The sequence below is a fragment of the Pandoraea anhela genome, assembly GCF_902459655.1.
Lineage (GTDB): Bacteria > Pseudomonadota > Gammaproteobacteria > Burkholderiales > Burkholderiaceae > Pandoraea > Pandoraea anhela.
In genome coordinates, this window is sequence record NZ_CABPSB010000009.1 from 57,672 (window position 1) to 115,092 (window position 57,421).

The 57,421-nt window shown below is 63.7% G+C and carries 53 protein-coding genes (2 of these 53 only partly in view); 32 read left to right on the plus strand and 21 right to left on the minus strand.

Going from position 1 to position 57,421, the window contains the following annotated elements:
* From PAN31108_RS14005 to PAN31108_RS14020, 4 genes are all read right to left on the minus strand, one after another.
* Positions 1-880: the 5' portion of an efflux RND transporter periplasmic adaptor subunit gene (locus PAN31108_RS14005; protein ID WP_150669440.1), read on the minus strand. The gene continues 515 nt to the left of window position 1, outside the view; 880 of the gene's 1,395 nt are visible here — the first part of the coding sequence; it begins with the start codon at positions 878-880; its stop codon lies off the left edge, out of view.
* An 11-nt stretch (positions 881-891) separates the two neighbouring features.
* Positions 892-2,187, minus strand: a complete 1,296-nt coding sequence (locus tag PAN31108_RS14010; protein WP_150669547.1) for a TolC family protein — start codon at positions 2,185-2,187, stop codon at positions 892-894.
* A 95-nt stretch (positions 2,188-2,282) separates the two neighbouring features.
* The gene (locus PAN31108_RS14015; RefSeq protein ID WP_150669441.1) at positions 2,283-2,717 is read right to left on the minus strand and encodes a hypothetical protein; all 435 of its coding nucleotides are present in this window, start codon (positions 2,715-2,717) and stop codon (positions 2,283-2,285) included.
* A 169-nt stretch (positions 2,718-2,886) separates the two neighbouring features.
* A complete protein-coding gene (locus PAN31108_RS14020) occupies positions 2,887-4,422 on the minus strand; it encodes an FAD-dependent monooxygenase (RefSeq protein ID WP_150669442.1) in 1,536 nt (511 codons plus the stop codon).
* Between the two features lie 54 nt (positions 4,423-4,476).
* On the opposite strand from PAN31108_RS14020, the gene PAN31108_RS14025 reads away from it, so the two are divergent.
* From PAN31108_RS14025 to PAN31108_RS14055, 7 genes are all read left to right on the plus strand, one after another.
* Positions 4,477-5,124, plus strand: coding sequence for a TetR/AcrR family transcriptional regulator (locus tag PAN31108_RS14025; protein ID WP_150669443.1), 648 nt, complete (start codon positions 4,477-4,479; stop codon positions 5,122-5,124).
* A 160-nt stretch (positions 5,125-5,284) separates the two neighbouring features.
* A complete protein-coding gene (locus PAN31108_RS14030) occupies positions 5,285-6,316 on the plus strand; it encodes a sulfate ABC transporter substrate-binding protein (RefSeq protein ID WP_150669444.1) in 1,032 nt (343 codons plus the stop codon).
* A 15-nt stretch (positions 6,317-6,331) separates the two neighbouring features.
* On the plus strand, positions 6,332-7,195 hold the full coding sequence (gene cysT, locus PAN31108_RS14035; RefSeq protein ID WP_150669445.1) for a sulfate ABC transporter permease subunit CysT: 864 nt from the start codon (positions 6,332-6,334) through the stop codon (positions 7,193-7,195).
* Complete coding sequence (gene cysW, locus PAN31108_RS14040; RefSeq protein ID WP_150669446.1) at positions 7,147-8,166, plus strand: sulfate ABC transporter permease subunit CysW; 1,020 nt, start codon at positions 7,147-7,149, stop codon at positions 8,164-8,166. Before cysT ends, cysW begins: the two co-directional genes overlap by 49 nt.
* A 46-nt stretch (positions 8,167-8,212) precedes the next feature.
* A complete protein-coding gene (locus PAN31108_RS14045) occupies positions 8,213-9,289 on the plus strand; it encodes a sulfate/molybdate ABC transporter ATP-binding protein (RefSeq protein WP_150669447.1) in 1,077 nt (358 codons plus the stop codon).
* A 152-nt stretch (positions 9,290-9,441) separates the two neighbouring features.
* Positions 9,442-10,380 carry a CysB family HTH-type transcriptional regulator gene (locus PAN31108_RS14050; RefSeq protein ID WP_150669448.1) on the plus strand — a complete coding sequence of 313 codons (939 nt, stop codon included), beginning with the start codon at positions 9,442-9,444 and terminating at the stop codon, positions 10,378-10,380.
* A 97-nt stretch (positions 10,381-10,477) separates the two neighbouring features.
* Positions 10,478-11,518: an asparaginase gene (locus tag PAN31108_RS14055; protein WP_150669449.1), complete on the plus strand. Its 1,041-nt coding sequence runs from the start codon at positions 10,478-10,480 to the stop codon at positions 11,516-11,518.
* A 409-nt stretch (positions 11,519-11,927) separates the two neighbouring features.
* Here the strand turns inward: PAN31108_RS14055 and glxR are convergent, their stop codons facing one another.
* From glxR to gcl, 3 genes are all read right to left on the minus strand, one after another.
* The gene (glxR, locus tag PAN31108_RS14060) at positions 11,928-12,830 is read right to left on the minus strand and encodes a 2-hydroxy-3-oxopropionate reductase (RefSeq protein ID WP_281350079.1); all 903 of its coding nucleotides are present in this window, start codon (positions 12,828-12,830) and stop codon (positions 11,928-11,930) included.
* A 228-nt stretch (positions 12,831-13,058) separates the two neighbouring features.
* A complete protein-coding gene (hyi, locus tag PAN31108_RS14065; protein ID WP_150669451.1) occupies positions 13,059-13,850 on the minus strand; it encodes a hydroxypyruvate isomerase in 792 nt (263 codons plus the stop codon).
* 182 nt (positions 13,851-14,032) lie between these two features.
* Positions 14,033-15,799, minus strand: a complete 1,767-nt coding sequence (gene gcl / locus PAN31108_RS14070) for a glyoxylate carboligase (RefSeq protein WP_150669452.1) — start codon at positions 15,797-15,799, stop codon at positions 14,033-14,035.
* Positions 15,800-15,921: 122 nt separating this feature from the next.
* On the opposite strand from gcl, the gene PAN31108_RS14075 reads away from it, so the two are divergent.
* The 9 genes from PAN31108_RS14075 (at position 15,922) to PAN31108_RS14115 (ending at position 22,203) form a co-directional block, all read left to right on the plus strand.
* Positions 15,922-16,833: a LysR family transcriptional regulator gene (locus tag PAN31108_RS14075; protein WP_044455530.1), complete on the plus strand. Its 912-nt coding sequence runs from the start codon at positions 15,922-15,924 to the stop codon at positions 16,831-16,833.
* A gap of 173 nt (positions 16,834-17,006) precedes the next feature.
* Positions 17,007-17,384, plus strand: coding sequence for a 30S ribosomal protein S6 (rpsF, locus tag PAN31108_RS14080; protein ID WP_044455531.1), 378 nt, complete (start codon positions 17,007-17,009; stop codon positions 17,382-17,384).
* A gap of 46 nt (positions 17,385-17,430) precedes the next feature.
* The gene (gene priB, locus PAN31108_RS14085; protein ID WP_044455532.1) at positions 17,431-17,733 is read left to right on the plus strand and encodes a primosomal replication protein N; all 303 of its coding nucleotides are present in this window, start codon (positions 17,431-17,433) and stop codon (positions 17,731-17,733) included.
* Between the two features lie 2 nt (positions 17,734-17,735).
* The gene (gene rpsR, locus PAN31108_RS14090; RefSeq protein WP_010803800.1) at positions 17,736-18,017 is read left to right on the plus strand and encodes a 30S ribosomal protein S18; all 282 of its coding nucleotides are present in this window, start codon (positions 17,736-17,738) and stop codon (positions 18,015-18,017) included.
* 27 nt (positions 18,018-18,044) lie between these two features.
* A complete protein-coding gene (rplI, locus tag PAN31108_RS14095; RefSeq protein WP_150669453.1) occupies positions 18,045-18,497 on the plus strand; it encodes a 50S ribosomal protein L9 in 453 nt (150 codons plus the stop codon).
* Positions 18,498-18,811: 314 nt separating this feature from the next.
* On the plus strand, positions 18,812-20,179 hold the full coding sequence (locus PAN31108_RS14100) for a replicative DNA helicase (RefSeq protein ID WP_150669548.1): 1,368 nt from the start codon (positions 18,812-18,814) through the stop codon (positions 20,177-20,179).
* Positions 20,180-20,292: 113 nt separating this feature from the next.
* Complete coding sequence (locus tag PAN31108_RS14105) at positions 20,293-20,919, plus strand: DUF47 domain-containing protein (RefSeq protein WP_150669454.1); 627 nt, start codon at positions 20,293-20,295, stop codon at positions 20,917-20,919.
* 13 nt (positions 20,920-20,932) lie between these two features.
* On the plus strand, positions 20,933-21,943 hold the full coding sequence (locus tag PAN31108_RS14110) for an inorganic phosphate transporter (RefSeq protein ID WP_150669455.1): 1,011 nt from the start codon (positions 20,933-20,935) through the stop codon (positions 21,941-21,943).
* 26 nt (positions 21,944-21,969) lie between these two features.
* Entirely contained in the window at positions 21,970-22,203 is a 234-nt protein-coding gene (locus tag PAN31108_RS14115; RefSeq protein ID WP_150669456.1) for a hypothetical protein, read from the plus strand.
* A 240-nt stretch (positions 22,204-22,443) separates the two neighbouring features.
* Here PAN31108_RS14115 and PAN31108_RS14120 read toward each other — a convergent pair whose 3' ends face one another.
* From PAN31108_RS14120 to PAN31108_RS14170, 10 genes are all read right to left on the minus strand, one after another.
* A complete protein-coding gene (locus PAN31108_RS14120; protein WP_150669457.1) occupies positions 22,444-23,226 on the minus strand; it encodes a C40 family peptidase in 783 nt (260 codons plus the stop codon).
* A gap of 302 nt (positions 23,227-23,528) precedes the next feature.
* Positions 23,529-25,274 carry a PhoH family protein gene (locus PAN31108_RS14125; protein WP_150669458.1) on the minus strand — a complete coding sequence of 582 codons (1,746 nt, stop codon included), beginning with the start codon at positions 25,272-25,274 and terminating at the stop codon, positions 23,529-23,531.
* A 309-nt stretch (positions 25,275-25,583) separates the two neighbouring features.
* Positions 25,584-26,045 carry a peroxiredoxin gene (locus PAN31108_RS14130; RefSeq protein WP_150669459.1) on the minus strand — a complete coding sequence of 154 codons (462 nt, stop codon included), beginning with the start codon at positions 26,043-26,045 and terminating at the stop codon, positions 25,584-25,586.
* Between the two features lie 101 nt (positions 26,046-26,146).
* Positions 26,147-27,052 (minus strand): polysaccharide deacetylase family protein, encoded by a 906-nt coding sequence (locus PAN31108_RS14135; protein WP_150669460.1) that lies wholly within the window; start codon positions 27,050-27,052, stop codon positions 26,147-26,149.
* A gap of 239 nt (positions 27,053-27,291) precedes the next feature.
* Positions 27,292-28,341 carry a bifunctional UDP-4-keto-pentose/UDP-xylose synthase gene (locus tag PAN31108_RS14140; protein WP_150669461.1) on the minus strand — a complete coding sequence of 350 codons (1,050 nt, stop codon included), beginning with the start codon at positions 28,339-28,341 and terminating at the stop codon, positions 27,292-27,294.
* A gap of 202 nt (positions 28,342-28,543) precedes the next feature.
* On the minus strand, positions 28,544-29,590 hold the full coding sequence (locus PAN31108_RS14150) for a glycosyltransferase (RefSeq protein WP_246183956.1): 1,047 nt from the start codon (positions 29,588-29,590) through the stop codon (positions 28,544-28,546).
* A complete protein-coding gene (locus PAN31108_RS14155; RefSeq protein ID WP_150669462.1) occupies positions 29,587-30,753 on the minus strand; it encodes a DegT/DnrJ/EryC1/StrS family aminotransferase in 1,167 nt (388 codons plus the stop codon). Before PAN31108_RS14155 ends, PAN31108_RS14150 begins: the two co-directional genes overlap by 4 nt.
* Positions 30,754-30,885: 132 nt before the next feature.
* Positions 30,886-31,257 carry an SMR family transporter gene (locus PAN31108_RS14160; RefSeq protein ID WP_150669463.1) on the minus strand — a complete coding sequence of 124 codons (372 nt, stop codon included), beginning with the start codon at positions 31,255-31,257 and terminating at the stop codon, positions 30,886-30,888.
* A 57-nt stretch (positions 31,258-31,314) separates the two neighbouring features.
* Positions 31,315-33,093, minus strand: a complete 1,779-nt coding sequence (locus PAN31108_RS14165) for an ArnT family glycosyltransferase (RefSeq protein ID WP_150669464.1) — start codon at positions 33,091-33,093, stop codon at positions 31,315-31,317.
* Positions 33,090-33,479 (minus strand): Mth938-like domain-containing protein, encoded by a 390-nt coding sequence (locus tag PAN31108_RS14170; protein ID WP_150669465.1) that lies wholly within the window; start codon positions 33,477-33,479, stop codon positions 33,090-33,092. The genes PAN31108_RS14165 and PAN31108_RS14170 overlap by 4 nt, the downstream gene beginning before the upstream one ends.
* Before the next feature lie 292 nt (positions 33,480-33,771).
* On the opposite strand from PAN31108_RS14170, the gene PAN31108_RS14175 reads away from it, so the two are divergent.
* From PAN31108_RS14175 to moaE, 6 genes are all read left to right on the plus strand, one after another.
* The gene (locus tag PAN31108_RS14175; RefSeq protein WP_150669466.1) at positions 33,772-34,998 is read left to right on the plus strand and encodes a pyridoxal phosphate-dependent aminotransferase; all 1,227 of its coding nucleotides are present in this window, start codon (positions 33,772-33,774) and stop codon (positions 34,996-34,998) included.
* A 37-nt stretch (positions 34,999-35,035) separates the two neighbouring features.
* A complete protein-coding gene (locus PAN31108_RS14180; protein WP_150669467.1) occupies positions 35,036-36,346 on the plus strand; it encodes a homoserine dehydrogenase in 1,311 nt (436 codons plus the stop codon).
* A gap of 56 nt (positions 36,347-36,402) precedes the next feature.
* Positions 36,403-37,869 carry a threonine synthase gene (gene thrC / locus PAN31108_RS14185; RefSeq protein ID WP_150669468.1) on the plus strand — a complete coding sequence of 489 codons (1,467 nt, stop codon included), beginning with the start codon at positions 36,403-36,405 and terminating at the stop codon, positions 37,867-37,869.
* Between the two features lie 65 nt (positions 37,870-37,934).
* Positions 37,935-39,146 carry a molybdopterin molybdotransferase MoeA gene (locus tag PAN31108_RS14190; protein ID WP_150669469.1) on the plus strand — a complete coding sequence of 404 codons (1,212 nt, stop codon included), beginning with the start codon at positions 37,935-37,937 and terminating at the stop codon, positions 39,144-39,146.
* 47 nt (positions 39,147-39,193) lie between these two features.
* Positions 39,194-39,454, plus strand: coding sequence for a molybdopterin converting factor subunit 1 (moaD, locus tag PAN31108_RS14195; RefSeq protein ID WP_150669470.1), 261 nt, complete (start codon positions 39,194-39,196; stop codon positions 39,452-39,454).
* Positions 39,455-39,505: 51 nt separating this feature from the next.
* Positions 39,506-39,970: a molybdopterin synthase catalytic subunit MoaE gene (gene moaE / locus PAN31108_RS14200; protein WP_150669471.1), complete on the plus strand. Its 465-nt coding sequence runs from the start codon at positions 39,506-39,508 to the stop codon at positions 39,968-39,970.
* 21 nt (positions 39,971-39,991) lie between these two features.
* Here the strand turns inward: moaE and PAN31108_RS14205 are convergent, their stop codons facing one another.
* Positions 39,992-40,510: a group III truncated hemoglobin gene (locus tag PAN31108_RS14205; protein ID WP_246183957.1), complete on the minus strand. Its 519-nt coding sequence runs from the start codon at positions 40,508-40,510 to the stop codon at positions 39,992-39,994.
* A 295-nt stretch (positions 40,511-40,805) separates the two neighbouring features.
* Here PAN31108_RS14205 and clpB point away from each other — a divergent pair, with 295 nt between their 5' ends.
* The 4 genes from clpB (at position 40,806) to PAN31108_RS14225 (ending at position 46,575) form a co-directional block, all read left to right on the plus strand.
* Entirely contained in the window at positions 40,806-43,433 is a 2,628-nt protein-coding gene (gene clpB, locus PAN31108_RS14210) for an ATP-dependent chaperone ClpB (RefSeq protein ID WP_150669472.1), read from the plus strand.
* 408 nt (positions 43,434-43,841) lie between these two features.
* Entirely contained in the window at positions 43,842-44,330 is a 489-nt protein-coding gene (locus PAN31108_RS14215; protein ID WP_150669473.1) for a DUF2306 domain-containing protein, read from the plus strand.
* A gap of 125 nt (positions 44,331-44,455) precedes the next feature.
* Entirely contained in the window at positions 44,456-45,637 is a 1,182-nt protein-coding gene (locus PAN31108_RS14220; RefSeq protein ID WP_150669474.1) for a sensor histidine kinase, read from the plus strand.
* Between the two features lie 26 nt (positions 45,638-45,663).
* Positions 45,664-46,575, plus strand: a complete 912-nt coding sequence (locus PAN31108_RS14225) for a LytR/AlgR family response regulator transcription factor (RefSeq protein WP_150669475.1) — start codon at positions 45,664-45,666, stop codon at positions 46,573-46,575.
* Here PAN31108_RS14225 and PAN31108_RS14230 read toward each other — a convergent pair.
* Entirely contained in the window at positions 46,538-47,422 is an 885-nt protein-coding gene (locus PAN31108_RS14230; protein WP_150669476.1) for an AraC family transcriptional regulator, read from the minus strand. The two genes, PAN31108_RS14225 and PAN31108_RS14230, sit on opposite strands and share 38 nt — an antisense overlap.
* A gap of 73 nt (positions 47,423-47,495) precedes the next feature.
* On the opposite strand from PAN31108_RS14230, the gene PAN31108_RS14235 reads away from it, so the two are divergent.
* From PAN31108_RS14235 to aceA, 3 genes are all read left to right on the plus strand, one after another.
* Complete coding sequence (locus PAN31108_RS14235; protein WP_150669477.1) at positions 47,496-48,002, plus strand: gamma-glutamylcyclotransferase family protein; 507 nt, start codon at positions 47,496-47,498, stop codon at positions 48,000-48,002.
* A gap of 209 nt (positions 48,003-48,211) precedes the next feature.
* Positions 48,212-49,123 carry a DMT family transporter gene (locus tag PAN31108_RS14240; RefSeq protein WP_150669478.1) on the plus strand — a complete coding sequence of 304 codons (912 nt, stop codon included), beginning with the start codon at positions 48,212-48,214 and terminating at the stop codon, positions 49,121-49,123.
* A gap of 409 nt (positions 49,124-49,532) precedes the next feature.
* Positions 49,533-50,855: an isocitrate lyase gene (gene aceA / locus PAN31108_RS14245; protein WP_150669479.1), complete on the plus strand. Its 1,323-nt coding sequence runs from the start codon at positions 49,533-49,535 to the stop codon at positions 50,853-50,855.
* Positions 50,856-51,105: 250 nt separating this feature from the next.
* On the opposite strand, the gene PAN31108_RS14250 is transcribed toward aceA, so the two are convergent.
* Positions 51,106-51,540: a universal stress protein gene (locus tag PAN31108_RS14250; protein WP_174994991.1), complete on the minus strand. Its 435-nt coding sequence runs from the start codon at positions 51,538-51,540 to the stop codon at positions 51,106-51,108.
* A 280-nt stretch (positions 51,541-51,820) separates the two neighbouring features.
* Positions 51,821-52,777 (minus strand): LysR family transcriptional regulator, encoded by a 957-nt coding sequence (locus PAN31108_RS14255; RefSeq protein ID WP_150669481.1) that lies wholly within the window; start codon positions 52,775-52,777, stop codon positions 51,821-51,823.
* A gap of 229 nt (positions 52,778-53,006) precedes the next feature.
* Here PAN31108_RS14255 and aceB point away from each other — a divergent pair, with 229 nt between their 5' ends.
* The 3 genes from aceB to PAN31108_RS14270 all read left to right on the plus strand — a co-directional run.
* Complete coding sequence (gene aceB, locus PAN31108_RS14260) at positions 53,007-54,602, plus strand: malate synthase A (RefSeq protein WP_150669482.1); 1,596 nt, start codon at positions 53,007-53,009, stop codon at positions 54,600-54,602.
* 504 nt (positions 54,603-55,106) lie between these two features.
* Complete coding sequence (gene pip / locus PAN31108_RS14265) at positions 55,107-56,042, plus strand: prolyl aminopeptidase (protein ID WP_150669550.1); 936 nt, start codon at positions 55,107-55,109, stop codon at positions 56,040-56,042.
* Positions 56,043-56,230: 188 nt separating this feature from the next.
* Positions 56,231-57,421 carry the 5' portion of a hypothetical protein gene (locus PAN31108_RS14270; protein ID WP_150669483.1) on the plus strand. It continues 273 nt past the right edge of the window, so 1,191 of the gene's 1,464 nt are visible here — the first part of the coding sequence; its start codon is at positions 56,231-56,233; the stop codon falls past the right edge of the window.

The window sequence follows — 57,421 nt, forward strand, 5'->3', positions numbered from 1 at the left end:
GCGGCGCGTTATCGGCGGCGAGCGTGGCGTCGACCTGCATGCCGGGGCGCACACGCAGCGCCATCGCTTCCGGGATCTCCACCACCAGCCAGAGCTTCGACAGACCGGCGACCTTCGCGAGCGTCTGGCCCGGCGAGACCATCGCGCCGTTGCGCACATTCAATTCCGTCAGCACGCCCGCGCGTGGCGCGCTCAGCACCACATGCGTTTGCGGTTGCCCGGTGCGCTCCATGCCGGCGATCAGCGATTCCGGGATCGACAGGGCGCGCATGCGGGCGCGGGAGGCGTCGAGCAACGCGCCATTCATGCCGCTGCGGCGCATTGCGAGAAATTCCTCCTGCGGTGCGAGCCAGTCCGGTACGAACAGCGACGCCACCGGCGCACCCTGGGCCACATGCTGCATCGGGGCGTTCGTGTAGAGACGATCGATGTAGCCGGTCACACGCGACTGCACGACATCCGCCTGCGACTCGTCGAATTGCGTGGTGCCGACGACATCGAAGCCCGCGGCAACGTCCGCACGACGCACCTTCGCATAACGAATGCCGAGGTTCTGTTGCAGCCCGGCATCGATGCGGATACCGCCCGCGCCTTGCGCCGAGCCGTCGCCTGATCCGGCGTCGTCGGCATATACGGGCATGAGCTGCATGTCCATGAAGGGCGACTTGCCGGGTTTGTCGAAGTGCTGGCTCGGCATCATCGGGTCGTGCCAGTACAGCACGCGACGCGCCTTGCCGGAGGCGTTGGCGTCGCCGCTCGGGAACGCCGATTCGTCCGCATTCGGCGACGCGAAATGTCGTCCGCCGACATAGCCGACGGCGAGCAGCGCGCTTGCCGAGAAGAGCGCCGCGCAGGCGTAAATTACAGTGGTCTTTTTCATGGAGATGTCTCTTAACGGGCGGCTGCCATCGACGGCGGAATGACCTGGTACTCGAGCTGAGCCCAGACCTGCGAGACGTCGCGCCGCAGGTCGATGACCTGGAGTTGTGCGTCGAGCAGGCTGCGTCGCGACGCGAAAACGTCGGCCAGCGAGCCGGTGCCGGCCCGGTAGGCGGCAGCGGCGAGCGCCACGCGTTGCTCGGCGGCGGGCAGGAGGGTGCTCTGGAGGTTCGCGATGCGCTCGCGCCCGCTCGAGAGTGTGGCGGCGAGGGTGCGAATGTCCGCTTCGACCTGGCGTTGGGTGTCCTGATAGGTCAGACGCGCCCGGTCGGCGAGTTCGGCCTTCTCCGCGACGTCGCGATCCTGACGCTGCGCGCGGTTGATCGGCAGGGGAATGCTCACGCCGATGGACACCATGTTCGAGTACTGTGCGCCACGCTGCTGGTACGACACCTCCCATTTCCAGTTCGGCGTGCGATTGCTGGTGGCGACTGCCGTGTCCGCGTCGGCGACGGCAATGTCGTCCGCACCTTGCGCAAGCATCGGCTGCACGCGCGCCAGTTGTTCCGGGCTCAGCGAGGGCACCGACGAATCCAGCGCCGGCGGCTCGCCCGACACGTCGGTGACGGGCGTGACGGTCCAGCGCGACAGGGCGATGAGCGCGGTGCGCTCGGCTTGCTGGGCCTTGAGCGCCTGATCCTGCGCGAGCGCCAGCATCTGTCGGGCCTGCGCGACATCGTTGGCGGTGGCCTTCGCGCCCCGAAACGATGCGGTCGTCGCACCGAGTTCGTCGGTCATGTGCGAGACGAGCGCTTGGGTAAGCGCCTCGGATTGCTTTGCGTAGACGGCGTTCAGCCACGCCGAGGCGGTCTGCTGCCGCACGTTGGCGACTTGCGCCAGATACCCGGAGCGCTGCCGGTCGACGACGCGATCGCCGAAGTCCGAACGTAGCCGCCGCTTATCCGATGACACCCACTCCTGTTCGATGCCGATGCGTCGCATCGTCATGAAGTCCTGGCCGACGGTGAACCGCTGATCCCCGTTGACGGGCAGGTTGTCGATGCCTGCCTTCAATTCGGGATCGGGCAACTGGCCGGCACGGGCGGCGGCCTGTGTGCTCGCCCTGACGGATGCCTGCGCCGCTTGCAGCGAAGCGGAACGATCCATCGCCGATTGCAGGGAAGCCTCTAACGACAGTCCTGCGTCCTGTGCCAGCGCCGTGGTGCTCACGGCGCAGAGCAGGAGAAATACTGCGCACGCGCGTGCGCTGACGCGCCGGTCGCCCGGTGCGTTGAAAATCGGATGCATGTGAAACCCCACGCGTACGAATGCCATGCGGCATTCGCGTCCTGAAAAGGACGATCTCGCCGTTCAGACGGCGAACCAATGGTCAGTGCAGGGGGTTACAGCGAGGTGGGTGGACGCCAGAGGCCGTCGGGTGCACGCGAGCGCAGGGCGTCGGTGTAGAAGAAATCGGTCTTGCGGGCGATGCTCGCCCCGCGTGCGACTTCGGGGGTGATCGCCGGGTGATAGAGGCTGCCGAGGTTGCATTGCGCCGCGACCTTGCACAACGGCGCTTTGGTTTTGCCGCCGGAGGGCATCGACATACTGTCGCAATGATCCATGGTAGCCGGGGTCGCCGCGGCGCTCACGTCCATCGATGACGCCACGCCCGCCATGTCCATTGCGGCCATCGTGCTCATTGCGGTCATGTCGGCCCGTTCGCCGGACATCGACATCTGCATCGGACAGTCGCCCGTCATGCCACTGGCCGCCAGCCCGCTAAGGGGAAGCGTTGCGCACAACAACAGAACGAGGAGAAGTCGAAGCAGTTTCACGCTGCGGAGTATAGCGTCAATGGCCGATGTTTGAATACGGCGTTGCGATGTCGGCGGCATCGCAGGACATCCGGGGGGGGGGGGGGCATCAAGGGCGCATCAAGGGCGCATCAAGGGCGCATCAAGGGCGCATCAAGGGGGCATCGCAACGCGTGTGGCCGGCAGGTCCTCAGGCCGTGAACCATTGGCGCAGTGCGACTTTGAGGCCATCGAGACCTTCCGGGCCTGCGAGCCGTTCGGTGTTCTCGCCCTCACTGCGCCATGCAATGCAGGCGTCGGGACGCAGCAACATCGACGGTCCTTCGCTCACCGTCACGCACCGCACGCTCGGCGTCACGGCGGCGACGATTTGCGAGGCGCGCTGCCACGGTGTCGCATCGAGCAGCACGCCGTTGCCTTCCTGCATCGCGTCGTAGAGATACGCGCCCCCGGCAAGCTGCCAGTCGCCGGCGAGCCGGCCGACGTCGGGGTGCGTGGTGCCGGTCGCGCCGAGGTCATAGCGTGTCGATACGCCGGTCATCATCTCGCCGATGAAACGGTTGACGTCGTCGAAGTCCATCAACCGGGCGATCAGATCGCGCATCGCGCCCGATTGCGGGTCGGGGCGAAGAATCGCGACCTGCGCACGTGTGTTCGCCAGAACCGCCTCGGCTACCGGGCGGCGCTCGGCGGTATAAGTCGCCAGCAGGCTGTCGGGCATGTCGCCGCGGATCACCGCCGCGAGCTTCCAGCCGAGATTGGCCGCGTCGAGCAGCCCGAGGCTCAGCCCCTGCCCGCCGAACGGGGAGTGGACGTGGGCCGCGTCGCCGGCGAGAAACACGCGTCCTTGCCGGTAAGTGTCGACGAGCCGCGTGTTGTCCGCCCATCGGCTGGCGCTATGCAGCGCATGGAGGCGAACATCTTTCCCGCTGGTGCGGCGCAGAACGTCCTCGATTTCCGCCCGGCTCACCGGCGCCAGACGGTCGCCGGGCGGTCCGGAGAAGTCGAGCATGAAAAGGCGTCCGGGCACCGGGCCGTAGCAGAACACGCCGTGCGGTGTGCGATTCCAGCCGACGGTCGCCAGCGCCTCGGGGTGGTCGACATCCGCGATGGCCTGATAGAACGTGAGCGTCGGCTCGGTGCCGGGAAAGGCAAAGCCGCACAGCTTGCGAACGGTACTGCGTCCCCCGTCGCAGCCGATGAGGTAATCGGCCCGAATGTGGCCGCTTCCTGCTGCTGACGGCGAGCGCCACGTCACCTGCACACCGTCGTCCGACGCCTCGATAGCCGTGATGTCGTGCGCGCGGCGCACCTCGATGCCCAGCGCCCGAGCCCGCTCGGCGAGCATTGCTTCGAGACTCGGCTGATCGACATGGCGCGGACGACGCTCGGGATCGACCTGAGCGTCGCGCCGAATCAGGGAAAGCCCGGCGAAATGGCCGTTAAACTTTGAAGCACGCACGCGAAGGTCCGCCCCCGTCTGTTCGGTGAACGCACGCATGGCGTCGGCGGCGCGCGCCTGGGCGTCGTCGATAGCGGTACGCATGCCGCGACGCAGCAGGGCTTCGCCCGCCAGCGGCCCGAACGAGAGTGCCTTCATCGCCTGACTTGGCGACGCGAGACGCTCCAGTACCAGCACCTGCGCGCCGCCGAGCGTCAGTTCAATGGCGCTCAACAGACCGACCGGCCCTGCGCCGGCAATCACAACATCGATGTGTTTCGTCATATACTTCGTATATAAATGTACTGAGTACATGTAAACTAGGTCATTAGAAACGACATGTCAACGCCACCCGACTTGAGATCACTGAGATCACGTAAGCGCCTCGCCACGCGGCAGGGCATTTCCAACGCGGCGACGCGCCTGTTCCACGAGCACGGCTTCGATCATGTGACGGTGGACCAGATCGCCGCCGCCGCCGATGTCGGGCGCATGACGGTTTTCAACCATTTCCCGCGCAAGGAAGACATGTTCTTCGACCGCGACGAGGAGGGGCGGGAGGCGCTGCGTGAGGCCATCCGGGCGCGTGGCGAGGGCGTCTCGCCGGTCGAGGCGTTGCGTCTGCTGGCGCACCGGCTGGTCGCGCAAGGCAGTCCGTTCGTGGATTTTTCGGCGCAGAGCCAGGGGTTTGTGAAGACGATCGAAGGCAGTGAAACCCTTAAGGCGCGTGCCCGGGCAATCCGGGACGAGCTGGCCGACGTGGTGGCGCAGGCCCTGACCGAGAGCGCCGGGCGGGCGTCGCCGGACGTACAGGCCCAACTGGCGGCGGGCCTGTTGCTGGCCGCCTGGACGGTCGCTTTCCTGCACGCCCATCGGATTTTCCGCGAAACGCAGGACACCGCGATTGCCCAGAAAAGCTTCCTGAGCCTTGTGGATCAAGGCGCGGCGGGGATCGTAGCGGCGCTGGCGGGGTCCCCCTACGCCTGATCGATGACGTCGGCGGCGCGGCCGGCGAGGTCCGTTCATCAGCACAAATTCTCTAATCCTTATTCCGGCATAAACAAAAGCGAAAATATTATTTTTAATTATTTAGACGGACTCATAGACTGGCCTCCTACACACGAGAAGCAAACAAGGAGTGCAAGTCATGAGCAAAGCAGCACGGGGATGGAAAGCTAAGAAGCTGGCGGTCGCGCTGGGCGGTCTGGCATTGGCCGCCGGCATGACGATTCAGGCGCAGGCCGCGAGCCTGTCGTTGCTCAACGTGTCTTACGACCCGACGCGCGAGCTGTATGCTGATTACAACAAGGCGTTCGAAGCGCATTACAAGCAAGTCGCCGGCGACACGGTGACGGTGAAAGCCTCGCACGGCGGCTCGGGCAAGCAGGCCCGTACCGTGCTCGACGGCGCACCTGCCGACGTCGTTACGCTCGGCATTTCGGCCGACATCGATGAGCTGGCCTCCGCCGGTCTCGTGAACAAGGACTGGCAGAAGCGCCTGCCGGACAACGCCACGCCGTACACGTCGACCATCGTATTGCTGGTGCGCAAGGGCAACCCCAAGAACATCAAGGACTGGAACGACCTCGCCAAGCCGGGCATCAGCGTGGTCACGCCGAACCCGAAGACGTCGGCCGGCGCCCGTTGGAATTACCTCGCCGCGTGGCTGTACGCGCTCAAGCAACCGGGCGGTAACGAGCAGAAGGCGCAGGAGTTCGTCAAGGCCATCTACAAGAACGTCGGCGTGCTGGATTCGGGCGCGCGCGGCGCGACCACGACCTTCGTGGAGCGCGGTATCGGCGACGTGCTGATCGCCTGGGAAAACGAGGCGCTGCTGTCGGTGAAGGACCTGGGGCCGGACAAGTTCGACATCGTGGTGCCGTCGTCGTCGATCCTGACGGAGCCGCCGGTGGCCATCGTCGACAAGAATGTGGACAAGCACGGCACCCGCAAGGCCGCCGAAGCGTATCTGCAATGGCTGTATTCGCCGCAAGGCCAGGAAATCGCCGCCAAGCACTTTTACCGCCCGCGTTCGCCGGAAATCGCCAAGAAGTACGAGGCGCAGTATCCGAAGCTCAAGCTCTACACGGTGGACGCCGATCTGGGCGGCTGGACGAAGACGCAGGCCAAGCACTTCGCCGACGGCGGCATCTTCGATCAGATCTACACCAAGAAGTAAGGCAGGGACCATCGCATGAGTACCGCACTCTTTCCTCTGTGGCGTAAGCCAAGTGCCTTGCCGGGCTTTGGCCTGACGATGGGCTACACCGTCGCGTACCTGAGCCTCGTGGTGCTGGTGCCGTTGCTGATGGTTTTCATCAAGGCAAGCTCGCTCGATTGGGCGAGCTTCGTCACCGCAGTGGGTTCGCCGCGCGTGCTGGCATCGTATCGCCTCACGTTCGGCATCTCGCTCGCAGCGGCAGCGCTCAACGCCGTGTTCGGTTTCATTCTGGCGTGGGTGCTGGTGCGCTACACGTTCCCGGGCAAGCGTTTCGTCGATGCGCTGATCGACTTGCCGTTCGCGCTGCCCACATCGGTGGCCGGCATCGTGCTCGCCGCGATCTATGCGCCCAACGGCTGGGTCGGACGCTGGTTCGAGCCGCTCGGCATCAAGATCGCGTTCACGCCGCTCGGTATTTTCGTGGCGCTGACCTTCATCGGCCTGCCGTTCGTCGTGCGTACGTTGCAACCGGTGCTCGAAGAGTTCGAGCGCGAGCAGGAAGAAGCGGCGGCGTGCCTTGGCGCGACGCGCTGGCAGACGCTGCGCTACGTGATTCTTCCGGCCGTGCTGCCGGCGTTGCTGACGGGGTTCGCGCTGGCCTTCGCGCGCGCGGTGGGCGAGTACGGTTCGGTCATTTTCATCGCGGGCAACATTCCGATGGTGTCCGAGATCACGTCGCTGCTGATCATCACCAAACTTGAACAATACGACTTCGGAGGGGCGGCGGCGCTGGCCGTGGTCATGCTGCTGATCTCGTTCGTGCTGCTGTTGCTTATCAATACCCTGCAATGGTGGCTGCAACGCCGTCATTCGGGTCGTCGCGCCAGTGGCGTGTAGTTCGCCGACGAACCACGCACGCGCGATGCAAAACCCGGCCTGCTTTCGAAGAGAACGTTTCGATCATGTCTGACTCACTCGCACTGTCGCGCGCCTTGCCGCAAACCGCCAAGGCGCAAAAATCCGATCCGACCGACGAGCCCGCTTTCGTCAAAGTCATCCTCATTGGCGTGGCGTTGCTGTTCTTCGCGTTGTTTCTGCTGATGCCGCTCGCCTCGGTGTTCGTCACCGCGTTGGGCAAGGGTTTCGCCGCGTATTGGGACGGCCTGACCAACGACGATGCGCTCTCGGCCATCCGTCTGACGTTGTTGATTGCCGTGATTGCCGTGCCGCTGAATCTGGTGTTCGGTGTGGCGGCGTCGTGGGCGATCGCGCGGTTCGATTTCCGTGGCAAGAGCGTGCTGACCACGCTCATCGATTTGCCGTTTTCCGTGTCGCCGGTGGTTGCGGGGCTGACGTTCCTGCTGATCTTCGGCCGCCAGGGACCGCTGTGGGATTTCCTCGATGCGCACAACCTGAAGGTCGTGTTCGCGTTGCCGGGGCTGGTGCTCGCGACGGTGTTCGTCACGTTCCCGTTCGTCGCGCGTGAGCTGATTCCGCTGATGCAGGCACAGGGCAGTGAAGAGGAAGAGGCCGCCCGCGTGCTGGGCGCGAGCGGCTGGCAGGTGTTCACACGCGTGACGCTGCCGAAGATCAAATGGGGGCTGCTGTACGGCGTGATCCTGTGTAATGCCCGTGCGATGGGCGAGTTCGGCGCGGTCTCGGTCGTCTCCGGTCATATTCGCGGCGAGACGAACACGCTGCCGCTGCACGTGGAAATTGAATACAACGACTACCACACGGTAGGTGCCTTCGCGGCGGCGTCGATTCTCGCGCTGCTCGCCCTGGCGACGCTGGCCCTGAAGCTCTGGGCCGAACACAAGCTGGCGCAGGACAAGGCCGCGCGTCGCGCCGACGCCGTGCAGGCCTGACGCGTCACCTCCGGCATCGTCAGATACAGCATCGAGGAGCAAGACAATGAGCATCCAGGTACAACAGGTTTCGAAGCGCTTCGGCGATTTCAACGCACTCGACGACGTCAGTCTCGAATTTCCGACCGGTGAGCTGGTCGCGCTGCTCGGGCCGTCGGGTTGCGGCAAGACCACGCTGCTGCGCATCGTCGCGGGCCTGGAGTTCGCCGACGCCGGCCGCGTGGTTCTCAATGGCGAGGACGTGGCGTCCGTGGGCACGCGTGAGCGTCAGGTGGGCTTCGTGTTCCAGCACTACGCGTTGTTCCGCCACATGACGGTGTTCGAGAACGTGGCGTTCGGTCTGCGCGTGAAGTCGCGCCGCGAGCGTCTGTCCGATGCGCAGATCCGTAGCAAGGTCCATGAACTGCTCGGTCTCGTGCAACTGGATTGGCTGGCCGACCACTACCCGGCGGAGCTTTCCGGCGGCCAGCGTCAGCGTATTGCACTGGCCCGCGCGCTCGCCGTGGAGCCGAAGGTGTTGCTGCTCGACGAGCCGTTCGGCGCGCTCGACGCCAAGGTGCGCAAGGAGTTGCGTAGCTGGCTGCGCCGTCTGCATGACGAACTGCACATCACCACGATCTTCGTCACGCACGATCAGGAAGAAGCGCTCGAAGTCGCCGATCGCATCGTGCTGATGAACCGCGGCAAGATCGAGCAGATCGGGGCGCCGCAAGACGTCTACGACACGCCGGAAAGCGCATTCGTCTACGAGTTTCTCGGCGCGGCGAACCGGCTCTCGGGCGAGTTGCAGACGCACGATTTCATCGCCGATGCGGGCAAGTACCGCGTGACGGTGCACAAGGACGACCTGCCGGCGGTGCCGCAGGACGGGCGGGCGATTGCGTATGTGCGTCCGCACGATCTGGCGCTGGTACACGCGAACGACGGCGGGCCGGGCATCGATGTGGCGGTGCGCCGCGCGATTCCGCTGGGCGGCACGGTGCGCGTGGAACTTGCCGCCCCCGGCGACGCGGTGTGGGAAGCCGAACTCACGCGCTCGGGATGGAAGGCGCTCGGCGCAGATGCCGGCACCCCGCTGCGAGCCGTGCCGCGTCAGTTGCGGGTGTTCTCCGCGCAGGCGTGAATTGCGCGGGGTGCGGGCGTCTTGCGCAGCGGCATCTTCCGGCATCGAACCACAAGACAACGCGCGATATTTATTTAGACTGACGTCGTCGGCACCATGAACGCAGACGAACCGAGGTCACGAACAGACAAGCAACAGGGCGGAGTTAGATCATGAATTTCCAGCAATTGCGCTATGTGCGCGAAGCGGTGCGCCAGAACCTGAATCTGACCGAAGCGGCGAGTGCGCTGTACACGTCGCAGTCAGGGGTGAGCAAGCAGATCAAGGATCTGGAAGACGAACTCGGCGTGGACGTTTTTGTGCGTCGCGGCAAGCGTCTCACGGGGCTGACCGAACCCGGCAAGGCCGTGCTCCAACTGATCGAGCGCATGCTGCTGGACGCGGAAAACCTGCGTCGTGTCGCGCGTCAGTTCGCGGATCAGGACAGCGGGCATCTCGTGGTGGCGACGACCCACACGCAGGCGCGCTACGCGCTGCCGCAAGTGATCAAGCAGTTCACCAGCGTCTACCCGAAGGTGCATCTGGCGCTGCGTCAGGGCAGCCCGCGCCAGATCGCGCAAATGGTCATCGACGGCGAAGCGGACATCGGGATCACGACCGAGGCGCTCGACCGTTTCCCCGATATCGTCACGTTCCCGTGCTATTCGTGGCACCACGTGGCGGTCGTGCCGAAAGAGCACCCGCTCGTGGGGCGCGAGAATGTGACGCTCGCCGACATCGCCGAATATCCGATCATCACGTATGACGGCGATTTCACGGGGCGCTCGCATGTGGACAAGGCGTTCACCGATCAGGGGCTGGTGCCGGATATCGTGCTCACCGCACTGGACACGGACGTGATCAAGACGTACGTCGAGCTGGGGCTGGGCGTGGGGATCGTGGCGGCGATGGCCGTCGATCCGCGCAAGGACCAGGATCTGGCGGTGCTGGAGCTGGACAACGCCTTCGAGCCGAGCACCACGCGCATCGGCCTGCGTCGCGGCGCGTTCCTTCGCTCTTACGCTTATCGGTTCATTGAGATGCTTGCCCCGGCGCTCAAGGAGCAGGAAATCTCGACGCAACTGCGCGAAGCGCTTGAATTTGCGGCCTGATACCGGGCACGCCTCCCGAAACCCGATCCCGCCCCGGTGGCGGGATCGATATTTTCAGCGATTGGGAAGCAGGGCAGTATTGGATACAATCGCTGGCATGACATTGACCTCATTCAACCCGATTCCTCATTACACCGTGTCCTCCGGCGAATTGCCGCGCATTGCGCTGCTCGCCACGGGCGGCACGATTGCGGGCAGCGCGGCCGACGCCACGCGCACCGCCGGTTATCAGGCCGGGGCGCTGGGGGTTCAGGACCTGCTCGCCGCCGTGCCCGCGCTGGGCAACGTCGCGCATATTCATGCGGAGCAGGTCGCACAGATCGACAGCAAGGACATGAGCGTGTCGCTGTGGCAGAAGCTCTCCGCGCGCGTGAACGCCTTGCTCGCGCAGCCCGATGTGGCCGGCGCCGTGATTACGCACGGCACCGATACGCTCGAAGAAACGGCGTATTACCTGCATCTGACGGTCAACAGCCGCAAGCCCGTCGTGCTGACGGCGGCCATGCGTCCGGCCACCGCGCTCTCGGCCGACGGTCCGCTCAACCTGCTCAATGCCGTGCGCGTGGCGACCGACCCGATCTCGGGCGGACGCGGCGTGATGGTCGCCATCAACAATCAGATTCACTGCGCTCGCGACGTCGTGAAGACGAGCACCTACAAAGTGGATGCGTTTCACTCGCCGGAGATCGGCGTGCTCGGCTGGGTGCAGGACGAGCGCGTGGCATTTCAGCGCGAGCCGCTGCAATACCACACCGTCGAGAGCGAATTCGTCGGACTGTCCGGCGAACTGCCGGCGGTGGAAGTGGTGTCGAGCTACGCGGGCGTGTCTCGCATTGCCGTCGATGCGCTGGTGGATGCCGGCGTGCAGGGCATCGTGGTGGCGGGCACCGGTAACGGCTCGCTGCACTCGCTGTTGCAACAGGCGCTGGCCGATGCCGTGCAGCGTGGGGTGGCGGTCGTGCGTGCGTCGCGTGTCGGCAGCGGGCATGTCATGCACAACGGTGCTGCGCCGGACGATCAGTACGGCTTCGTGAGCACCGGCAATCTCCATCCGTACAAGGCGCGCGTGCTGTTGATGCTCGCGTTGCAAGCGGGTGTGCCCCGCGAGCGCATGCAAAGCCTGTTCGACGAGTATTGATCGACGACGGCAGGGGCGTGGCAGCCGCCACATCCCGCCACATCCCGCCACATCCCGCCACATCCCGTCACGTCACGTAGCGGCTTGCCGTCATCGCGACATCCGGCCGCGCGTCCGGCATGCATGCGCGCAAAAAAATACGGCGCCAGTCGCACTATCGCTCGACTCGCGCCGTGACGCTCGGTGGGACGTCTGTCGATGTCCACGCCCGTACACTCCGGTAAGTCTCTCACTTCTCCCTGCTTTTTTGCCTGCGGACGGCTTTTCTCCGTCAGCCGTTTGCTTCGTCTTCTCGCGAACTACGCGGTGCGACGCCCGCCGTCAAGTCATGCCGCCGGCGGGCGCCTGTCGTTCCTTTCTGTCCTTGCCGTCCTTGCCGTCCTTGCCGTCCTTGCCGAACTGCTGGCGCTTACGCGACGGTGTGGTTGGCGAGCATTTCCAGCGCGCGCACCATGCCCGAGTGATCCCAAGCGGCACCGCCGTTGGCAGCGCAGGCGTTGAACAGTTCCTGCGCCGTGGCCGTGTTCGGCAGCGACACACCGAGGGTTTTCGCGGTCTGGAGCGCCAGGTTCAGATCCTTCTGGTGCAGCGCGATGCGGAAGCCCGGCTCGAAGTTGCGCTTGACCATCCGTTCGCCGTGCACTTCCAGAATGCGCGACGACGCAAAGCCGCCCATCAGCGCCGCGCGGACCTTGGCGGGATCGGCGCCGGCTTTCGAGGCGAACAGCAGGGCTTCGCCCACGGCTTCGATCGTCAGAGCGACCACGATCTGGTTGGCGACTTTGCACGTCTGACCTGCACCGTTCTCGCCCACGAGCGTAATGTTCTTGCCCATCAGTTCGAAGAACGGCTTCACATCGTCGAATGCCGCCTGCGAGCCGCCGACCATGATCGACAGTGTTGCGGCCTTCGCGCCGACTTCGCCGCCCGAGACCGGGGCGTCGAGGTACTCGCAGCCGAGCGCCTTGATCTTCTTGGCGTATTCCTTGGTTTCGATCGGCGAAATCGAGCTCATGTCGACGACGATCTTGCCGCCCGACAGCCCTTCGGCCAGCCCGTCGTGACCGAACAGCACGGCGCCGACGTCAGGGGTGTCGGGCACCATCACGAACACGATATCGGCGCGTTTCGCCACTTCCTTGGCCGACGTGCACACGGTCGCCTGACCGTCGATGAGGTCTTGCGGGGGCGTGCGGCGTTCGTACAGGAACAGCTTGTGACCGGCGTTTTGCAGATGCTTCGCCATCGGCGCGCCCATGATGCCCAGACCAATAAAACCGAGTTGTGCCATTTCGAGACTCCTTGTTGCCAAAGTTTGAAGTGTTGTTGCCGAGCGTCGGACGAGCGGGGCGGTGCGTGAGCGGTATGCCTGCCGGGCGATTCACGCATCCCCCGGACTCCGGCCGCATGCCCCCTGCATGCGGCCGGCGGGGCCCTTCCTCGTCGAAACCCGGTCGATCGGTGCGACGCATCGGTGGCGTCGTCATCGTCATGCCGTCTGCACGACGCCGGGGGAGGCGACGTGCGGTGCTTCAATCCGTCAAGCCGCTTCGCGCAGGCCCGCCGCCTTGAACCAGCCGAGGCCGTCGGTCGTGGTGGTCGCGGGTTTGTACTCGCAGCCGATCCAGCCCGCGTACCCGATGCGGTCGAGGAACGCGAACAGATAGGCGTAGTTGATCTCGCCCGTGCCCGGCTCGTTGCGGCCCGGGTTGTCCGCGAGCTGCACGTGAGCGATACGCGCCAGATGCGTCTCGAGGGTCCTGGCGAGTTCGCCTTCCATGCGCTGCATGTGATAGATGTCGTATTGCAGGAACAGGTTGTCCGAGCCGACGGCGTCGAAAATCTCCAGGGCCTGTTTCGTCCGGTTCACGAAGAAGCCCGGAATGTCGTACGTGTTGATCGGTTCGACCAGCAGGCGGATGCCTTCGGCCTTGAGCGCGTCGGCGGCGAAACGCAGGTTGCCCACGAGCGTCTCGGTCGCGGCTTGCGTCGAGAGCTCGGCGCCTTGTTTGCCGACGAGGCAGTTCAGTTGCTTCACGCCCAACGCCTTGGCATACGTGATCGCTTCGCCTACGCCGTCGCGGAACTCGGCCACGCGATCGGGGAGGATGGCGATGCCGCGCTCGCCTGCGTCCCAGTTACCGGCGGGCAGGTTGTGCAGCACGAGGTCGAGCTGATACTGGTTGAGCTTGTCGGCGATCTGGTCGCGGTGAAACGCGTACGGGAACAGAAACTCCACGCCGCGAAAGCCCGCTGCGGCGGCCGCCTTGAAGCGGTCGAGGAACGGGACCTCGTTGAACAGCATGGTCAGGTTGGCGGCAAATTTCGGCATTGCGCTGACTCCTCTCTCTCTTTTTTCAGGGGGTGGTTTCGACGATTCGATGCAAGGGTGATACCTGGGTGGGGCTGCGGTGTTGCAGGGTTGCGCAGCGCATGCTTTGGCCGCACACGGGGTCTGGCCGACAGCGCAGGGGACGCATGCGCCCCGCAACCCTTGTTGCCGCGCGTGCCGGCTTACGCCGACACCGCGTCGTCTTCTTCCACGACGTCGATGATTTCCTCGAACTCGTTGACGTTGTTGATTTCCGTGCCCATTGCAATGTTGGTCACGCGCTCGAGAATCACTTCCACGATCACCGGCACCGAGAACTCGGCCATCAGCTTGCGGGCCTGCGCAAACGCCGGCTGGATGTCGTTCGGCTGGAACACGCGGATCGCCTTCACGCCCAGGCCTTCGGCGACCTTCACGTGGTCGACGCCGTAACCGTTGAGTTCCGGCGAGTTCACGTTCTCGAACGCGAGCTGCACGCAGTAATCCATGTCGAAGTTGCGCTGTGCCTGACGGATCAGGCCCAGATACGAGTTGTTCACCACGACATGGATGTACGGCACCTTGAACTGCGCGGCCACGGCCAGTTCTTCGATCATGAACTGGAAGTCGTAGTCGCCCGAGATCGCCACGACGTCCGACGACGGCGAAGCCACCTTCGCGCCGATGGCGGCGGGCACCGTCCAGCCCAGCGGGCCGGCCTGACCGCAGTTGATCCAGTGGCGGGGCTTGTTCACATGCAGGAACTGCGCGGCGGCGATCTGCGACAGACCGATGGTCGAGACGTAGCGCACGTCGCGACCGAAGAACGCGTTCATTTCCTGATACACGCGCTGCGGCTTGATCGGCACCTGATCGAAGTCGGTGCGACGCAGCATCGTGCGCTTGCGTTTCTGGCAGTCGGCCACCCATTGCGAGCGATCCGGCAGACGGCCGGCGGCCTTCAGTTCCTTCGCGACTTCCACGAACAGGGTCAATGCGGCCTTGGCGTCGGAGACAATGCCGTAATCCGGGCCGAACACGCGGCCGATTTGCGTCGGCTCGATATCGACGTGCACGAACTTGCGGCCCTTGGTGAAGACGTCGACGCTGCCGGTATGGCGGTTAGCCCAGCGGTTGCCGATGCCCATCACGAAGTCGGCGGCGAGCATCGTCGCATTGCCGAAGCGATGCGACGTTTGCAGACCGACCATGCCGGCCATGAGCGGATGGTCGTCGGCGATAGTGCCCCAGCCCATGAGCGTGGGAACGACCGGCACGTTCACCGTCTCGGCGAACTCGACCAGCAGATCGGCGGCGTCGGCGTTGATCACGCCGCCCCCCGAGACGATCAGCGGACGCTCGGCGGCGACCAGCATCTGAATCGCCTTTTCGATCTGCGCGCGCGTGGCCGCGGGCTTGTATACCGGCAGCGGTTCATACGTTTCGGGATCGAAATCGATCTCGGCGACCTGCACGTCGAACGGCAGATCGATGAGCACCGGACCCGGACGGCCCGAGCGCATCAGATGGAACGCTTGCTGGAACACGCGCGGCACCAGGGCCGGCTCGCGCACCGTCACAGCCCACTTGGTGACGGGCTTGGCGATCGACTCGATGTCGACGGCCTGGAAGTCTTCCTTATACAGGCGGGCACGCGGCGCCTGACCCGTGATGCACAGGATAGGAATGGAGTCGGCCCATGCCGAGTACAGACCGGTGATCATGTCCGTGCCGGCGGGACCCGAAGTGCCGATGCAAACGCCGATGTTGCCGGCTTCCGCACGGGTGTAGCCTTCGGCCATGTGCGACGCGCCTTCGACGTGGCGTGCGAGCACGTGCTCCACGCTGCCGGCCTTGCGCAGCGCCGAATAGAACGGGTTGATGGCGGCGCCGGGCACGCCGAATGCGGTGGTGATGCCTTCTTTCTCCAGCACGCGGACGGCGGCCTCTACGGCGGTCATCTTGGCCATGTGACTCCTCCAGTGAGTAATGGTGAATCGTTGTTGGAGGCCACTTTAAGCCGGTACGATTTGTTTGATAAGATCACAAAAGATCGTTTTTTTAAGAACAAAAAGTATCGAATGGAGACGCGATGGACCGTTTCAAACAGATCGAAACCTTCGTGCAGGTGGCCGAGGCGGGCAGTCTGGCCGCCGCAGCGCTAAAGGAGGGGGTCTCGCCGGTGATCCTCGGGCGGCGTATCGACGCCCTCGAAAAACGGCTCGGCATCAAGCTCATGTACCGTTCCACGCGCCGCCTCGCGCTCTCGGAAGAGGGCGGCGCTTTTCTGGAGCGTTGCAAGCAATTGCTGGGCGATTGGGAGATGGCGGAGAACGAGATCAGCGCCGGGCGGCATGCCGTCTCCGGTCACCTGATCGTGTCGGCGCCCGCGGCGTTCGGTCGCAAGCACGTGGCGCCGCATGCACCGGCGTTCCTGCGCCTGCATCCGGAAGTGCAGATTTCGTTCAATCTGACGGATCGCGTGGTGGATATCGTGCGCGAGGGCTACGACATGGGTATCCGGATCGGCGGCTCGGTCGACCCGAACTTCGTGGCCGTCAAACTCGCGCAGAACCGGCGTGTGGTATGTGGCACGCCGGCTTACTTCGCGCGGCACGGCCGTCCCAGGACACTGGAAGATCTGGCCAAACACAACTGTCTGGCCTTCAATCTGCAAGGCGGGCAACAGCGCGGCTGGTACTTCAAGCGGCAGGGCAAGCTCGTGACGACGCGCGTGGCCGGTAATCTCGATTGCAATGACGGGGAGTTGCTGCACCGCTGGGCGCTCGAAGGGCTGGGACTCGGCTGGCGCTCGACGTGGGAAATTCAGCGTGAGTTGCTGTCCGGCGAGCTCGAAACCGTACTCGACGAGTATGCGCTGCCCGATTACGACATTCTGGCGGTTTATCCGCAGCAGCGCTTCCAGCCCGCGCGGGTGCGGCTCTTCATCGAACAGTTGCGCCAGATTTATGCGCGGCCCAACTACTGGCTGGAGAATGCCTGACGTTGTGGGAGGCCGCCGCCGCCGGGGCGGTCGGGGCGCGTGCATGGGCCGCGCGCAGGGCACCGATAGGACGGGAGTTGATGATCGACATGAAATCCGCTAGAATCGCGGGTTCTGCAACCTTGCTGCACTGGTTCTGACGCCCAGGCAGCTTTGTCCATAAGGAGCAACATATGCGTCATTACGAAATCGTATTTATCGTTCACCCCGATCAGAGCGAGCAAGTGCCTGCCATGATCGAGCGCTATCGTGGCACGGTCGAGTCCCGTCAGGGCAAGATCCACCGCGTCGAAGACTGGGGCCGTCGTCAACTGGCCTACATGATCGAAAAGCTGGCCAAGGCACATTACGTTTGCATGAACATCGAATGCGACCAGGAAACCCTGGACGAGCTGGAACACGCATTCAAGTTCAACGACGCCGTTCTGCGCCACCTCGTCGTCAAGATGAAGAAGGCCGAGACCGCACCGTCGCCGATGATGAAGGAAGTGGCCCGCGAAGAAGCCAAGAAGGCTGCCGCGACGCCCGCGACCGAAGCTGCCGCTTCGTAATTAGCGCACCGGAACGCATCAGGGTGCCCACGGAAACATTGACCGCGTGAATCGCCTACGGCTCGAGGCCAGCATCGTCGAAATCGGCACGCTGCGCTATACCCCGGCCGGGCTTCCCGTCATCGATGTCACGCTGGCGCACGAGGGAACTGCCGAAGAGGCGGGCGTAGCCCGTCAGGTCGAGTTCTCGATACCGGCAGTTGCGATCGGCCCCATCAGCGCCAAAGTCATGGCGTTGGGGCTGGAGAAACCGGCCCAGTGGGCGGGGTTTCTGGCCAAAAAGCATCGCAATAGCCGCACCCTGGTGTTTCACATCACAGCATTGCAAGCATTTGAAAAGGATTGTTGAACATGCCGCGTCCTAACGGTAAAAACAAGAAGTTTGATCGTCGCCGCCAACAGCAAAACCCGCTGTTCAAGCGCAAGAAGTTCTGCCGCTTCACCGTCGCAGGTGTCGAGCAGATCGATTACAAGGATGTCGAAACGCTGAAGGACTTCATCGGCGACAACGGCAAGATCACCCCGGCTCGCCTGACGGGCACCAAGGCGCACTACCAGCGCCAGCTCGACACGGCTATCAAGCGCGCGCGTTTCCTGGCGCTGCTGCCGTACACCGATCTGCATGGTGCTTAATCGCCAGTCGACGAAGGAGAATAGATAATGCAAGTGATTCTGCTGGAAAAGGTCGTCAACCTGGGTAATCTGGGCGACATCGTGAAGGTCAAGGACGGTTTCGCACGTAACTTCCTGATCCCGACGAAGAAGGCTCGCCGCGCCACCAAGGACGCAATCGCCGAGTTCGAAGTTCGCCGTGCCGAACTGGAAAAGGCGGCAGCCGAGAAGCTGGCTGCTGCGCAGGCCGAAGGTGAAAAGCTGTCGGGTCTGACCGTTCAGATCGCACAGAAGGCCGGCGTTGACGGCCGTCTGTTCGGTTCGGTCACCAACTTCGACATCGCCGAAGCCCTGGGCACCCAAGGTTTCAAGGTCGAGAAGATGCAAGTGCGTCTGCCGAACGGCCCGCTCAAGACCGTGGGTGACTTCCCGGTTCAAGTGGCGCTGCACACCGACGTCGTGATCGACGTCACCGTGTCGGTGCTGGGCGAGCACGCCTAAGTCGTACCCGCGTCAGCTTCCCGACGCGAATAAAAAACGGAAGTCGGTCCACCGGCTTCCGTTTTTTTATGTCTGTCCGTTCTGTCGTGGTTTCTTGGTTTTTGGGCTGCCGGAAATTCCGGTTGCCGGTCATACTCCGATCTACGCCACCGCCTCCCGGTTGCGCGCTTGCTTCCATTCACGTCATCGTTCGATAGCTCCGCCTTATGCTGCCTCCAGGGAAACTGCTGAACAAACCGCGCTCGGAAAAGTCGTCGCGCAAGCGAGAGTTCGCCGGAACGGACCGGGATCGCGGGGACGGTATAATGCCCGGCATGAACGCGCCCGATCCCCAGCTCGATTCACTCAAGGTGCCGCCGCACTCCATCGAGGCGGAGCAATCCGTGCTTGGCGGTTTGCTGCTCGATAACAGCGCCTGGGATCGCATCGGCGATTTCCTGTCCGAGCACGATTTCTATCGTTACGACCATCGGCAGATCTATCAGCACATCGGGCGCCTGATCTCGAGCGATCGTCCCGCTGACGTCATCACCGTTTTCGAATCGCTCACCTCCGCCGGGAAAGCCGAGGATGTGGGCGGGCTTGCCTACCTGAACGCTCTGGCGCAGAACACGCCGAGCGCGGCGAACATCCGCCGCTATGCGGAAATCGTGCGTGACCGCGCAGTGCTGCGCAAGCTCGTGACCGTGGCGGACGAAATCGCCTCGGATGCCTTCAATCCGCAAGGCAAGGAAGTGCGTCAGATGCTCGACGAGGCGGAGGCGAAGGTCTTCGCCATCGCCGAAGAAGGCTCGCGCAGCACGAGCGGCTTCCTCGAACTGCAACCTCTGCTCACGCAGGTCGTCGAGCGTATCGACGAGTTGTACCACCGCGAAGGCGGCAGCGACATCACCGGCATTCCGACGGGCTTCGTCGATCTCGATCGCATGACATCCGGGTTCAACGGCGGCGATCTGATCATCGTGGCCGGTCGTCCGTCGATGGGTAAGACGACGTTCTCGATGAACATCGGCGAGCACATCGCGGTGGAGGAGGGGTTGCCTGTCGCCGTGTTCTCGATGGAAATGCCGGGTACGCAGTTGGCCATGCGTATGCTGGGTTCGGTGGGGCGTCTCGATCAGCATCGTCTGCGTACCGGCAAGCTGGTCGACGAAGACTGGCCGAAGCTCACGCACGCCATGCAGAAGATGAACGAGACGCAGTTGTTCGTCGACGAGACGCCGGCGCTCAACCCGATGGAATTGCGTGCGCGTGCGCGGCGTCTGGCGCGTCAGTGCGGCAAGCTCGGTCTGATCATCATCGATTACCTTCAGCTGATGAGCGGTTCGGGGGGCGGCGAGAACCGTGCGACCGAAATTTCCGAAATCTCGCGCTCGCTCAAGGGGCTCGCCAAGGAACTGAACGTGCCGGTGATTGCGCTTTCGCAGTTGAACCGGAGCCTGGAGCAACGCCCGAACAAACGGCCGGTCATGTCGGATTTGCGCGAATCCGGCGCTATCGAACAGGACGCCGACATCATCCTGTTCATTTACCGCGACGAAGTCTACAACCCCGATACGCCCGACAAGGGCACCGCCGAAATCATTATCGCGAAGCAGCGTAACGGTCCTATCGGCCACGTGCGCCTCGCGTTCATCGGCGCCTATACGAAGTTCGACAATCTGGCCGGTCCGCAATACTGACGCCGAATTTCCATCTGTTCGGATGGGCGTGCGGTAGCGCACGCCTCCGACGAGGTAGAATGTGACGTTTTTGTGTCGACCCGTCCCCTATTAATACCCGGAGTTTTCCAATAATGTTCGGTCGCTTCATGCCCACCGAGGGCAAGTTCTTTGACCTGTTCAACCAGCACGCGGCGTGCATGGTGGCAGGCAGCCGCGAGCTGTCGGCCATGCTCAACGACCTGCCCAATGCCGAGGCACGGACCGTCGCCGTGCAGAACAACGAGAAGAAAGCGGATCGCATCACGCACGAGACTATCGACCTGATGCACAAGACGTTCATCACGCCTTTCGACCGCGATGAGATCCATAAGCTGATCAGCACCATGGACGACATCCTGGATCTGATGGAAGACGTGGCCACGGCCGTCTGGATGTACGACATCAAGAGCGTGCCGGCCGAGGCCCGTACGCTTGGCGAGATCTGCGTGAAGTGCTGCGAGCGTGTGCAAAGCACGGTCGCGCTGCTGGGCGACATGGATCGCGCTCGCGAGATTCTGAAGCTTTGCGAAGAGATCGACGGTCTCGAATCGGAAGCCGACCGCCTGCTGCGCGCGTCGCTATCGAAGCTGTTCCGTGAAGAAGCCGACGTGAAAGAGCTGATCAAGCAGAAGGCCGTGTCCGAATTGCTCGAATCGGTGACCGATAAGTGCGAGGACGTTGCCAACATCATCGAAGGCATTGTGCTGGAAAACGCCTGAGCGGAGACTTTCGATGGCAACGCTGCACATCAGCCTCTGGCTGGTCGGACTCTTGGTCGTTCTGGCGCTTCTGTTCGACTTCATGAACGGTTTTCACGACGCCGCCAATTCGATCGCAACGGTCGTCTCGACGGGCGTGCTCAAGCCGCATCAGGCGGTGGCTTTCGCCGCCATGTTCAACGTCGTCGCGCTGTTCGTCTTTCACCTGAAAGTCGCCGCGACGGTCGGCAAGGGCACAGTGCACCCCGAAATCGTGGATCACTACGTGATCTTCGGTGCGCTCGTCGGTGCGATCGCCTGGAACATCATTACCTGGTACTACGGCATTCCGTCGAGTTCGTCGCACGCGCTGATCGGTGGTCTGGTCGGCGCTGCGGTGGCCAAGGCGGGTACGGGCTCGCTCGTCGCGAGCGGTCTGCTGCAAACCGTGGCATTTATTTTCGTGTCGCCGCTGCTCGGTTTCGTGCTCGGCTCGTTTTTCATGCTGGTCGTGTCCTGGCTGTTCTTCCGTACGCCGCCGGCACGCGTGGACCGCTGGTTCCGTCGCCTGCAACTGGTGTCGGCCGGTATGTACAGTCTCGGACACGGCGGTAACGACGCGCAGAAGACCATCGGCATTATCTGGATGTTGCTGATCGCTGCCGGTCTGTGGCCGCAGGAAGCCGCCGAACCGCCGCTGTGGGTGATTATCGGCTGCTATCTGGCAATCGGTCTGGGCACCATGTTCGGGGGCTGGCGGATCGTGCGCACGATGGGGCAGAAGATCACGAAGCTCAAGCCGGTCGGCGGTTTCTGTGCCGAGACGGGTGGGGCGTTCACGCTGTTCTTCGCTTCGTGGCTCGGCGTGCCGGTGTCGACGACGCACACCATTACCGGCGCCATCGTCGGTGTGGGCGCCACGCGCAAGCTTTCCGCCGTGCGTTGGGGCGTAGCGGGTAACATCGTCTGGGCATGGGTGCTGACGATCCCGGCTTCGGCATTCATTGCCGCTATCGCGTGGTGGGTCGGCAAGCAGTTCCTGTGATGCGGTGCGTCGTCTCGTGACGGCGCATGGCGCTACTGACAAAGAAAGCGGCTTCGGCCGCTTTTTTTGTGCGTCGGCGGCTCGGCCTGCGTGGGGTTCGAAATCCAATCCGTTGCCACCATATTCGCGTGTCGGCGGTTCGCTTCAGCCGGGGCATGTCGGCGCTCGTGCGCGCCGGCGTGTGCTGCCCTGACGTATCGGCGTCGATGGGATTGAAAGGACAAATCGCCGTCATCGGGATAATCAATTTTAATAGTTAATTGAAATTGATTATCATTTTCCCATAGTGTTTTATAGACGAGCGACGGAGGCAGATATGTCCACCTTGATCCATTCTTTGCGTAGTCGCCCGCTCAGCCTGCTCATGGGCGCCGCCATTAATATCGGCGGGGCGGCGACATTGCTTGCGCACCTGCGCTGATTTCGCTGCTTGGGCTGCTCGCGCTGATTGCGTCTGATTTGGGCGGGCCGTCGCGTCATCGCGTGCCGGCCTGTCGGCGTTACATCGAGCTGTTGGCGAAGCGGGCGATCGGATCGTCGTCCTGCGCAGGCGGGGAGGTAAGTCTGGCGGTGCTGCTGGGCGTCTCCAACGGCGATGGCGTTGCCCCAGTCAGCGGACGATTCGGTGCCGTAGCCATCGGCACATTCGGCAGCGGTTCGGCGGCCGGTGCGTCCGCAACTGTCGCCGGGGCAGAGCGATTGACGTAAGTCGTATTGCCCGCCGGCGCCTTGTTGGCGGCGACCCGGCGCACACCATCGATGCGCTTCGCCCAGTATGGGATGAAAATGCTCTCCAGTCGTACGGTGCCGCCCGAGTTAGGCGCGTGTACAAACTTCCCCTGACCGACATAGATGCCCACATGCGAGTGGGCGCGTCCCGTCGTATTGAAAAAGATCAGATCGCCGGAAGCAAGATCGTCGCGTTCGAGGACGGTGCCCACACCGCTCATGTCGGCCGTGGTGCGTGGCAAATTGACGCCTGCGGCACGTGCCACGACATAACGCACCAGACCGCTGCAATCGAAACCGGAATCGGGCGTATTGCCGCCGTAGCGGTAAGGAATGCCAACGAGGCTCATCGCTTCCAGCGTGATTTCCTCCTGACCGGCGCTGCGTTCGGGGCCGACGGTGCGGTTGCCATAATTCGCGCTGCTCCCTTGCCGGACTGCCGGACCGGATGAGCAGGCGGCGACGAGCAGCGTCAGCGCGAGCACGCCGGCGCTTCGCCACGGCAGGCTTGCCAGCGCTGCCGGCGTTGCCCACGAGATCGTGGATCGGGCCATCGGACGCGTCGGAGAATGGGACATGCTCGGAGGGCGCTGGATTCGCATGCGCAGAGTTTACGACGCTTACGCGCCGAATGCATCGTAAAAGTACCGAATTCCGGGCCTTTTGTGGCATTGACGTCACAAAGCCGCGGCTTGCGGGGCGATGATGCCGAGAGACCGGCAGCGCCTCGTCGGTCGCCGCACCGGCCGTTCGGCGGCAACGCGGGACGTCGCGATGGGGCGCGTCATCCATGAAAACGGCGCCCGAAGGCGCCGCTTTGCCGTGCATCGATCCCCCTCGACGGGGCAGACAGACGTCAGAGAATTTCCGCTGCGTAATCCGCGAGACGTGAGCGTTCGCCGCGCGCGAGCGTGACGTGTCCGCTGTGTCCCCAGCCCTTGAAGCGATCCACCACGTAGGTGAGGCCCGAGCTGCCTTCGGTGAGGTACGGCGTGTCGATCTGGGCGATGTTGCCAAGACAGATCAGCTTGGTGCCGGGACCGGCGCGCGTGACGAGCGTCTTCATCTGCTTCGGCGTCAGGTTCTGCGCCTCGTCGATGATGACGAACTTATTCACGAACGTACGGCCGCGCATGAAGTTCATGCTCTTGACCTTGAGTCGCGAGCGAATCAGTTCCTGCGTGGCTGCACGCCCCCACTCGCCGGCAGAGTCGTCGGTTTTTTGCAGCACTTCGAGGTTGTCGTCGAATGCGCCCATCCACGGTTGCATCTTCTCTTCCTCGGTCCCCGGCAGGAAGCCGATATCTTCACCGACGGGCACGGTCGCGCGCGTGATGATGATCTCGTTGTAGCGCTTCTCGTCGAGCGTTTGCGCCAGACCGGCGGCGAGCGCCAGCAGGGTCTTGCCGGTGCCGGCCTGACCGAGCAGCGTGATGAAGTCCACTTCGGGGTTCATCAGCAGGTTCAGCGCGAAGTTCTGCTCGCGGTTGCGTGCCGTAATGCCCCACACGTTGTTCTTGTGATGGCCGTAGTCACGCAGCGTTTGCAGCAGCGCCGTCTTGCCGTTGATTTCCCGAACCTGCGCGTAGAACGGCGCCTCACCGTTGTTCGTCTCCAGATAGACGAACTGATTGATGAGGAAGCTCGCGCACAGCGGCCCGGTGATGCGGTAGAAGGTGGTGCCGGTGCGGTTGTCCTGCCAGCTCTCCATGCCCTTGCCGTGCTTCGTCCAGAAGTCCGGCGGCAGGGTCATGACACCCGAGTAGAGCAGATCGCTGTCCTCGAGCACCTTGTCGTTGAAGTAGTCTTCCGCAGGCAGGCCGAGCGCATGCGCCTTGACGCGCATGTTGATGTCCTTGGACACCAGCACGACCTGACGATCGCGGAATTTGTCCTGCAACGCACGCACGACGCCCAGAATCTGGTTGTCGGCCTTGCCCTGCGGCAGACCTTCGAGCGGCGGGACATCGGGCAGATCGGTCTGGAAATACAGACGCCCGGTGGCATCCTTGTTGCCGAGTCGTGACAGCGGAATGCCCTCGGCCATCGACTTGGTGCCGCTTTCCGCCACCAGCCCGTCGAGCGTGCGGCTCACCTGACGCGCATTGCGCGCCACTTCCGACATGCCCTTCTTGTGATTGTCGAGCTCTTCCAACGTCATCATGGGCAGATAGACGTCGTGCTCTTCGAAACGGAACAGGCTGCTCGGGTCGTGCATGAGCACGTTCGTGTCGAGTACGAAGAGCTTGGCCGGCTCCTGATCCTTGCCGCGTGTGCGTTTCGAACCCGATCCGGTCGACGTCGACTTCACGGCCTTGAGCGACGCGCCTGCGCCGGTCGAGTCGGCCTGAGGCGGCGACTGGGGCGAGCGTGCGGCGGGCGATGGCTGTGCCGCAGTCTGCGTCGCCGGAGCGGTTTTGGGGACGACCTTCAATTCGGTCGCGCTGGCAGCACCGGCTGCACCGGACGTCTCGCCCAGTGCATGTTGTTCAGACGAGGGAATCGGTTTCTTGGCCTCCGTGCGCGAAGGTTTGAGGCGAGTGGGGAATTGTTCCGGGGCAAGCAGCGAGCCCGGTTTGGTCGGCGCCGATGGCAATGGCATAGATTTCCCGTTCAAGAAAACACAACACTACTCGGCCGGGACAAACGGCAATACATCACGTCCCGGCAACAAAAAAGCCGCCTGCCCGGACGCACCGGAGAGGCGGCTTGGCTGAAGGCGCCGCCGTGGCGACGCCTGCAATAGTCTCGTTCAATGCGCTTGATCATTACGGCCGACTATAACGTCTCTTGCCGTGCTTGTATAGCGTCGGATGCCCTCACCGACAGTCTCAGCGGCCCCTGCGCAACACCGGACCGGATAGCGCTCGCGGCCGCCCGCCGAAGCGGGGGGGGGGCGCGATGCCCCGGATCAGAGCCCCTGCACCGCAGCCAGCACTTCCGAGACGTGCTCGGGCACCCGCACCCCGCGCCATTCCTTGCGCAGGACACCCTTGGCGTCGATCAGGAATGTACTGCGCTCGATCCCGAGATGTTCCTTGCCATACAGCTTTTTCAGCTTGATGACACCGAACAGCTTGCACACCGCTTCGTCGCCATCCGAAATCAGCGGGAAGGGAAGCGCCAGCTTGTTCTTGAAATTCTCATGCGAGCGCAGGCTGTCGCGCGACACGCCGACGATCTGCGCACCGGCCGCCTGAAACTGGTCGTAGCTGTCGCGGAAGTTCATGCCTTCCGTGGTGCAGCCCGGCGTGTTGTCCTTCGGGTAAAAGTAGATCACCACCTTCTGGCCGCGATGCGCCTTGAGCGAAAAATCGCCGCCGGTGGCCGGTGCGGTGAAATCGGGCACGGGGGTGTCGATGGCTACCGTCACTATGGTCTCCTTGGGTGGCCTTGCCAGGCCGGTTCGGGAAAAGATTGTCGAATACGTGTACTGCGGAATCGAATCGGGTGGGCCGGCCGGATGCGCCGAGGTCAGGCCGCAGCCTGTCCTTCGAGAATCAAGTCGCCGGAGCGGCCGGGAATCTCGCCCCACACGACCGGATGCGCGGGCAGTGCGGCCAGATCCAGCGTTTCATAATACTGGCCCATCGTGATCAGTTCATGGCCCTGACGACGCCATCCGGCCAGCAACTGGCGGAATAGCGGCGCGAGCTTCTGCCCCTCAAGTTCCGCGTGAAGCGTGAACACGTGATCTTGCGCCGGATCGCGGGTCAGAGCAAGCAGGTGTTCGGCCACGCCGTGAATGTCGCGACCGTCGATGCCGAGCAATTCGTCGACGGTAGGCAATGTCGTCGGCATCTGCACGTGTTTCAGACGCACGCCGTCCACGATCGGGTAGTGCGGTGCCGTGCCGCGTCCGTCCGACGAGTACTTCATACCCCAGGCATCGATTTGACGGAACGCATGCGGGTTCATCTGCCAGCCGGCGGCGCCGTGCGTGAGCGGGGGCGCACCGAAGATCTGGGCGAAGCGGGCATGAGCCTGCGACATCTGGCGTTGCGTCCAGGCGGCGTCGCGCGTGCGTACGTTGTCCTGCCAGTAGGTGTGGTCCCACGTGTGGATGCCGGTCTCGTGCCCTGCGCTTTGCACGGTGCGCATGACATCGGCGGCACGTTTGCCGATGTCCGGACCGGGCAGCAGGGTGCCGTACATGAGCGTCTTGAAGCCGTAGTGCTCCACGACCGATGTGCGCGAAACCTTCTTCAGAAAGCCCGGGCGAAAGACGCGTTTGAGCGCCCATCCGGTGTGGTCCGGTCCGAGACTGAACAGGAACGTTGCCTGTGCCGCGTGCTCGGCCAGTGCGGCAAGCAGGTTGGGAACGCCTTCGCGCGTACCGCGCAGGGTGTCGACGTCGATCTTCAGGACAATCTTGGCCATAGCCGCCCTTGAGGAGTAGTGCATCGAGGATACCGCCCGTATGGCGCGCGATGTCTCGAATGTCGAATCAGATGACCAACCCCGCTGCCCGACCCCGGAAAGATTCCAAAACGGAGCGGGCGTGGAGTCAAAGTGAAGTCAAAAACGCCCGATGCGCCTGGGGCGCATCGGGCGTGTCGTGCGAGGTTCGGGCGTAGCCACCGTCGCGAAGCGTGGCATGCCGGAACGGAGCGCTCGCGTTATTCGCCTTCGACCAGACGGCGAGCTTCGGCGACGTGGCCGCGATACGCCTCGAAAATCTTGCGCAGTGCGTCGTCCATCGACGTGGTCGGCTTCCAGTCCAGTTCCTGCATGGTGTTGTCGATCTTCGGCACGCGGTTCTGCACGTCCTGATAGCCGTTGCCGTAGTATGCGCCCGACGACGTTTCGACCAGTTGCACCTTCTTCGCCGTCTCGGCGTATTCCGGGAACTCGCTTGCCAGCTTGAGCATCATGTTGGCGAGCTCGCGCACCGAGAAGTTGTTCGTCGGGTTGCCGATGTTGTAAATCTTGCCGCTGGCGACGTTGTTCTTGTTGTCGATGATGCGGACCAGTGCGTCGATACCGTCGTCGATGTCGGTAAAGGCGCGCTTCTGGTGGCCGCCGTCGACCAGGCTGATGTTCTCGCCGCGAGCAATGTGGCCGAGGAACTGCGTGACCACGCGCGACGAACCTTCCTTCGGCGTGTAGATCGAGTCGAGACCGGCGCCGATCCAGTTGAACGGACGGAACAGCGAGAAGTTCAGGCCCTCCTGCATGCCGTAACCCCAGATCACGCGATCCATGAGCTGCTTCGAGCAGGCGTAGATCCAGCGCGGCTTGTTGATCGGGCCGTAGATCAGCGGCGAGTTTTCCGGATCGAATTCACCGTCGGTGCACATGCCGTAGACCTCGGAGGTCGACGGGAACACCAGGTGCTTGCCGTATTTCACGGCCGAGCGCACGATCGGCAGGTTCGCTTCGAAGTCGAGCTCGAACACGCGCAGCGGGGCCTTCACATAGGTGGCCGGCGTGGCGATGGCGACGAGCGGGAGGATCACGTCGCACTTGCGAATGTGGTACTCGACCCATTCCTTGTTGATCGTGATATCGCCTTCGAAGAAGTGCATGCGCTCGTGGTTGACCAGATCGCCAAGGCGATCGGTGAGCATGTCCATGCCATAAACTTCCCAGTCGGTCGTCTCCAGGATGCGCTTCGACAGATGGTGGCCGATGAACCCGTTGACACCGAGAATCAGGACTTTTTTCATATTACGGTCAGTGATTGAGCTGGGAAAACTGTTCCGGCGCGACAGGCTTGCCGTCCAGCGTTAGTTCATGAATGACGATGGCATTTGCGTCGCCGCAAATGCCGAGGAGCGCATTATCCACTACTTACCGGCCGCAGGGCAAACCGGCCGGGGCGGGCGTGTCGCACGCCCGCCCACGACCTTCCGGCGGCCCTGCCGTGCCTCACGAGGTGGGCGACCCGAGTTCGGTGGCGCCGGTGCTCCGCGTGGCGCTATGCCCGCCGCCTGCCGCCCTATCGCCCTCGCCACCCTGGCCGTCGCTGGCGTGACCGGCGGACTGGGCTTCGAGCACGGCTTGCACGAGATATCGCGGACGCTGGCGAACCTGCTGATAGATGCGGCCGATGTACTCGCCGAGCAGGCCCATACCGAACAGGATCACGCCGAGCAGGCAGAACGTCACGGCGAACAGGGTGAATACGCCCTGAACTTCCGAGCCGAACAGAAAGCGTCGTGCAATCAGGACGATGAACAGCACGCCCGAAGCGGCCGACAGCGTAATGCCGATGCCGGAGAGCCATTGGAGCGGCACGACCGAAAAGCCGGTGACGAGGTCGAAATTCAGACGAATCAGCGAGTAAAGCGAGTATTTCGACTCGCCCGCGAAGCGTTCTTCGTGCGCGACGTCCACTTCCGTCGGATTTTGCGCGAACGTGTACGCCAACGCCGGGATGAACGTGTTGATTTCGCGGCACTGGTTGACCGTATCGACGATGTGACGGCTGTAGCCGCGCAGCATGCAGCCCTGATCGGTCATGCGGATGCGCGTAATGCGTTCGCGCAGCCGGTTCATGGCGCGCGAGGCGTTACGGCGGAACCACGTGTCCTGACGGTTCATACGCACGGTGCCCACGTAATCGTGACCGGCGGCCAGTTGCGCCACGAGTTTGCCGATTTCTTCCGGCGGATTCTGAAGGTCGGCGTCGAGCGTGATGACCCATTCGCCGCGCGTATGCTCGAAGCCCGCGAGGATAGCCATATGCTGGCCGTAGTTACCGTTGAACAGCACGACGCGCGTCACGTCGGGGCGCACGCGATATTGCTCGGCCAGCATGGCGGCCGAACGGTCCCGGCTGCCATCGTTGACGAACACGACTTCATAGGTCACGCCCAGCTTGTCGAGCGCCGGGTATAGCCGGTCGAAGAGGGCGTTGAGGCCAGCCTCTTCGTTGTAAACCGGGATGACGATAGAGAGTTGTGGTCGATTCATTTTTGGTGATCAGCGCAAATAGCATTCACGGCTTCGCAGACGCGCGCAACGTCGGCATCCGTCATGGCGGGGAACAGCGGCAGCGTCAGGATCGCGCGGCCCAGGCGTTCCGTATGCGGGAACTGGCCTTCCTTGAAGCCCAACGCCCGGTACATTGTAAACAGGTGGATGGCCGGGTAGTGGACGCCGCTGCCGATGCCGCGCGCTTTCAGTTGCTCCATGAAGCCCGCACGGTCGATGGTCAGGCGCTCCAGCGGCAGTTCGATCTGGAACATGTGCCAGTTCGAATTGGTGAAATCGGCGTGCGGCAGGCCGACGCCCAGCTTCACGGCGACACCCCCGGCGAGCGTGTCGAAATACCGACGCGCCAGTTCCGTGCGACGGGCGTTGAACGCCGCCAGATGCGGCAACTGCCCGAGGCCCACGCGCGCGGCCACGTCGGTGAGGTTGTATTTGCCGCCCAGCACGTCTACGTCCATGCCGTCGAGCCCGAAACGGGTTACGCCTTGCAGGCGGTACTTCTCCGCCAGCCGCGCTTCGTCGTCGGTATTGAACACCAGCGCGCCGCCCTCGATGGAGGTCAGATTCTTGTTGGGGTGGAAGCTGAACGACACGAGGTCGCCGAACGAGCCGATACGCTTGCCGTTCCAGCCCGATCCCATGGCCTGTGCGGCGTCTTCGACCACGCGCAGGCCATGACGGCGCGCAATGTCGTAGAGCCGGTCCATGTCCACCGGCAGGCCGGCGAGATAAACGGGGATGATGGCCTTCGTTTTGGGCGTGATCGCCTTTTCCAGCAACGCGAGGTCGATGTTGCGCGTGGCAGGATCGACGTCGACGAATACCGGCGTCGCACCCACTTCCAGAATGACGTTGGACGTCGCGACCCACGATAGCGGCGTGGTAATGACTTCGTCGCCGGCTTGCACGCCCGCGATGCGCAGACCGATTTCGAGGGTTGCCGTGCCCGAATTGAAGACGCGCACCGGTCGTCCGCCGAAATATTCGGACAGCGCCTTCTCGAAGGCCTGGACTTGCGGGCCCGACGTGATCCAGCCCGAGCGCAGCACTTCGGACACGCCGTCGATGGTTGCATCGTCGAGGGTAGGGCGCGTGAACGGCAGGAACGGTTGATTCGGTTGGGAGGTTGCCGAGTCGCTCATGATGTATGACTAAGCCTCAAAGTAGCTCGAATATGCATGGGAACTGCATTGGAATTGCATGGGAAGCGCCGGCCCCCGGAACCGCGGGGATCGGAGGGCGGCGCTTGCTGCGATGTCGCCTGGCGCGTGGATTCAGCTGCGCGCCAGGATATAAACCCCAACAAGAATGATGCCGATGGCCACGATCCGCTGCACCGAGAGCGTCTCGCCGAACAGATACCAGGCGGCGAACGCATTCACGACATACCCCAGCGACAGCATTGGATAGGCGATCGAGACTTCGACCCGCGAAAGCGCCAGAATCCAGACGACCACGCTGATGGCATAGCAGACCAGCCCGCCCATGATCGGCAATTGCGTGGCAAGTTTGATGCCGATCGGCACGATGTTGGCGCGCGTGAATTCGAGTGCGCCGATGGTGTTGGCGCCCGCCTTGAGCAACAACTGGGCGCACGCGTTGAGCAGCACGCCCGTGAGAATAAGTGAAAACGTCGCGAGATTCATGGAACGTTTGTGAATAATTATGGATACCGCCAATCGACCGTTACCGGTCTGAGCGCGTTATTTTACGTTGTCTTCGGGCCATGGTTTCGAGATCACGACCCGGCGGGCGTCGCGCGCAATGATGCGCATCGGCAGATGTTGCGCTTCGAGCTTGTCGAACGTATCGGGATCGACCAGCGCGAGTGCCTTCGGATCGGCGCGCCAGCGCGCATAGAAGGCGTCGAGCGTCGGCAGCCACTTCTGCGGCTCCTGTTTCACCCCGAATTCCAGTTCGTCCGGGTGCTGCACCATGATCATCGTGTGCCCGAGGTAGTAGGGCATCGTATGGTCGAGCACATTCACCGAATAGAACGGCACATCGGGCCCGAGTCGCTGCATCTCCGCCTTGACGGCGGGCACGAGCAGCACGCCCGTGCTCTGACGGCCGAACACTTCGTGCCCCATGCCGCCGATCGTCACCAACAGCAGCATGCCGCCGGCGAACGTGAGCAGGGCGCGGCGCGCACTGTGTCGGGCGAGGCGCCACGCAACGAGCGTGCCGATCAGTCCCGCGCCGATGGCAAAGTACAGCCAGACCTGGAACGCCTTGTACAACTCGTTCGGATTGCGCACGCTGCCCGCCCGTCCGGCGAAGATGGCGACCATGACCAGCGCGGCGATCAGGAAGACCGCGTAGCCGGCCATGTGCAAGCGCACGGTGTCGGCACGCATTTGCGCCAGATAGAGGCCGAACAGCAGCGCCATTGCCGGGGCGATCGGCAGCAGGTAAGAAATCAGTTTCGAGTGCGACGCGCTGAAAAACACGAAGATGAAAACCGACCATACCCACAGCATGACGGCCGGCGCAAAGCCGTTGGGCTGACGCGGCATGCGCCACGTGGCGCGCACGGTGCCCGGCAGCACGGACAGCCACGGCAGGAAGCCGACCACGAACACCGGCACGAAGTACCAGGGCGCGCCGTCGCGGTTATGGCCTTCCATTGCAAAGCGTCGGAAATGCTCGTTGATGAAGAAGAAGTCGAAGAACTCGGGGTTGCGCATCTGCACGAGCACGAACCATGGTGCCGCAATCGCGAAGAAGACGATCAGGCCGCTGCCCAGATAGAGGCGGCGCCACAGCGCCCAGTCTCGGGTGACGAGCGTATAGAGCACGAGCACGGCGCCCGGCAGCACGATGCCGACGAGTCCCTTGCTCAATACGGCGAGCGCCATCGCGGCCCAGCACAGCCACATCCAGCCGCGCACGGCGGCGCGTCCGAGGCCGGGGCGTTGCGCCAATAGCAGGGCGCACAGCGACAGTCCCATGAAGAACGACAGGCCCATGTCGAGCACGTTGAAGTGCCCGAGCAGCGACCACAGCGGCGCGGCGGCCAGCGCGGCGGCCGCGAACAGGCCGACGCGGGCGTTGAACACGCGTCGCCCGGTGAAGCCGACCACGAGCACGCCGGCAAAGCCCGTCAGGGCCGTCCAGAGCCGCGCCTGCCATTCGCCCAGGCCGAAGGCCGCGAAGGTGAGCGCGTTCATCCAGGTTTGCAGGGGCGGCTTTTCGAAGTACTTGTAGCCGTTGTAGCGCGGGGTGATCCAGTCGCCGGTCGTCCACATCTCGCGCGCCATCTCGGCGTAACGGCCTTCGTCGCTCGCGATCAGATGACGGTAGTCGAGCACGCCGAACCACACGAGCGCAAACGCCACGAGCAGCAGCCAGAAGGCGGCGGGCGAGAGCGGGTAGCGCGCGGCGGCAGTGCCGGCGGGGCCGGCGGCGGCAGAGGGAAAGTGCGCGGACGGCGCGAGAGGGTCGGCGGCCGACGGGCCGGAGGCGAGCGGGCGGCGGCTCACTCCGCCGCCTCGGTTTCGATGAGCAGGGCGAGGACGACGCGGCGACCTTCGCTCATCAGGATGTTGTACGTGCGGCAGGCGGCTTGCGTGTCCATCGAGTCGACGCCGATGCGCTGGCTGGTCAGCGCCGTCGTCAGACGCGGATGTGCGAAGCGCAGCCGGGCGCCGCTGCCGAAGATCACGACTTCGGGGGCCAAGGCGCGCAGCGTGTCGAAATGGGTGGCGTCCAGCGTGTCGAAGCGCGACACCGGCCAGGGCGTGACTTCGCCTTCCGGCGCAATGATCACGCTTTGGTCGTACCGGATCTTGTTGACCTCGACATAGCCCGGGCCGTAGCCGGTGACCGTGTTCAAAGCTGCTTGCGACGGGTCTTGATGCAGTTTCACTTTCGGAGATTCCCTACCCAGTGGTTACCCAGTGGTGGCTGAGTGTCGGCAGATCGCCATGGATGTCGTGCACTGACGGACTCACTAACGGGCGGGCATCTTGCCTTGCGTGCCGCAAACCGTCAATGATGCATTGCCGAACTCTGTCATAATTGGCTAAATTATAGCTTTTTGCCGTACGCAGCACGGCAAAACCGTTGCAGCGCGGCATTTTCACTTCATTCCGCACGCGACTTCAGCTGATTGCCGGCCCGTCCGGACCTCTGCGCCGCTCGTCAAGACCACAACCGCCGTGAAACCGATCCTCAAATCGCAGAAATTGCAGAATGTCTGCTACGACATTCGTGGGCCCGTGCTCGACCATGCCAAGCGCATGGAAGACGAAGGCCATCGCATCATCAAGCTGAACATCGGCAATCTGGCGCCGTTCGGTTTCGAGCCGCCTGACGAGATCGTTCAGGACATGATTCGCAACTTGCCGAATTCGGCGGGTTACTCGGATTCCCGGGGCGTGTTCGCGGCGCGCAAGGCGATCATGCACTACTACCAGCAAAAGCGCATCAAAGACGTTCAGCTCGACGACATCTACCTCGGCAACGGGGCGTCCGAGCTGATCGTGATGGCCATGCAGGCGCTGCTCAACGACGGCGACGAAGTGCTCGTGCCTGCCCCCGACTACCCGCTCTGGACGGCGGCGGTCAGCCTGTCCGGCGGCACGCCGGTGCATTACGTCTGCGACGAGCAGGCCGACTGGCAGCCCGATCTGGCGGACATCCGCAAGAAGATCACGCCCAACACGCGCGCGATCGTCATCATCAACCCGAACAACCCGACCGGCGCGCTCTACTCGGACGAACTCCTGAAAGATATCGTCGCGCTCGCGCGCGAGCACAAGCTCATCATTTATGCCGACGAGATCTACGACAAGATCGTGTACGACGGCGAGGAGCATACGTCGATCGGCTCGTTGTCCGAAGACGTGCTCACGATTACCTTCAACGGCCTGTCCAAAAGCTACCGCGCGTGCGGCTACCGCGCGGGCTGGATGGTCGTGTCGGGCGACAAGCGTCCGGCGCGCGACTATATCGAAGGGCTGAACATCCTCGCCTCGATGCGGCTGTGCCCGAACGTGCCCGGCCAGTACGCCATTCAGACGGCGCTGGGCGGCTATCAGAGCATTAAGGACCTGATCGTGCCGGGCGGGCGTCTGTACGAGCAGCGCGAGATGGCGTTCAACATGCTCACCGCCATTCCCGGGGTGACGTGCGTGAAGCCGAAGGCGGCGCTCTATCTGTTCCCGCGTCTGGATCCGGCGGTGTACCCCATTGCCAACGATCAGGACTTCATCCTCCAGTTGCTGCTCGAAGAAAAGGTCCTGCTGGTGCAGGGCAGCGGCTTCAACTGGATGCATCCCGACCATTTCCGCGTAGTGTTCCTGCCTCACGAGGGCGACCTGGAAGACGCCATCAGTCGCATTGCCCGCTTCCTTGACGGTTATCGCCGTCGCCACGGCAAGTGATGCGCGCCAACCGATTTCGACTTTTGAGTAAAACTGCATGAAACCGATCAAATTGGGCCTGCTCGGCCTCGGCACGGTAGGCTACGGCGCCTTCCAGGTACTGGCTCGTAACCAGGAAGAAATTCAACGTCGCGCCGGCCGGGGGATCGAGATTACGAAGGTCGCGGTTCGTAACGTCGAACGCGCGAGGGGCCTCGTGGGCCACGCCGCAGTCGTCACCGGCGATCCGTTCGAGGTCGTGAACGACCCGGCTATCGATGTCGTGGTCGAGACCATCGGCGGCTACGATCTCACCAAGGAACTGGTCCTCAAGGCGATCGAGAACGGCAAGCACGTAGTCACCGCCAACAAGGCGCTGCTGGCCGTGTACGGCAACGAGATCTTCGCCGCCGCGCGCAAGGCCAACGTGATGGTCGCGTTCGAAGCCGCCGTGGCGGGCGGTATTCCGATCATCAAGGCGCTGCGCGAGGGCCTGACGGCCAACCGCATTCAGTGGATCGCCGGCATCATCAACGGCACCACCAACTTCATTTTGTCGGAGATGCGCGACAAGGGCATCGACTTCGATGTGGCGCTCGCCGACGCGCAGCGTCTGGGGTACGCGGAAGCCGATCCGACGTTCGACATCGAGGGTGTCGACGCCGCCCACAAGCTCACGCTCATGAGCGCCATCGCATTCGGCGTGCCGGTGCAGTTCGACCGCGCTTACGTCGAAGGCATCACCAAGCTGTCGGCGCTCGACATCAAGTACGCGGAAGAACTCGGCTATCGCATCAAGCTGCTGGGTATCACGCGCCGCGCGCAAGCCGGTATCGAACTGCGTGTGCACCCGACGCTCATTCCTGCCAAGCGCCTCATCGCCAACGTGGAAGGCGCCATGAACGCCGTGCTGGTGCAGGGCGACGCCGTGGGCGCCACGCTTTACTACGGCAAGGGCGCGGGCGCCGAGCCGACCGCCTCGGCCGTGGTGGCCGATATCGTGGACGTCACGCGTTTGCAGACGGCCGATCCGGAGCATCGCGTGCCGCATCTGGCGTTCCAGCACGACTCGCTCTCGGACACCCCGGTGCTGCCCATCGACGAAGTCACCACGAGCTACTACCTGCGTCTGCGCGTGGTCGACCGCGCCGGCGTGATGGCGGAGCTCACGCGCATTCTGGCCGATCTGGATATTTCCATCGACGCGTTGCTGCAGAAGGAATCGCGCGAAGGCGAGCACCAGACCGACATCATCATCCTGACGCACCAGACGCTGGAAAAGCACATCAACGCGGCGATCGGAAAGATCGAGGCGATGGACACGGTGCTCTCGAAGGTCACGCGCATTCGTATGGAAGCGCTCAGCTGAGGCAAGCCGGATTCGGCGCCGACTCGCAAGAACCGATACGACAGGACACGATCTCCATGAAATACATCTCTACGCGCGGTGCGGGCCTGACATCAGGCGAACCGCAATCGTTCTCCAGCATTCTGCTCGGCGGCCTGGCCCCGGACGGCGGTCTGTATCTGCCGACGCAATACCCGCAGGTGACGGCCGACGAGCTGCGCGCCTGGCGCCAGTTGTCGTATGCCGAGCTGGCCGCACAGGTGCTGGCGAAGTTTGCGGGCGACATTCCGGCGGAAGTGCTCGCCGATCTGACGAAGCGCACGTACACCGCCGAGGTGTACCGCAATGTGCGTCCCGGTGAGGACGCGGCGGACATCACGCCGCTGCTGCCGCTGGGCGTCGAGAACGACACGCAGCTCTCGCTGCTGGCGCTCTCGAACGGCCCGACGCTGGCGTTCAAGGACATGGCCATGCAGTTGCTCGGCAACCTGTTCGAGTACGCCCTGGCGCAGCACGGCGACGCGCTCAACATTCTTGGGGCCACGTCCGGCGACACCGGTAGCGCGGCCGAGTACGCCATGCGCGGCAAGGAAGGCATTCGCGTGTTCATGCTCTCGCCGGCGGGCAAGATGAGCGCCTTCCAGACCGCGCAGATGTACAGCCTGCAAGACCCGAACATCTTCAATCTTGCAGTCGAAGGCGTGTTCGACGACGCCCAGGACATCGTCAAGGCAGTCTCGAACGATCACGCTTACAAGGCGCGCTACAAGATCGGCACGGTCAACTCGATCAACTGGGCGCGCGTCGTGGCGCAGGTCGTGTACTACTTCAAGGGCTATTTCGCGGCCACGGGCGGCAAGGCCGGGCAGGACGGCGAAGTGTCGTTCACCGTGCCCTCGGGCAACTTCGGCAACGTTTGCGCCGGCCACATCGCGCGCATGATGGGCCTGCCGATCCGCAAGCTGGTGGTGGCGACCAACGAAAACGACGTGCTCGACGAGTTTTTCCGCACCGGCCGCTACCGCGTGCGCAAGTCGGCGGAAACGTTCCACACGAGCAGCCCGAGCATGGATATCTCGAAGGCATCGAACTTCGAGCGTTTCCTGTTCGACCTGCTGGGGCGCGACGCGACCGCCACGGCCGAACTGCTCACGAAGGTCGAGCGCGAGGGCGGCTTCGATCTGTCGGGCAGCGAGGCGTTCGGCCGCGTGGCGAAGTTCGGTTTCGTCTCGGGACGCAGCACGCACGCGGACCGTCTGGCGACGATTCAGGACGTAGCCAAGCGTTACGATGTGGTCATCGATACGCACACGGCCGACGGTGTGAAGGTGGCGCGCGAAGCCCTCGAACCGGGCGTGCCGATGGTCGTGCTGGAGACGGCGCAACCGGCGAAGTTTGCCGAAACGATCCGCGAGGCGCTGCATCGCGAGCCGCCGCGTCCGGCCGGTTTCGAGCGGCTCGAATCGCTGCCGCAGCGTTTCGATACCGTGCCGAACGACGCCGAGCGCGTGAAAGCCTACATCGCGGAGCACACCGGCCTGTGAGCCGTCGTTCCATGAATCGGGCGCTGTTCTACTGACCGCACCCCTATGACTTCCGGGCCATTCGCATGCTGAGTACTCAAGAAGCTCTCGACGCCGTGTTGGCGGCGGCGCGTCCGCTCGATTCGTACGAGACGGTCGACACGCTCGCGGCCAATGGCCGGGTGCTGGCCGCAGACGTCGTCGCCACGCTCGACGTCCCTCCCATGGACACGAGTGCGATGGACGGCTACGCCGTGCGTCTGGCCGATCTGCAGGGCATGGAGACGGTGCTGCCGGTATCTCAGCGCATTCCCGCCGGGCATACGCCGGCGCCGCTCGCCAGCGGTACGGCGGCGCGCATCTTCACCGGTGCACCGATGCCGCCGGGCGCCGACGCCGTCGTCATGCAGGAGCAATGCGAAGCGCGCGACGATGGCTCGGTGATCGTTCGTCATACGCCGGTCGCCGGCGAGTTCGTCAACCGCCAGGGGGCCGATATTCGCCGCGACAGCGTGGTGCTGGCCGCCGGCACGCGGCTGCGTGCGCCGGCGCTGGGGCTGGCGGCGTCCGTGGGCATCGCGAAGCTTCGGGTCGCCCGGCGTTTGCGCGTCGCCGTGTTCTTCACCGGTGACGAACTGACGATGCCCGGCGAGACGTTGCGCCCGGGCAGCATCTACAACTCCAACCGTTTCGTGTTGCGCAGCCTGCTGGAGAATCTGGGGTGCGAGATGACCGATTACGGCATCGTCCCGGACAATCTGGCGGCCACGCGCGCGATTCTGCGCGACGCGGCGCGCGGCAACGACCTGATCATCACCTCGGGCGGCGTGTCGGTCGGCGAGGAGGATCACGTCAAGCCGGCGGTGGAAGCCGAAGGCCGTCTCAATCTCTGGCAGATCGCGCTCAAGCCGGGCAAACCGCTGGCTTACGGCGAGGTGAACCGGACCGACGGCGAGACGGCGCATTTCATCGGGCTGCCGGGAAACCCCGTGTCGAGCTTCGTGACGTTCCTGCTGTTCGTGCGCCCGTTCGTCCTGCGTTTGCAAGGGGTGACGGATGTGACGCCGCGCCGCATCGCGATGCGCGCCGATTTCACGCAGAAGAAGGCGGACCGTCGTAACGAGTTCGTGCGCGCACGCCTCAACGATCAAGGCGGTCTCGACGCCTTCCCGAACCAAAGCTCGGCGGTGCTGACGTCGACGGTCTGGGGCGACGGCCTCATCGACAACCCGCCCGAGCATCGTATCGAAGCGGGGCAGACGGTGGCGTTCCTGCCGTTCTCCGACCTTCTATATTGAGAGACAGGGGTGTCACCCTCACGCTCGGGTGGCGCACCGGACAGACTATGCAGATCGATCTTCGCTTTTTCGCCAGTGTCCGCGAGGCGCTGAATGTCGCTGAAGAGCATGTGGATACCGTGCCCGCCGGGATTGCCACGGTGGGAGACGTGCGCGAATGGCTATGCACGCGTGGGCCGGTCTGGGCCGAGACGCTCGGGCCGCAGCGCCCGCTGCGCATGGCGCTGAACCATACGATGGTGCCTGCGTCGACCCGTCTGACCGAAGGCTGCGAAGTGGCGTTCTTTCCGCCGGTCACGGGCGGCTGAGCGGCCTGCGCCGCTGACGTCCGCAAGCGACAGACAAGGAAACGAGACAACATGCCGATTCGTGTACAAACCCAAGATTTCGACTTGTCGGACGAAGTGCGACGCCTGCGCGCGAACGACCTGCGCGTGGGGGCCGTCGCGACCTTCGTAGGCACCGTGCGCGACCTGAACGACGGCAAGGACGTTTCGCGCATGACGCTCGAGCACTACCCGGGCATGACGGAAAAGGCGTTGGAGACGATCGTCATGCAGGCGCGCGAGCGCTGGCGCCTGTTCGATGCACTGGTGATTCACCGGTACGGCGAACTGGGCCCCGGCGATCAGATCGTGCTGGTGGCTGTCACGTCGGCGCATCGGGGCGATGCGTTCGCAGCGTGCGAGTTCATCATGGACTTCCTCAAGACCGAGGCGCCGTTCTGGAAGAAGGAATCCACACCCCAGGGCGAGCGCTGGGTCGACGCCCGCGAGACCGATACTGCGGCGCGTGAGCGCTGGGGGCGCGGCGAGACGTCCTGACACGGGCCTTTGTGCCGAAGTTCACTCATGCGGCCGCGATGGCCGTCGCTGCTTGATACGGTCGAGCAGCGCCCGTTGCGCCGGCGGCAGCGTGTATTCCCATCCGAACAGGTTCAGTTGCAGGCTTTCCGCGATGCGGATCGCCGGTTCCGCGAAGGCAAAGGCGGCCTGCGGCTCGAAGAGATTGTCGAGCGTGTCGAAGAAAAGGGCGAGCCAGCGGCTGAAGTGTTCGCCGCTGAGGTGCCCGAAGGGCTGATGCGCCTGCGTCACATTGCCGCGGTAACGTTTGGCGCCGAGCACGATGCTGGACCAGAACGCCACCATTTTTTCCAGATGCATGTCCCAACGGCCTTCGAGCGCTTGCCGGAACACCGGGCCGAGCAGGTCGTCGTCGCGGATACGGCCGTAGAACGTGTGTACGAGCAGGCGCACCGCGTCTTCGTCGATTCTCGCGAGGGGTGTCTCAGGCCAGTCGACCAGGGCGGAATCGATCGAATCGGGGCGGGTTGGGTGGGCGCTTGGCGAGGGGCGGGTGGGCATGTCGGCGGGCAACCGAGGCCGCAATGACGGGATTCCGGGCTTTCCGGCGTCGGAGCGACGCATGGTGCGGCGTGATGAAAATCGCTATTATGAGCTTCAAACCCGGGCGTGTCCTGCGGTTATCCCAACGCCCCCAGGTGTCGCCCACCCCCTCGTAGCAAGCGCTGACAGCAAGCTCTGACGCCGGCCCGGCCGGTGTTGCGCGAAATGTCAAATGTCGCGCTGTAATGCCCCTTGAAACCACAGGGGATTGTCCGCACATCCGATCCAGAAAGACTTCTTACCGGAGCACTAGATGCGACAAGACAAATTCACCACGCAGTTCCTGGAAGCGCTGGCTGATGCCCAAAGCATGGCAGTCGGTCGCGACCAGCAATATATCGAACCGCTGCACCTCCTCGCCGCGCTGATCGCCCAACCCGAGGGTGCGGCGCGCTCGCTGCTGCAACGCGCAGGCGTGCAGGTGCAACCGCTGGCGCACGACATCGAGACGGCGATTGCGAAGCTGCCGCAGGTGCAGGGCACCGACGGCAACGTGCAGGTCGGCCGCGAACTCGCGGGCCTGCTCAATCAAGCCGACAAGGAAGCGCAGAAGCATGGCGACAGCTACATCGCCAGCGAAATGTTCCTGCTCGCCCTTGCCGACGACAAGGGCGATACGGGCAAGCTCGCCCGCGCTCGCGGCCTGACCCGTAAAGCGCTGGAAGCCGCCATCGAAGGCGTGCGCGGTGGCGCTTCCGTCGATAGTCAGGATGCCGAAAGTCAGCGCGAAGCCCTCAAGAAATACACGCTCGACCTGACCGAGCGTGCCGCCGCAGGCAAGCTCGATCCCGTGATCGGTCGCGACGACGAAATTCGTCGCACGATTCAGATCCTGCAACGCCGTACGAAGAACAACCCGGTACTCATCGGTGAGCCGGGCGTGGGCAAGACCGCCATTGTGGAAGGTCTCGCGCAGCGTATCGTCAACGGCGAAGTGCCGGAATCGCTCAAGAACAAGCGCGTGCTTGCACTCGACATGGCCGGGTTGCTGGCCGGTGCGAAGTTCCGCGGCGAATTCGAAGAGCGCCTGAAGAGCGTGCTGAGCGATATCGCCAAGGACGAAGGCCGAACGATCCTGTTCATCGACGAAATCCATACGATGGTCGGGGCGGGCAAGGCCGAAGGTGCGATGGACGCGGGCAACATGCTCAAGCCGGCCCTTGCGCGCGGCGAGCTGCATTGCATCGGCGCGACGACGCTGGACGAGTATCGCAAGTACATCGAGAAAGACGCGGCCCTGGAGCGCCGTTTCCAGAAGGTGCTCGTCGAAGAGCCCAGCGTGGAGGCGACCATCGCCATTCTGCGCGGCTTGCAGGAGAAGTACGAACTGCACCACGGCGTGGAGATCACCGACCCGGCGATCGTGGCGGCGGCGGAACTCAGCCAGCGCTACATCACCGATCGCTTCCTGCCGGACAAGGCCATCGACCTGATCGATGAGGCGGCGTCGAAGATCAAGATGGAAATCGACTCGAAGCCGGAAGTGATGGACAAGCTTGATCGTCGTCTCATCCAGTTGAAGATCGAGCGCGAAGCCGTCAAGAAGGAAACGGACGAAGCATCGCAGAAGCGTCTGGCGCTGATCGAGGAAGAAATTTCCCGTCTGGAGCGCGAGTACGCCGATCTCGAGGAAGTGTGGACAGCCGAGAAGGCCGCCGTCCAGGGGAGTGCGCAGGTCAAGGAAGAGATCGATCGTGTGCGTGCCGAGATTGCGAAGCTGCAACGCGAAGGCAAGCTCGACAAGGTCGCCGAGTTGCAATACGGCAAGCTGCCGCAACTCGAAGCGCAGTTGAAGGATGCCGACGCCGCCGAGGCGGCGGGCCAGCAATCGCAGCCGCGTCTGTTGCGCACCCAGGTGGGTACGGAAGAGATCGCCGAAGTCGTCTCGCGCGCCACGGGCATTCCCGTGTCGAAGATGATGCAGGGCGAGCGAGAGAAGCTGCTCAATATGGAAGCGAAGCTCCACGAGCGGGTGGTCGGGCAGGACGAGGCGATTACTGCCGTGGCCGACGCCATCCGTCGTTCGCGCGCCGGGTTGTCGGATCCGAACCGTCCGTATGGTTCGTTCCTGTTCCTCGGGCCGACCGGCGTGGGCAAGACCGAGCTGTGCAAGGCGCTCGCGATGTTCCTGTTCGACTCGGAAGATCACCTCATCCGCATCGACATGAGCGAGTTCATGGAGAAGCACAGCGTGGCGCGTCTGATCGGTGCGCCGCCGGGCTACGTCGGTTATGAGGAGGGCGGTTATCTCACCGAGGCCGTGCGTCGCAAGCCGTACAGCGTGATCTTGCTCGACGAAGTCGAGAAGGCGCACCCGGATGTGTTCAACGTGCTGCTGCAAGTGCTGGACGATGGTCGGATGACCGACGGCCAGGGGCGCACCGTGGACTTCAAGAACACGGTGATCGTGATGACGTCGAACCTCGGGTCGTCGATGATTCAGTCGATGGTCGGCGAGCCGCAGGAACGGATCAAGGACGCCGTGTGGACGGAGATCAAGGACCACTTCCGCCCCGAGTTCCTGAACCGGATCGACGAAGTCGTGGTGTTCCACGGCCTCGACCAGAAGCACATCGAGTCGATCGCCACGATCCAGATCGAGATTCTGCGTCGGCGTCTGGCGAAGCTCGACATGAACCTCGAAGTCACCGACGCGGCGCTCACGCATGTGGCGCGCGAGGGCTTCGACCCGGTGTTCGGGGCGCGTCCGCTCAAGCGGGCGATCCAGCAGGAGATCGAGAACCCGGTCGCCAAGCTGGTCCTCGCCGGCAAGTTCGGGCCGAAGGACACGATCCCGGTCGATTGGCGCAACGGACGCTTCACCTTCGAGGGCGAGTCCGCCGCACAGGTGAGCAAGGCGACCGAGGCCGCCGCCGAATAAGCCTGACAGGCTGAACGGCCGAATCATCCCCGCGTTTCGCAAGGAGCGCGGGGATTTTTTTCATCGGCGTCGGCGTCGGCCTTGGCAGGGCAGCATTTCATCGCATTTCAGGACGGTTCGAGACGCCGGGTGACGTTGGGTGTCACGTATGGAGCGTTTTGGGACGCCGCTTCAGGCGCGGCATCGCTATGTCACAATCCTCGGCGAAAATTCGCGACCGCCGCGATTGGGCGGAGATTGGGCGGAGATTGGGCAGAGATTTGGCGGAGATTGGGCGGTGATTGGGCCGCGACCGCTCGCGCCGTGCGGCGACCGTCTGCGGCTCGCACCGACCGTTCGTCGCACGCGGCGTGCTTCCCGGACGCCGGATTTTTATCGTGATGCCAGGAACGACGAGACGAGGGCATCATGACGACGATGGTGGGTGTGCATCTGGGCGCTGCGTTAGCGGCGGTGATCGTGGGCGGTGGCGTCCTGTGGGCGCGCAAGGGTACCGCGAGGCACCGGTGGTTCGGCCGGCTTTGGGCCGCCGCGATGGTGGCGACGGCAGCGACGAGCTTCGGCATTCGCGAATTGGGGAAGGGACATCTCTCCTGGCTCCACGCGCTTTCGGCTTACGTACTGGTGAGTCTCGTGCTCGCCGTGCTGGCGATTCGGCGGGGCAACGTGCGGGCGCACCGCAGGCAGATGGCAGGCCTGTACGCAGGGCTCGTCATCGCCGGCGTGGCAGCTGTCGCAATGCCGGGAAGGACGCTCGGTATTGCGATGGCGAAGATGTGGCAACATGGCACGCCGTCGGGAACGTCCGACGCGAGTCGTACGGCGCGGGATTTGGATTCCCGCGACGGCAGGCATGGCGGGAACGGAGAGAGGAGCGACAAGCAGGCAGGTGCATGACAACCAACGCATAGACCAGTACCCAGGCAAAGCGCCGCGCCTGGCGCGCCGCCGTCCGGGCCGAGCCGGCTTGCCTGAACGCAACCGAGCCGAACGGGGACAAGCCGCGCAGAGGGCGTAACACCATGACGTCGACCATGAAATCACCGCTATCCCCTCAGACCGTGCATGCGGGCGCCCGCAAGGCGCCGCACGGCCTATGGTATCGGGGGCTTCGGGAACTGGCCGGTATCCTGCTGTTCAACACGGCGGTGGCGGGCGTGCTCTGGGTGATCGGCTTCGGCGGCACGTTCACGCAGAACCTCGTCTTCAGCCAGTGCATCGGTATCGCCATCGCCTTGATCATCGATGGTGGCCGCCGGGTGATCTGGCGAGACGCCAGACCGTCGATGCCATGGTTTCTGCTGCTCGTCGTTTTCGGCTGCGGCGCCGGGCTCGCGCTCGGGATTGCCACGGGCACGGCGTTGCTGGGATTGCCGATGTCGATGTGGCGACCCGTGAACGGTCACGCGTTGCCCTTCGTGCTGTTGATCGCGCTGATCGCCACGGCCATTGGGAGCTATCACGGCTGGTCCCGGGCGCGCATTGCGCAGTTGCGGGAGGCGGCGTTGCAGCAGGCACTGCATCAGGCGGCCGTGGACCGGCAACTGGTGTCTGCGCAACTCCAGACGCTCCAGGCGCAACTGGAGCCGCACTTTCTCTTCAACGTACTCGCCAATCTCGACTCGCTCATCGCGAGCGACCCGTCGCGGGCCCGCGCGTTGCTCGGTCATCTCAATCGCTTTTTGCGGGCTTCGCTCACGGCGACCCGTGCCGATGTGACGACGCTCGCCGACGAATTCGCGTTGCTCGACATGCTGCTGGCGATTCAGGGGGTACGTTTCGGCGAGCGTTTGCGTTACGCATTCGATTTGCCGGACGAGTGTCGCGCGGTGACGTTGCCGCCGATGCTGGTGCAGCCGCTGGTCGAAAATGCCGTCAAGCATGGTGTCGAACCGTCGGCCACGGGCGCGACGGTGAGCGTAAGCGCCCGGCTGGAGCGAGCGGCATCCGGCGTGACGCATGTCGTATTGCGCGTCGCGGACGACGGCGTCGGCTTTGCCGCGGGCGATGCAACGCAGTCAGGTCGTTGGCGCGACCCGCATGCGACGCGCGCGGCCGGTCTGGGACTGGCAAATATTCGGGAGCGCTTGCGGGTGCTCTATGGCGACGAGGCGCGTCTCACGCTCAGCGAAGGCGTGCCGCGAGGTGTCGTCGCAACATTGCGCATGCCGGTGGCAGTGTCCGGCAGCGCAAGTGGCACATAGGTTTCTAGTCGCAGAGAGTGGAGTGCATGACATCCCCCGTTGCCCTGATTGCCGAAGACGAACCGTTGCTCGCCGATGCGCTGCGCGCCATGCTGGCGCAAGCGTGGCCCGAGTTACACGTGCTGCCCGACGCGCCCGACGGCACGTCGGCGATTGCCGCCATCGCGCAATCGCACCCGGATGTCGTGTTTCTCGACATCTCGATGCCGGGCGCGACCGGTATCGATGTCGCCCGCGCCTGTGCACGGCTGACCCGGCCGCCGCAGATCGTGTTCGTGACGGCTTTCGACCGCTTCGCCATCGACGCTTTCGATGTCGCCGCCGTCGACTATCTGCTCAAGCCGGTCGAGCCGGAGCGTCTGGCGCGTACGGTGGCGCGCGTGCGTGACCGGCTGGCCGCGCCGACGGGTGACACGCTCGCGCAGTTGCTCACGACGTTGCGCACGCATCTCGAGGCCGTGCCGCGTGAGACGAGTGCGAGGAAGCCGATGCAGCCAACACAGCCGGCAAATGCGCACGATGGCACGAACGGAACGTACGACGTGAACGAGAGGAACGGGCCGGGCGGGGCGCGCGCGACACGGCCATCGTCCGTGTCGCAGGCACCACGGGAGTATCTGCAATTCGTGCGTGCGTCGGTGCGCGACGAGATCCGGATCGTGCCCGTCGAGGAGATCTGCTTTTTCGAAGCGGCGGACAAGTACGTCGTGGTCGCAACCGCCGACGGCGATCTGCTGATCCGCACGAGTCTGCGTGAGCTATTGCCGCAGCTCGATCCGTCGCGCTTCTGGCAGGTGCATCGCAGCACCGTGGTCAACGTGGGCGAGGTCGTGAGTGCGCAGCACACGCCGCTCGGCCGTCTGACGCTCAAGCTCAAACGCCGCAAGGACCGCGTGGCGGTCAGTCGCCAATACGCTCACCTGTTCCGACAGATGTGATGTCCGGCGGCGTGGCGAAGAAGTCGGTCGGGGTGCGTCCGAAGGTGCGTTTGAACATCGCGGAAAACGCGCTCTGACTCCGGTAGCCGAGTTCGCGCGCGATGCGGGCGAGCGGGTAGCCTTTGGACGCGAGCGGGATCGCCTGCGCGAGCACGGCCTGCTGGCGCCACTGCACGAAACTCATATTCAGTTCCTGCCGGAACAGGCGGCCGATGGTCCGCGGGCTGGCGCCGGCGTATCGCGCCCACTGGTCGAGCGTCCATGCGCGCGCCGGGTTGTCGAGCATGGCGTTGCACAGCGTCAGTAACCGCTTGTCGCGCGGCAGCGGGACTTCCAGCGGGAGCGGCGAGGCGCGGCGCAATTCGTCCAGAATGAGACCGCCGAGCAGTTGTTCGCGCGGCGCGTCGAGGTCCGACGCCGGCACGTCGATGGCGGCGATCAGTTCACGCAGCAAGGGCGAGACTTCCACGACACGACAGTGATCGAGGCCGGACGGAATGACGTCCGGATGGACGTAAAGGGTGCGCAGATAGGACGGTTCGTTGACCCGCAGGCTGTGCTCGGTGTCGGGCGGAATCCAGATCGCGCGCGAGGGCGGCACGATCCATGCCGCGTCTGCGACGGCGATCTGAATGACGCCTCGCGGCGTATAAGCGACCTGCGCCCACGCATGGCGATGACTCGGTACGCAGATACCGTCGCGCAACGGCCGCGCGCGCAGGCGTACCGGACGCGCTCGCGTCGGCATGAAGGTGTCGGGAACGACGTAGGCGTCGAACTCGCTCTGAACGTGGGCGGGCGGCTCGGCCGCCTTCGGACCGGACGGCTCGGGCGCAGGATTCGGCATGGCGTGGTCGCGACAATAGGATTTTTGTAAGTGTAAACTCGTTGTCTGTCACTTTCGATTCGGAATCCCCGACATGACGACCGCTGTGCACGACGCCTTTCCCCCCTCCCGCGCTACCGATACGCATGACGCGCATGACTCGCATGACGCTGCCGTTCATGTCTTTGTCTACGGCACGCTGCGCGCGGGCGAGATCAACGACATGATGCGCGCGGCGGCGCGACACGGTATTGCAGCGCCGGCCTATGTGGGCACGTCCATGCTCGGCGGCCGGCTCTACGACTTCGGTCAGTACCCGGGCATGGTGCTCGATGCCCGCCAGGCGGGGCAGGCCGAAGGTGTCACGGGCGACATTTACCGTATTTCGCCGGCGTTGATTCCGGTGCTCGACGAGATCGAGGCCGTCTATCCGGGAGAAGCGGGGTTGTTCGTTCGCGAGGTGCGCGACGTGATGTGCGATGGTGCGGCCTACGCGTGCATCGTCTATCCCGTGAGCGAATCGGCCGTGAGCCAGCTACCGCAGATTTCCGGCGGCGACTGGGTGGCGTATCGCCGTGCGCGGGACGCGAGCGTGGCGTGAGCGGGCGCTGGCCGCTGGGCGCTTGTGAAGGTTCGACGACGGCGATCGGCGGGCGGCCACACCTGACCAGCCGACGAAACGCAGCGCGTAACGCGACGCGCCAGCCAATGGCGCCATGTCCGATTATGACCAGCGTCGTCGCGGCCGATGTGGGACGATTCGTGCATCCCGATTCTTTCCGGACGGTGACTCGCGCCGTCTGTCTCATCATGCGTTCATCCGATATCGCCCGTTTGCTCGCGCTCTCCGCCATCTGGGGCGCGAGCTTTCTCTTCATGCGCATCATCGTGCCCGCGCTCGGGCCGTTGCCCACGGCGTTTTTCCGCGTGCTGCTGGGCGCCGTCGGTCTGGCCGTGATCCTGCTCGCACTGCGCGTTCGCTGGGAATTCAAAGGATTACTGGGGGCGTCGATGCTGCTCGGCGTCATCAACTCCGGCATTCCGTTCGTGATGTACTGCCTTGCCGCGCGTGTCCTGCCGGCCGGATACTCCGCGATCCTCAATGCCACCACGCCGATGATGGGCGTCGTCATCGGCACGCTGTTCTTCCGTGAGCGTCTGACCAGTGCGAAGAGCTGGGGTGTGGTGCTCGGCCTCACCGGCGTGGCCGTACTCACGCGCACCGGACCGGTCACCATGTCGGGGCCGGTTGTGATGGGCGCGCTGGCGTGTCTGGTCGCCACGTCCTGCTACGGCCTGGCGGGGTATCTCACGAAGCGCTGGATTACCGAGCGCGGTGGCCTCGATGCCAAGCTCGTCGCGTTCGGCAGTCAGTTGGGCGCGACTATCGTCCTGCTGCCGTTCTTCGGCTACGTGTCGGCGACGTCCGGTATTCCCGGGCCTGTGACCGGCGGCGTGTGGGCGGCCATGGCGGCCCTCGGCTTTCTGTGCAGCGCCGTTGCCTACGTGTTGTTCTTCCGCCTGATCGCCGATCTGGGGCCGTTGCGCTCGCTGACCGTTACTTTCCTGATCCCGCCTTTCGGCGTGCTGTGGGGCGCATTGTTCCTGAACGAAGCCGTCACGATGGCGCACTTCTTCGGCGGATGTTTCATCGCGTTGGCAGTCTGGCTCGTGTGCAAGCCGCCCAAGGCCGTCCCGTCCGCCCCTCGGGCCGCGTCTTAGGGGGGGGCGTCGCCCCCCGGCGCTTCCGAAAGCCTCAGGCGGACGATGCCGTCAGGGGTGAACCCGTTTCCCCCAAGGCCGATGACCCGCGTCATCGGCTTTTTTCATGATGTGGAATGTCTTTGCGGTGCGTAAAAATTTGCGCTGCTTGGCACAACACATCGATTTCAGAAAGGAAAATAGTGTTTCGCATTAAGAAATTATTTTGTTATCTATTTGATTTTAATAAATAAAAAAGTTGTGTTTGAGCGGCGATTCGTTCTGTTGCGTTGCGTGAGAAATCCCTAAACTCTTATACAAGACCTGCCGATCTGGACACGCCGAAAGCGGTCAACCGCAGTGCCGGCGATCACAAGGCAGCAAAAAGTTACCCCTTTTTATCTGTATCGAGAAACCAGGAGAGATCATCATGACGACGCGCCAAGAGCAAGTGAAGCAACTCGAACAAGACTGGGCGACGAACCCGCGCTGGAAGGGTATCAAGCGTGGTTATTCGGCCGAGGACGTGGTGCGTCTGCGCGGTTCGATCCAGCCGGAACAAACGCTGGCTCGCCGCGGCGCGGAGCGTCTGTGGCACATGATCAACGACGAACCGTTCGTGAACGCCCTCGGCGCACTGACCGGGAACCAGGCCATGCAGCAGGTCAAGGCCGGCCTCAAGGCCATCTACCTGTCGGGCTGGCAAGTCGCAGGCGACGCCAACCTCGCTGGCGAAATGTACCCTGACCAGTCGCTCTACCCGGCGAACTCGGTGCCGCAGGTCGTGCGCCGCATCAACAACACGTTCACGCGCGCGGACCAGATCCAGTGGTCGGAAGGCAAGAATCCGGGCGACGAAGGGTACATCGACTACTTCGCACCGATCGTGGCCGATGCGGAAGCCGGCTTCGGCGGCGTGCTCAACGCGTTCGAACTGATGAAGGCGATGATTGAAGCCGGGGCCGGTGGCGTGCACTTCGAAGATCAGCTCGCTTCGGTCAAGAAGTGCGGCCACATGGGCGGCAAGGTGCTCGTGCCGACGCGTGAAGCGGTGGCGAAGCTGGTGGCGGCGCGTCTTGCCGCCGACGTGCTGGGTGTGCCGACGGTGCTGATCGCCCGTACCGATGCCGAAGCGGCCGACCTGATCACCGCCGACGTCGATCCGATCGACCAGCCGTTCTGCACCGGCGAGCGCACGGTCGAAGGTTTCTACCGCACGCGCAACGGGTTGGATCAGGCGATCGCTCGCGGTCTCGCTTATGCGCCTTACGCCGATCTGGTGTGGTGCGAAACGGGCAAGCCCGATCTCGAATTCGCCAAGCAATTCGCGGAGGGCATTCACAAGCACTTCCCGGGCAAGATGCTTTCGTACAATTGCTCGCCGTCGTTCAACTGGAAGAAAAACCTCGACGACGCCACGATCGCCAAGTTCCAGAAGGAACTCGGCGCGATGGGCTACAAGTTCCAGTTCATCACGCTGGCCGGCTTCCACAGCCTGAACTACTCGATGTTCAACCTGGCACACGGCTACGCCCGTCGTCAGATGAGCGCCTTCGTGGAGTTGCAGGAAGCCGAATTCGCCGCTGCCGACAAGGGCTTCACGGCAGTCAAGCACCAGCGCGAGGTAGGTACGGGCTACTTCGATGCCGTCACGCAAACGATCGAGCGCGACGCATCGACGACGGCCCTCAAGGGTTCGACGGAGGACGAACAGTTCTTCGACGAAAAGAAGGCGCAGGTCAAGGCAGCCTGACCGGGCTGAGGGAGGGCGCGACGCGCCCGCCGGTCGCGATGCGCGTGGGGGCGCATCGGTATCGGCGCGGCGATGTCGCGTGGTGACTGCGCGTCCGGCCTATCCGGCCGGGGACACTCTGACGGCGTTCCCGTCGCGGTTAGGGTGGCAATGCACGCCTGACGAGAAGAGGCTCGTGAGCTTATCCGGCTCACGGGCCTTTTTTCATGGCGCGGGCGTGTCACGAGCGACATACCCGCGCCGCACCGCATCAACGGTAGACGAGTACCGGAATCTTGGAGTGCACGAGCACGCGTTGCGTCTCGCTGCCGAGCAGCAGACTCGTGAGTCCGCGCCTGCCGTGCGATGCCATCAGAATGACGTCGCAACCGTGGCGTTGCGCCGCGTCGATGATGCCCAGATAAGGCGCAGGGAATGTCGAACTGTCGCGCGCGAACGGCACGCCCGCAGCGGCGGCGGCTTTCGCCAGTTCATCCAGATGTGCGCATGCCTCTTCGGCGATCCGTTCACTGAAAGTGGCCGGCGCTTCGAGCACGTATTCGCTGAAAGGGGAGTAAGGGTACTCGGCAAGACAACAATAGCCGGTGACTTTGGCGTTGAGCGCTCGCGCCAGTTCGAGTCCGCCGGTGACGGCCTTTTCGGATAGCTCCGAGCCGTCGGTCGGAATGAGGATATGGGTAAACAACATATGACCTCCCGCAGTTGGCGTTGCTGAACACGCGTTCACAGGCTCGCGCAGGTATTACGGTCTTGCCCCTGTCCGCCACCGAGCCATTGCCGACGCCACCTGCGCATCGATTGCGGACCCTTCGTTTCGATTCTATGGCTTTGGCGCGCCGCAGCAACGGGGGCAAACCCGGTGCTCATGCGCGATGTCGATTATTGAGACGCGAACGACATGTCAAACGTTCCGCATAGGGGGGCGCCGGATCGACGCGCTTCGTGGTCCGGCGGGTCGCCCGTTCTCATGCGCTGCGCTGGTGCATTTCACTCGCTGTCGGTTTGCTGAGCGGCCGCTCGTCTTGCCAGTAGGCCGAACTACTGTAGTGATGCTTGAGGTGGTCGATGAACAGGCGCACGCGCAACGGCAAATGGCGGCGCTGCGGGAAGACGGCGTGAATGCCGATGGGCGGCGCTGCGAATTCGTCGAGCACCGTCTCGAGCCGGCCGGCCCGGATATCTTCGCCGACCTCCCACCATGATCGCCATGCAAGACCGTAGCCGTCCAGACACCAATCGTGCAGCACGGCGCCGTCGGTGCATTCCATCGTCCCGTTCACGCGGATGGTGACGACTTTGCCGTCCTGCGCGAACGTCCAGCCGCGCTGCTGGTTGGCGGTGGCGCCGAACGCGAGGCAGTTGTGATGCGACAGGGCGTCCAGCGACTCGGGGCGGCCGTGCAACGCGAGATAGGCGGGAGACGCCACGCACACGCGCCGGTTGTCGCCCAGGCGCAGCGAGACGAGGCTGGAATCGGGCAACTCGCCGAGGCGGATGGCGCAATCGAAGCCCTCGTTCACCAGATCCACCAGCCGGTCGGAGAGATCGAGCGTGACCGTGACGTCCGGATGCGCCCCGATGAAGAGCGGCAGCAGGGGCGCGACATGGCGTCGGCCGAACCCCGCAGGGGCCGACAGGCGCAAATGACCGCTCGCCTTGACACCGCCCGCCGACACGGCGGCTTCGGCGTTGTGCATCTCGTTGAGAATGCGTTGGCAGTCCTCCAGGAACGCGGCGCCCTCGAACGTGAGCGTGACGCGCCGTGTCGTGCGAACGAGCAATTTCACGCCCAGACGGTATTCGAGGGCGTCGATCCGCCGACCGATGACGGCCGGGGCCACGCCCTCGAGCGTCGCGGCGGCGGAGAGGCTTCCCCTGGCCGCCACGGCGACGAACGTTTCGATTTGTTTGAAGCGGTCCATGGCGTGGATTATGTACTAAAAAGTCATAGATAAAGTGATTTTCATGCGTCTTTATGATGATTGGCTTCAATAATAAAATCGACGATCGATGCTGACGGACGCTACGGTTCGCGGCGTTGACGGAGGTGCGTGCCCGACTGCCCGACGAGGCGGAAGGCCCGGCGCAAAGCCCCTGATGTCCCCCTTGCGGCGTGCCTCCTTACATAAATTGCGCTGTTGGAGATCCCCGATGCCTTTGAGCCTGCCCCCCGGCATGCAACTGCATGTCGACGCAACCGATATCCGTTCCGAATACGAAGCGATCCTGACCCCCGAGGCACTGGCGTTCGTCGCCAGACTGCATCGCGCGTTCGAATCGCAACGTCAGACGCTGCTCGCCGCCCGCGAGGCGCGTGTTGCCCGGCTCGACGCCGGTGAAGTGCCCGATTTCCTGCCTGAGACGCGGGCGATTCGCGAGGGCGACTGGCGAATCGCACCGCTGCCGGCGGCGCTGCAATGCCGCCGCGTGGAAATCACGGGACCGGTCGAGCGCAAGATGATCATCAACGCGCTGAACTCCGGTGCGGACAGCTACATGACCGACTTCGAGGACTCGAACACTCCGAGCTGGCATAACCAGTTGCAAGGCCAGATCAACGTGCACGACGCCGTACGCGGCACCATCGCCCTCGAACAGAACGGTAAACAGTACCAACTGAACGACAAGGTCGCCACGCTGATCGTTCGCCCGCGCGGCTGGCACCTCGACGAGAAGCACGTGAGCGTGGACGGCGTGCGTGTGTCGGGCAGCCTGTTCGACTTCGGTCTGCACTTCTTCCATAACGCCAGGGCGTCGCTGGCGCGCGGTTTCGGCCCCTATTACTATCTGCCGAAGCTGGAGAGCCATCTCGAGGCGCGTCTGTGGAACGACGTGTTCGTGCTCGCGCAGAACGAACTGGGCGTAGCGCAGGGCACGATCAAGGCGACAGTGCTCGTCGAGACCATCCTTGCCGCCTTTGAGATGGACGAGATCCTGTACGAGCTGCGCGAGCATAGCGCCGGCCTGAACGCTGGTCGTTGGGATTACATCTTCTCGTGCATCAAGAAGTTCAAGGTCGATGCCGATTTCTGTCTGGCCGACCGCAGCCGCATCAACATGACCGTACCGTTCATGCGCGCATATGCGTTGCTGTTGCTCAAGACGTGCCATCGTCGCAATGCACCCGCCATCGGCGGCATGAGCGCGTTGATTCCGATCAAGGGCGATCCGGAAGCGAACGAGAAGGCGATGGCCGGCATTCGTGGCGACAAGGCGCGTGACGCGACCGACGGTTACGACGGCGGCTGGGTCGCGCACCCCGGCCTCGTGCCGGTCGCGATGGAGGAGTTCGTGAAGGTGCTGGGCGAGCGCCCGAACCAGATCGACAAGCAGCGCGACGACGTGCGCGTCGAAGGCGGCGACCTGCTGGCGTTCAAGCCCGAGGCGCCGATCACCGAAGCCGGGCTGCGTAACAACATCAACGTCGGCATTCACTATCTGGGGGCATGGCTCGCAGGCAATGGATGCGTGCCGATTCACAACCTGATGGAAGACGCCGCCACCGCCGAGATTTCGCGCTCGCAGGTATGGCAATGGATTCGCTCGCCGAAGGGCAAGCTCGAAGACGGTCGCAAGGTGACAGCCGAGTTGGTGCGCGCGCTGATTCCTCAGGAGTTGGCCAACATCAAGGCACTCGTGGGGCAGATGGCGCCGACGTACGATCGCGCTGCAGCGATTTTCGAGCAGATGAGCACGAGCGAATACTTCGTCGACTTCCTCACGCTGCCGCTGTACGAGGAGGTCTGATGCCGGCGTGTCGTTAGCCGTCGTGCGGCGAGCGGCAAATCCGGCGTCTGGCGCACGCGCGGCACGTGCGGCATGTACTGCATATACGACGTGAAGCGGGAATCGCAACACAACGCGACGCATGGGACGATGGCGACATCGTCCCATTTTGTTTTCGGGCCGCTTTGTCTTGTTTGAGGCACCGCGCTACACTGAACTTTGACGTATTGGTCCTCGTCCTACTCATCCGCGCCCGAATCAACGACGCGTCGCCGTGACGTCATATCGCCGTTTAGACGTCTCGACGGTGTGCCGCCGGTCGGCGTGCTGCGTGCGAGCGTTGTGTCGCACTGCGTTCATGCTTCGATCATTGTTCACGTGAGGATGCCGATGTCACCCGATATTCCCGAGGTTCCCAAGACGGTCTCCGAGGCGATGCCAACGCAAGCCATACCGCAGGCAACACAGCGCCCGCCTCGCGGACCTGGCAAGGTCGTCGAAACCCTCCCGACATCGCTGCGCGGCTTGTACCCGGCCATCGAGCCGTTCGAGAGCGGCATGTTAGACGTCGGCGGCGGACACCGCATCTATTGGGAGCGTTGCGGCAATCCTAACGGCAAGCCGGCGGTATTTCTGCACGGCGGGCCCGGTGGTGGATGCTCGCCGGAACACCGGCGTCTGTTCGATCCCGCGAAGTACTGCGTTACGCTTTTCGACCAGCGCGGCTGCGGACGTTCGCTGCCGCACGCTAGTCTCGACGACAACACGACGTGGGATCTGGTCGACGACATCGAAGCGTTACGCCGCAAGTTCGGGTACGAGCGCTGGCTCGTCTTCGGTGGCTCGTGGGGGAGCACGCTCGCGCTGGCCTATGCGCAGGCGCATGTCGATCGCGTCAGCGAACTGGTGGTGCGCGGTATTTTCACCGTACGGCGCGAAGAGTTGTATTGGTACTACCAGAAGGGGGCTTCGTGGCTGTTCCCGGATCGCTGGGAGAAGTTTCTCGCGCCGATCCCGCTCGAAGAGCGGGGCGACCTGATGCGTGCGTATCGGAAGCGGCTCACCCATCCCGACGAGGCCGTGCGCGTCGAGGCGGCGCGTGCATGGAGCATGTGGGAGGGCGGCACGATCACGCTCCTGCCGGACGACCCGCTCGCCGAAGCGTTCGGCGACCCGCACTATGCAATCGCATTCGCACGCATCGAAAACCATTATTTCGTGCACGACGGTTTCCTCAAGCCGAACCAACTGATCGGCGGCGCGCACGTGTTGCGCGACGTGCCCGGCGTGATCGTGCAAGGCCGCTACGACATGGCGACGCCTGCCAAAACGGCGTGGGATCTTCACAAAGCGTGGCCCGAGGCGGATTTCTACTGGGCACCCGATGCCGGCCACGCCTTCAGCGAGCCGACCATTCTGCATTGGCTGATCGAGGCGACCGACCGGTTCGCGGCGAACTAGCGACGCGATACATCGGACGCAATCGTCGGTTTTTGCAATCGGCCGCGTAAGCGGGGTGAGAGGGTGGAGCCGTTCCCTTTTCCAGGACGACCACCGCCATGCTGTCGCCTATCCCACCCTCGAGCGTCCCTTCCAGATCCGCCGAACCGCCCTCGGCCTTTTTGCATCCCCGCGATCAATGTCGCGCATTGATCGAATCGCTGGAACGCACTATCGCGTCACCCGGCGGGGCGGGTGCAGCGGACTTCGAAGCGTTTTTGGCGGCTGTCGCGGACATCGCGGACATCGCGGACGTGCCGGGTGCGGCGCCCTATTGGGTGCAGCATCGGGATGCACACGATTTACGTGCGTTGCGGCACGCGCTCGCGTACTGCCAACTGACGTCATATCCCGAAGCCAGGCGCTACCTCGTCGATACGATCCGTCACTATCCCGTAGCAACCGGGGAGTGCAGTCTTCGGGTGCTGCAAAGTCTTACGCCCGAATTGCGCGCTGAGATGCTGTTTCTGTCGGCCTCGCCGTGGTGCCCGCTGGACGACGCCGTGAAGATCTTCAACGACGGTCTGATCACGCTGAAAATCCCCCGAACGTCGTGGCGCGTGCCGATTCTGCCCGTGTGCGTGAATCAGGCGCGTGGCGGCATCACGGCGAACGAGATGTTCCAGTTGCTGAGCACCCGATCGACGCACGGTATGACGATCGGTCAGGCGATCTCCCGAGGTCGGTACGGTCTGTTGCGCGAGGACGGGCAGGCGCTGGCGGACTGGCATCTCAAGCTCGGCCATGCGTATGCCGCAGCGCAACTGAGCCCGCTCGCGGCCATGGAGTATGTGACTGCGTGCGAAGCGGCGCTCAGCGTCGATTCGCTGCTATCGGCGGTGCGTGGTATCGACGGGGCCTTGAGTGCGATCAACGATTGCACCTCGGTCGGGGTTGTGCGCGAACAGGGCGCGCGCCTTCTCGGAATGCTCGACCTGCGGGGCCTTCGATTGATCTCCGCCGAGGCGGCGCTGCTTCTGGCAAACAAGCTGGCGTCGCTGGCGTGCCCGGCATTGGGTGAGGCGTTGCGCGCGAATGCCCGTCGCGGTTTCGAGCCTTTGGGATTGCCGACGCGTACGGGCTTGAGCGTCGACGAGTTGGCGCCGGCGATTCGTCGCACGATTGCACGGCATCGTGGGGCGTTGGCCGCCGGTGGACTGCATTTTTCAACGTATCGGATCAGATTCGATGGCCTGAGAGATCCGTACGCCGGGGTCGATTTTCGCGAAGGGGCAGCGCAGGCGTGGGTGCTGCTGGCCAGCCGTCACCCGGCGTCGGGGGATGCAGGGGTCTTCGACATCGTGACGTCGGCGACAGGGGCTCGTGCGGCGCAAACCGCC

Excerpts from the sequence above, each read along its gene's own strand:
- PAN31108_RS14010 (WP_150669547.1), bottom strand. The coding sequence starts at position 2,187 with ATGCATCCGATTTTCAACGCACCGGGCGACCGGCGCGTCAGCGCACGC.
- PAN31108_RS14020 (WP_150669442.1), bottom strand. The coding sequence starts at position 4,422 with ATGACGAAACACATCGATGTTGTGATTGCCGGCGCAGGGCCGGTCGGT.
- PAN31108_RS14025 (WP_150669443.1), top strand. The coding sequence starts at position 4,477 with ATGTCAACGCCACCCGACTTGAGATCACTGAGATCACGTAAGCGCCTC.
- PAN31108_RS14030 (WP_150669444.1), top strand. The coding sequence starts at position 5,285 with ATGAGCAAAGCAGCACGGGGATGGAAAGCTAAGAAGCTGGCGGTCGCG.
- cysT (WP_150669445.1), top strand. The coding sequence starts at position 6,332 with ATGAGTACCGCACTCTTTCCTCTGTGGCGTAAGCCAAGTGCCTTGCCG.
- cysW (WP_150669446.1), top strand. The coding sequence starts at position 7,147 with ATGGTGGCTGCAACGCCGTCATTCGGGTCGTCGCGCCAGTGGCGTGTA.
- PAN31108_RS14045 (WP_150669447.1), top strand. The coding sequence starts at position 8,213 with ATGAGCATCCAGGTACAACAGGTTTCGAAGCGCTTCGGCGATTTCAAC.
- PAN31108_RS14050 (WP_150669448.1), top strand. The coding sequence starts at position 9,442 with ATGAATTTCCAGCAATTGCGCTATGTGCGCGAAGCGGTGCGCCAGAAC.
- PAN31108_RS14055 (WP_150669449.1), top strand. The coding sequence starts at position 10,478 with ATGACATTGACCTCATTCAACCCGATTCCTCATTACACCGTGTCCTCC.
- hyi (WP_150669451.1), bottom strand. The coding sequence starts at position 13,850 with ATGCCGAAATTTGCCGCCAACCTGACCATGCTGTTCAACGAGGTCCCG.
- gcl (WP_150669452.1), bottom strand. The coding sequence starts at position 15,799 with ATGGCCAAGATGACCGCCGTAGAGGCCGCCGTCCGCGTGCTGGAGAAA.
- PAN31108_RS14075 (WP_044455530.1), top strand. The coding sequence starts at position 15,922 with ATGGACCGTTTCAAACAGATCGAAACCTTCGTGCAGGTGGCCGAGGCG.
- rpsF (WP_044455531.1), top strand. The coding sequence starts at position 17,007 with ATGCGTCATTACGAAATCGTATTTATCGTTCACCCCGATCAGAGCGAG.
- rpsR (WP_010803800.1), top strand. The coding sequence starts at position 17,736 with ATGCCGCGTCCTAACGGTAAAAACAAGAAGTTTGATCGTCGCCGCCAA.
- rplI (WP_150669453.1), top strand. The coding sequence starts at position 18,045 with ATGCAAGTGATTCTGCTGGAAAAGGTCGTCAACCTGGGTAATCTGGGC.
- PAN31108_RS14100 (WP_150669548.1), top strand. The coding sequence starts at position 18,812 with ATGAACGCGCCCGATCCCCAGCTCGATTCACTCAAGGTGCCGCCGCAC.
- PAN31108_RS14105 (WP_150669454.1), top strand. The coding sequence starts at position 20,293 with ATGTTCGGTCGCTTCATGCCCACCGAGGGCAAGTTCTTTGACCTGTTC.
- PAN31108_RS14110 (WP_150669455.1), top strand. The coding sequence starts at position 20,933 with ATGGCAACGCTGCACATCAGCCTCTGGCTGGTCGGACTCTTGGTCGTT.
- PAN31108_RS14115 (WP_150669456.1), top strand. The coding sequence starts at position 21,970 with ATGGCGCTACTGACAAAGAAAGCGGCTTCGGCCGCTTTTTTTGTGCGT.
- PAN31108_RS14120 (WP_150669457.1), bottom strand. The coding sequence starts at position 23,226 with ATGGCCCGATCCACGATCTCGTGGGCAACGCCGGCAGCGCTGGCAAGC.
- PAN31108_RS14125 (WP_150669458.1), bottom strand. The coding sequence starts at position 25,274 with ATGCCATTGCCATCGGCGCCGACCAAACCGGGCTCGCTGCTTGCCCCG.
- PAN31108_RS14135 (WP_150669460.1), bottom strand. The coding sequence starts at position 27,052 with ATGGCCAAGATTGTCCTGAAGATCGACGTCGACACCCTGCGCGGTACG.
- PAN31108_RS14140 (WP_150669461.1), bottom strand. The coding sequence starts at position 28,341 with ATGAAAAAAGTCCTGATTCTCGGTGTCAACGGGTTCATCGGCCACCAT.
- PAN31108_RS14150 (WP_246183956.1), bottom strand. The coding sequence starts at position 29,590 with ATGAATCGACCACAACTCTCTATCGTCATCCCGGTTTACAACGAAGAG.
- PAN31108_RS14155 (WP_150669462.1), bottom strand. The coding sequence starts at position 30,753 with ATGAGCGACTCGGCAACCTCCCAACCGAATCAACCGTTCCTGCCGTTC.
- PAN31108_RS14160 (WP_150669463.1), bottom strand. The coding sequence starts at position 31,257 with ATGAATCTCGCGACGTTTTCACTTATTCTCACGGGCGTGCTGCTCAAC.
- PAN31108_RS14180 (WP_150669467.1), top strand. The coding sequence starts at position 35,036 with ATGAAACCGATCAAATTGGGCCTGCTCGGCCTCGGCACGGTAGGCTAC.
- thrC (WP_150669468.1), top strand. The coding sequence starts at position 36,403 with ATGAAATACATCTCTACGCGCGGTGCGGGCCTGACATCAGGCGAACCG.
- PAN31108_RS14190 (WP_150669469.1), top strand. The coding sequence starts at position 37,935 with ATGCTGAGTACTCAAGAAGCTCTCGACGCCGTGTTGGCGGCGGCGCGT.
- moaD (WP_150669470.1), top strand. The coding sequence starts at position 39,194 with ATGCAGATCGATCTTCGCTTTTTCGCCAGTGTCCGCGAGGCGCTGAAT.
- moaE (WP_150669471.1), top strand. The coding sequence starts at position 39,506 with ATGCCGATTCGTGTACAAACCCAAGATTTCGACTTGTCGGACGAAGTG.
- PAN31108_RS14205 (WP_246183957.1), bottom strand. The coding sequence starts at position 40,510 with ATGCCCACCCGCCCCTCGCCAAGCGCCCACCCAACCCGCCCCGATTCG.
- clpB (WP_150669472.1), top strand. The coding sequence starts at position 40,806 with ATGCGACAAGACAAATTCACCACGCAGTTCCTGGAAGCGCTGGCTGAT.
- PAN31108_RS14215 (WP_150669473.1), top strand. The coding sequence starts at position 43,842 with ATGACGACGATGGTGGGTGTGCATCTGGGCGCTGCGTTAGCGGCGGTG.
- PAN31108_RS14220 (WP_150669474.1), top strand. The coding sequence starts at position 44,456 with ATGACGTCGACCATGAAATCACCGCTATCCCCTCAGACCGTGCATGCG.
- PAN31108_RS14225 (WP_150669475.1), top strand. The coding sequence starts at position 45,664 with ATGACATCCCCCGTTGCCCTGATTGCCGAAGACGAACCGTTGCTCGCC.
- PAN31108_RS14230 (WP_150669476.1), bottom strand. The coding sequence starts at position 47,422 with ATGCCGAATCCTGCGCCCGAGCCGTCCGGTCCGAAGGCGGCCGAGCCG.
- PAN31108_RS14235 (WP_150669477.1), top strand. The coding sequence starts at position 47,496 with ATGACGACCGCTGTGCACGACGCCTTTCCCCCCTCCCGCGCTACCGAT.
- PAN31108_RS14240 (WP_150669478.1), top strand. The coding sequence starts at position 48,212 with ATGCGTTCATCCGATATCGCCCGTTTGCTCGCGCTCTCCGCCATCTGG.
- aceA (WP_150669479.1), top strand. The coding sequence starts at position 49,533 with ATGACGACGCGCCAAGAGCAAGTGAAGCAACTCGAACAAGACTGGGCG.
- PAN31108_RS14255 (WP_150669481.1), bottom strand. The coding sequence starts at position 52,777 with ATGGACCGCTTCAAACAAATCGAAACGTTCGTCGCCGTGGCGGCCAGG.
- aceB (WP_150669482.1), top strand. The coding sequence starts at position 53,007 with ATGCCTTTGAGCCTGCCCCCCGGCATGCAACTGCATGTCGACGCAACC.